At 44.6% G+C, this 56,834-nt stretch carries 54 protein-coding genes, 2 tRNA genes and 3 rRNA genes (2 of these 59 cut by a window edge); 23 read left to right on the top strand and 36 right to left on the bottom strand.

The window, feature by feature from the left end; all coding sequences use genetic code 11:
* Positions 1 to 740: the 3' portion of a tryptophan 2,3-dioxygenase family protein gene (locus AAAA78_RS08505; RefSeq protein WP_340591439.1), read on the top strand. It extends 340 nt beyond the left edge of the window; 740 of the gene's 1,080 nt are visible here — the last part of the coding sequence; its start codon lies off the left edge, out of view; its stop codon occupies positions 738 to 740.
* Positions 741 to 809: 69 nt separating this feature from the next.
* Here AAAA78_RS08505 and thrS read toward each other — a convergent pair whose 3' ends face one another.
* The 3 genes from thrS to AAAA78_RS08490 form a co-directional block, all read right to left on the bottom strand.
* Positions 810 to 2,066, bottom strand: a complete 1,257-nt coding sequence (thrS, locus tag AAAA78_RS08500; protein WP_340591437.1) for a threonine--tRNA ligase — start codon at positions 2,064 to 2,066, stop codon at positions 810 to 812.
* Positions 2,067 to 2,293: 227 nt separating this feature from the next.
* A complete protein-coding gene (locus AAAA78_RS08495; protein ID WP_340591435.1) occupies positions 2,294 to 2,767 on the bottom strand; it encodes a peroxiredoxin in 474 nt (157 codons plus the stop codon).
* Positions 2,757 to 3,791 (bottom strand): hypothetical protein, encoded by a 1,035-nt coding sequence (locus AAAA78_RS08490; protein ID WP_340591433.1) that lies wholly within the window; start codon positions 3,789 to 3,791, stop codon positions 2,757 to 2,759. Before AAAA78_RS08490 ends, AAAA78_RS08495 begins: the two co-directional genes overlap by 11 nt.
* Before the next feature lie 231 nt (positions 3,792 to 4,022).
* On the opposite strand from AAAA78_RS08490, the gene AAAA78_RS08485 reads away from it, so the two are divergent.
* Positions 4,023 to 5,687 (top strand): AMP-binding protein, encoded by a 1,665-nt coding sequence (locus AAAA78_RS08485; RefSeq protein ID WP_340591432.1) that lies wholly within the window; start codon positions 4,023 to 4,025, stop codon positions 5,685 to 5,687.
* Positions 5,688 to 5,779: 92 nt separating this feature from the next.
* On the opposite strand, the gene AAAA78_RS08480 is transcribed toward AAAA78_RS08485, so the two are convergent.
* Positions 5,780 to 6,157: a high-potential iron-sulfur protein gene (locus AAAA78_RS08480; RefSeq protein ID WP_295906043.1), complete on the bottom strand. Its 378-nt coding sequence runs from the start codon at positions 6,155 to 6,157 to the stop codon at positions 5,780 to 5,782.
* A gap of 234 nt (positions 6,158 to 6,391) precedes the next feature.
* On the opposite strand from AAAA78_RS08480, the gene AAAA78_RS08475 reads away from it, so the two are divergent.
* On the top strand, positions 6,392 to 7,156 hold the full coding sequence (locus tag AAAA78_RS08475; RefSeq protein ID WP_340591431.1) for a murein L,D-transpeptidase catalytic domain family protein: 765 nt from the start codon (positions 6,392 to 6,394) through the stop codon (positions 7,154 to 7,156).
* On the opposite strand, the gene AAAA78_RS08470 is transcribed toward AAAA78_RS08475, so the two are convergent.
* Positions 7,049 to 7,519, bottom strand: a complete 471-nt coding sequence (locus AAAA78_RS08470; RefSeq protein ID WP_340591429.1) for a MerC domain-containing protein — start codon at positions 7,517 to 7,519, stop codon at positions 7,049 to 7,051. The genes AAAA78_RS08475 and AAAA78_RS08470 overlap by 108 nt on opposite strands.
* Positions 7,520 to 7,620: 101 nt before the next feature.
* Here AAAA78_RS08470 and AAAA78_RS08465 point away from each other — a divergent pair, with 101 nt between their 5' ends.
* The gene (locus AAAA78_RS08465) at positions 7,621 to 9,033 is read left to right on the top strand and encodes a protein adenylyltransferase SelO (protein WP_340591427.1); all 1,413 of its coding nucleotides are present in this window, start codon (positions 7,621 to 7,623) and stop codon (positions 9,031 to 9,033) included.
* Here the strand turns inward: AAAA78_RS08465 and AAAA78_RS08460 are convergent.
* The 4 genes from AAAA78_RS08460 to AAAA78_RS08445 form a co-directional block, all read right to left on the bottom strand.
* Positions 9,030 to 12,131, bottom strand: a complete 3,102-nt coding sequence (locus AAAA78_RS08460; protein ID WP_340591426.1) for an efflux RND transporter permease subunit — start codon at positions 12,129 to 12,131, stop codon at positions 9,030 to 9,032. The two genes, AAAA78_RS08465 and AAAA78_RS08460, sit on opposite strands and share 4 nt — an antisense overlap.
* A gap of 2 nt (positions 12,132 to 12,133) precedes the next feature.
* Positions 12,134 to 13,570 (bottom strand): TolC family protein, encoded by a 1,437-nt coding sequence (locus AAAA78_RS08455; protein ID WP_340591424.1) that lies wholly within the window; start codon positions 13,568 to 13,570, stop codon positions 12,134 to 12,136.
* On the bottom strand, positions 13,567 to 14,214 hold the full coding sequence (locus tag AAAA78_RS08450; protein ID WP_340591422.1) for a TetR/AcrR family transcriptional regulator: 648 nt from the start codon (positions 14,212 to 14,214) through the stop codon (positions 13,567 to 13,569). Before AAAA78_RS08450 ends, AAAA78_RS08455 begins: the two co-directional genes overlap by 4 nt.
* A 148-nt stretch (positions 14,215 to 14,362) precedes the next feature.
* Positions 14,363 to 14,557 (bottom strand): hypothetical protein, encoded by a 195-nt coding sequence (locus AAAA78_RS08445; RefSeq protein ID WP_340591420.1) that lies wholly within the window; start codon positions 14,555 to 14,557, stop codon positions 14,363 to 14,365.
* Positions 14,558 to 14,854: 297 nt separating this feature from the next.
* On the opposite strand from AAAA78_RS08445, the gene AAAA78_RS08440 reads away from it, so the two are divergent.
* From AAAA78_RS08440 to AAAA78_RS08425, 4 genes are all read left to right on the top strand, one after another.
* Positions 14,855 to 15,733: a GmrSD restriction endonuclease domain-containing protein gene (locus tag AAAA78_RS08440; RefSeq protein WP_340591419.1), complete on the top strand. Its 879-nt coding sequence runs from the start codon at positions 14,855 to 14,857 to the stop codon at positions 15,731 to 15,733.
* 2 nt (positions 15,734 to 15,735) lie between these two features.
* Complete coding sequence (locus AAAA78_RS08435; RefSeq protein WP_340591417.1) at positions 15,736 to 16,413, top strand: RluA family pseudouridine synthase; 678 nt, start codon at positions 15,736 to 15,738, stop codon at positions 16,411 to 16,413.
* Positions 16,414 to 16,525: 112 nt separating this feature from the next.
* Positions 16,526 to 16,617, top strand: a tRNA-Leu gene (locus AAAA78_RS08430).
* A 95-nt stretch (positions 16,618 to 16,712) separates the two neighbouring features.
* Positions 16,713 to 17,375: a glutathione S-transferase family protein gene (locus tag AAAA78_RS08425; protein ID WP_340591416.1), complete on the top strand. Its 663-nt coding sequence runs from the start codon at positions 16,713 to 16,715 to the stop codon at positions 17,373 to 17,375.
* Positions 17,376 to 17,377: 2 nt separating this feature from the next.
* Here the strand turns inward: AAAA78_RS08425 and AAAA78_RS08420 are convergent, their stop codons facing one another.
* Positions 17,378 to 17,845, bottom strand: coding sequence for a MarR family winged helix-turn-helix transcriptional regulator (locus tag AAAA78_RS08420; RefSeq protein WP_340591414.1), 468 nt, complete (start codon positions 17,843 to 17,845; stop codon positions 17,378 to 17,380).
* Positions 17,846 to 17,962: 117 nt separating this feature from the next.
* On the opposite strand from AAAA78_RS08420, the gene AAAA78_RS08415 reads away from it, so the two are divergent.
* Together AAAA78_RS08415 and AAAA78_RS08410 are read left to right on the top strand one after the other, a co-directional pair.
* Entirely contained in the window at positions 17,963 to 18,430 is a 468-nt protein-coding gene (locus tag AAAA78_RS08415; RefSeq protein WP_340591413.1) for a hypothetical protein, read from the top strand.
* Positions 18,431 to 18,497: 67 nt separating this feature from the next.
* Complete coding sequence (locus AAAA78_RS08410) at positions 18,498 to 19,388, top strand: alpha/beta fold hydrolase (protein ID WP_340591412.1); 891 nt, start codon at positions 18,498 to 18,500, stop codon at positions 19,386 to 19,388.
* Here AAAA78_RS08410 and AAAA78_RS08405 read toward each other — a convergent pair.
* Positions 19,374 to 20,048: a hypothetical protein gene (locus tag AAAA78_RS08405; protein ID WP_340591411.1), complete on the bottom strand. Its 675-nt coding sequence runs from the start codon at positions 20,046 to 20,048 to the stop codon at positions 19,374 to 19,376. The genes AAAA78_RS08410 and AAAA78_RS08405 overlap by 15 nt on opposite strands.
* A gap of 126 nt (positions 20,049 to 20,174) precedes the next feature.
* Here AAAA78_RS08405 and AAAA78_RS08400 point away from each other — a divergent pair, with 126 nt between their 5' ends.
* On the top strand, positions 20,175 to 20,504 hold the full coding sequence (locus AAAA78_RS08400; protein WP_340591410.1) for a hypothetical protein: 330 nt from the start codon (positions 20,175 to 20,177) through the stop codon (positions 20,502 to 20,504).
* Here the strand turns inward: AAAA78_RS08400 and AAAA78_RS08395 are convergent, their stop codons facing one another.
* Both AAAA78_RS08395 and AAAA78_RS08390 read right to left on the bottom strand, forming a co-directional pair.
* On the bottom strand, positions 20,505 to 21,041 hold the full coding sequence (locus tag AAAA78_RS08395; protein WP_340591408.1) for a hypothetical protein: 537 nt from the start codon (positions 21,039 to 21,041) through the stop codon (positions 20,505 to 20,507). It abuts the gene before it with no gap.
* On the bottom strand, positions 21,028 to 21,639 hold the full coding sequence (locus AAAA78_RS08390; protein WP_340591406.1) for an ATP-dependent Clp protease proteolytic subunit: 612 nt from the start codon (positions 21,637 to 21,639) through the stop codon (positions 21,028 to 21,030). The genes AAAA78_RS08395 and AAAA78_RS08390 overlap by 14 nt, the downstream gene beginning before the upstream one ends.
* 23 nt (positions 21,640 to 21,662) lie before the next feature.
* Here AAAA78_RS08390 and AAAA78_RS08385 point away from each other — a divergent pair, with 23 nt between their 5' ends.
* Positions 21,663 to 22,295, top strand: a complete 633-nt coding sequence (locus AAAA78_RS08385; RefSeq protein ID WP_340591405.1) for a TetR/AcrR family transcriptional regulator — start codon at positions 21,663 to 21,665, stop codon at positions 22,293 to 22,295.
* Here the strand turns inward: AAAA78_RS08385 and trhA are convergent.
* Positions 22,259 to 22,909: a PAQR family membrane homeostasis protein TrhA gene (trhA, locus tag AAAA78_RS08380; protein WP_340591404.1), complete on the bottom strand. Its 651-nt coding sequence runs from the start codon at positions 22,907 to 22,909 to the stop codon at positions 22,259 to 22,261. The two genes, AAAA78_RS08385 and trhA, sit on opposite strands and share 37 nt — an antisense overlap.
* Before the next feature lie 73 nt (positions 22,910 to 22,982).
* Between trhA and AAAA78_RS08375 the strand changes: the two genes are divergently transcribed.
* A complete protein-coding gene (locus AAAA78_RS08375) occupies positions 22,983 to 23,408 on the top strand; it encodes a hotdog fold thioesterase (protein WP_445291977.1) in 426 nt (141 codons plus the stop codon).
* Here the strand turns inward: AAAA78_RS08375 and AAAA78_RS08370 are convergent.
* A complete protein-coding gene (locus AAAA78_RS08370) occupies positions 23,377 to 24,264 on the bottom strand; it encodes an SDR family oxidoreductase (RefSeq protein ID WP_340591402.1) in 888 nt (295 codons plus the stop codon). The two genes, AAAA78_RS08375 and AAAA78_RS08370, sit on opposite strands and share 32 nt — an antisense overlap.
* Positions 24,265 to 24,368: 104 nt before the next feature.
* On the opposite strand from AAAA78_RS08370, the gene AAAA78_RS08365 reads away from it, so the two are divergent.
* Genes AAAA78_RS08365 through AAAA78_RS08350 form a run of 4 tightly spaced genes read left to right on the top strand, consistent with a single transcriptional unit; the run spans position 24,369 to position 27,918 of the window.
* A complete protein-coding gene (locus tag AAAA78_RS08365) occupies positions 24,369 to 25,049 on the top strand; it encodes a hypothetical protein (protein ID WP_340591401.1) in 681 nt (226 codons plus the stop codon).
* On the top strand, positions 25,042 to 26,082 hold the full coding sequence (locus AAAA78_RS08360) for a guanosine monophosphate reductase (RefSeq protein ID WP_340591399.1): 1,041 nt from the start codon (positions 25,042 to 25,044) through the stop codon (positions 26,080 to 26,082). Before AAAA78_RS08365 ends, AAAA78_RS08360 begins: the two co-directional genes overlap by 8 nt.
* A gap of 2 nt (positions 26,083 to 26,084) precedes the next feature.
* A complete protein-coding gene (murI, locus tag AAAA78_RS08355) occupies positions 26,085 to 26,891 on the top strand; it encodes a glutamate racemase (RefSeq protein WP_340591397.1) in 807 nt (268 codons plus the stop codon).
* A gap of 1 nt (position 26,892) precedes the next feature.
* The gene (locus AAAA78_RS08350) at positions 26,893 to 27,918 is read left to right on the top strand and encodes a D-alanine--D-alanine ligase family protein (RefSeq protein ID WP_340591396.1); all 1,026 of its coding nucleotides are present in this window, start codon (positions 26,893 to 26,895) and stop codon (positions 27,916 to 27,918) included.
* Here AAAA78_RS08350 and lysA read toward each other — a convergent pair.
* Positions 27,915 to 29,135: a diaminopimelate decarboxylase gene (gene lysA / locus AAAA78_RS08345; RefSeq protein WP_340591394.1), complete on the bottom strand. Its 1,221-nt coding sequence runs from the start codon at positions 29,133 to 29,135 to the stop codon at positions 27,915 to 27,917. The genes AAAA78_RS08350 and lysA overlap by 4 nt on opposite strands.
* Here lysA and AAAA78_RS08340 point away from each other — a divergent pair.
* Together AAAA78_RS08340 and AAAA78_RS08335 are read left to right on the top strand one after the other, a co-directional pair.
* The gene (locus AAAA78_RS08340) at positions 29,134 to 29,784 is read left to right on the top strand and encodes a M14 family zinc carboxypeptidase (RefSeq protein WP_340591392.1); all 651 of its coding nucleotides are present in this window, start codon (positions 29,134 to 29,136) and stop codon (positions 29,782 to 29,784) included. The two genes, lysA and AAAA78_RS08340, sit on opposite strands and share 2 nt — an antisense overlap.
* A 17-nt stretch (positions 29,785 to 29,801) precedes the next feature.
* Entirely contained in the window at positions 29,802 to 30,623 is an 822-nt protein-coding gene (locus tag AAAA78_RS08335; RefSeq protein WP_340591390.1) for a 2,3,4,5-tetrahydropyridine-2,6-dicarboxylate N-succinyltransferase, read from the top strand.
* Here AAAA78_RS08335 and AAAA78_RS08330 read toward each other — a convergent pair whose 3' ends face one another.
* From AAAA78_RS08330 to AAAA78_RS08295, 8 genes are all read right to left on the bottom strand, one after another.
* Positions 30,624 to 31,874, bottom strand: a complete 1,251-nt coding sequence (locus tag AAAA78_RS08330) for an FtsX-like permease family protein (protein WP_340591388.1) — start codon at positions 31,872 to 31,874, stop codon at positions 30,624 to 30,626.
* A gap of 41 nt (positions 31,875 to 31,915) precedes the next feature.
* Positions 31,916 to 32,872 (bottom strand): MlaD family protein, encoded by a 957-nt coding sequence (locus AAAA78_RS08325; protein WP_340591387.1) that lies wholly within the window; start codon positions 32,870 to 32,872, stop codon positions 31,916 to 31,918.
* A complete protein-coding gene (locus AAAA78_RS08320; RefSeq protein ID WP_295903524.1) occupies positions 32,869 to 33,579 on the bottom strand; it encodes a cell division ATP-binding protein FtsE in 711 nt (236 codons plus the stop codon). Before AAAA78_RS08320 ends, AAAA78_RS08325 begins: the two co-directional genes overlap by 4 nt.
* Entirely contained in the window at positions 33,579 to 34,403 is an 825-nt protein-coding gene (locus AAAA78_RS08315; protein ID WP_340591386.1) for an MlaE family ABC transporter permease, read from the bottom strand. Before AAAA78_RS08315 ends, AAAA78_RS08320 begins: the two co-directional genes overlap by 1 nt.
* A 72-nt stretch (positions 34,404 to 34,475) precedes the next feature.
* The gene (locus tag AAAA78_RS08310; RefSeq protein ID WP_340591384.1) at positions 34,476 to 35,051 is read right to left on the bottom strand and encodes a YdcF family protein; all 576 of its coding nucleotides are present in this window, start codon (positions 35,049 to 35,051) and stop codon (positions 34,476 to 34,478) included.
* On the bottom strand, positions 35,038 to 35,415 hold the full coding sequence (locus tag AAAA78_RS08305) for a RidA family protein (protein ID WP_340591382.1): 378 nt from the start codon (positions 35,413 to 35,415) through the stop codon (positions 35,038 to 35,040). Before AAAA78_RS08305 ends, AAAA78_RS08310 begins: the two co-directional genes overlap by 14 nt.
* A gap of 12 nt (positions 35,416 to 35,427) precedes the next feature.
* Complete coding sequence (locus tag AAAA78_RS08300; RefSeq protein WP_340591380.1) at positions 35,428 to 35,916, bottom strand: organic solvent tolerance protein; 489 nt, start codon at positions 35,914 to 35,916, stop codon at positions 35,428 to 35,430.
* A 96-nt stretch (positions 35,917 to 36,012) separates the two neighbouring features.
* Positions 36,013 to 37,380, bottom strand: a complete 1,368-nt coding sequence (locus tag AAAA78_RS08295) for an HD domain-containing phosphohydrolase (RefSeq protein ID WP_340591378.1) — start codon at positions 37,378 to 37,380, stop codon at positions 36,013 to 36,015.
* A 116-nt stretch (positions 37,381 to 37,496) separates the two neighbouring features.
* Between AAAA78_RS08295 and AAAA78_RS08290 the strand changes: the two genes are divergently transcribed.
* On the top strand, positions 37,497 to 38,135 hold the full coding sequence (locus AAAA78_RS08290) for a hypothetical protein (RefSeq protein ID WP_340591376.1): 639 nt from the start codon (positions 37,497 to 37,499) through the stop codon (positions 38,133 to 38,135).
* 2 nt (positions 38,136 to 38,137) lie between these two features.
* Here the strand turns inward: AAAA78_RS08290 and AAAA78_RS08285 are convergent, their stop codons facing one another.
* From AAAA78_RS08285 to kdpA, 5 genes are read right to left on the bottom strand one after another with little or no spacing between them, the layout of a single operon-like run.
* On the bottom strand, positions 38,138 to 38,830 hold the full coding sequence (locus tag AAAA78_RS08285; RefSeq protein ID WP_340591374.1) for a response regulator transcription factor: 693 nt from the start codon (positions 38,828 to 38,830) through the stop codon (positions 38,138 to 38,140).
* A complete protein-coding gene (locus tag AAAA78_RS08280) occupies positions 38,827 to 41,508 on the bottom strand; it encodes a sensor histidine kinase KdpD (RefSeq protein WP_340591373.1) in 2,682 nt (893 codons plus the stop codon). Before AAAA78_RS08280 ends, AAAA78_RS08285 begins: the two co-directional genes overlap by 4 nt.
* Positions 41,505 to 42,044 (bottom strand): K(+)-transporting ATPase subunit C, encoded by a 540-nt coding sequence (gene kdpC, locus AAAA78_RS08275; protein ID WP_340591371.1) that lies wholly within the window; start codon positions 42,042 to 42,044, stop codon positions 41,505 to 41,507. Before kdpC ends, AAAA78_RS08280 begins: the two co-directional genes overlap by 4 nt.
* The gene (gene kdpB / locus AAAA78_RS08270; protein WP_340591369.1) at positions 42,044 to 44,128 is read right to left on the bottom strand and encodes a potassium-transporting ATPase subunit KdpB; all 2,085 of its coding nucleotides are present in this window, start codon (positions 44,126 to 44,128) and stop codon (positions 42,044 to 42,046) included. The genes kdpC and kdpB overlap by 1 nt, the downstream gene beginning before the upstream one ends.
* 8 nt (positions 44,129 to 44,136) lie before the next feature.
* Positions 44,137 to 45,828 (bottom strand): potassium-transporting ATPase subunit KdpA, encoded by a 1,692-nt coding sequence (kdpA, locus tag AAAA78_RS08265; RefSeq protein ID WP_340591368.1) that lies wholly within the window; start codon positions 45,826 to 45,828, stop codon positions 44,137 to 44,139.
* A 173-nt stretch (positions 45,829 to 46,001) separates the two neighbouring features.
* On the opposite strand from kdpA, the gene AAAA78_RS08260 reads away from it, so the two are divergent.
* Positions 46,002 to 46,616 carry an NADPH-dependent FMN reductase gene (locus AAAA78_RS08260; protein WP_340591366.1) on the top strand — a complete coding sequence of 205 codons (615 nt, stop codon included), beginning with the start codon at positions 46,002 to 46,004 and terminating at the stop codon, positions 46,614 to 46,616.
* 34 nt (positions 46,617 to 46,650) lie between these two features.
* On the opposite strand, the gene AAAA78_RS08255 is transcribed toward AAAA78_RS08260, so the two are convergent.
* The 5 genes from AAAA78_RS08255 to AAAA78_RS08235 all read right to left on the bottom strand — a co-directional run bounded on the left by AAAA78_RS08255 (position 46,651) and on the right by AAAA78_RS08235 (position 52,863).
* On the bottom strand, positions 46,651 to 47,067 hold the full coding sequence (locus tag AAAA78_RS08255; protein ID WP_340591365.1) for a DMT family transporter: 417 nt from the start codon (positions 47,065 to 47,067) through the stop codon (positions 46,651 to 46,653).
* A gap of 592 nt (positions 47,068 to 47,659) precedes the next feature.
* Positions 47,660 to 47,776, bottom strand: a 5S ribosomal RNA gene (gene rrf, locus AAAA78_RS08250).
* Between the two features lie 272 nt (positions 47,777 to 48,048).
* A 23S ribosomal RNA gene (locus AAAA78_RS08245) occupies positions 48,049 to 50,989 on the bottom strand.
* Between the two features lie 120 nt (positions 50,990 to 51,109).
* Positions 51,110 to 51,186, bottom strand: a tRNA-Ile gene (locus AAAA78_RS08240).
* Positions 51,187 to 51,349: 163 nt separating this feature from the next.
* A 16S ribosomal RNA gene (locus AAAA78_RS08235) occupies positions 51,350 to 52,863 on the bottom strand.
* The 16S, 23S and 5S rRNA genes sit together here with 1 tRNA gene alongside, the layout of an rRNA operon.
* Before the next feature lie 935 nt (positions 52,864 to 53,798).
* Between AAAA78_RS08235 and AAAA78_RS08230 the strand changes: the two genes are divergently transcribed.
* Together AAAA78_RS08230 and AAAA78_RS08225 are read left to right on the top strand one after the other, a co-directional pair.
* On the top strand, positions 53,799 to 54,548 hold the full coding sequence (locus AAAA78_RS08230; protein WP_340591363.1) for a DUF4423 domain-containing protein: 750 nt from the start codon (positions 53,799 to 53,801) through the stop codon (positions 54,546 to 54,548).
* Positions 54,549 to 54,568: 20 nt separating this feature from the next.
* The gene (locus AAAA78_RS08225; protein ID WP_340591361.1) at positions 54,569 to 54,796 is read left to right on the top strand and encodes a hypothetical protein; all 228 of its coding nucleotides are present in this window, start codon (positions 54,569 to 54,571) and stop codon (positions 54,794 to 54,796) included.
* A gap of 16 nt (positions 54,797 to 54,812) precedes the next feature.
* Here AAAA78_RS08225 and AAAA78_RS08220 read toward each other — a convergent pair whose 3' ends face one another.
* Together AAAA78_RS08220 and AAAA78_RS08215 are read right to left on the bottom strand one after the other, a co-directional pair.
* The gene (locus AAAA78_RS08220; RefSeq protein WP_340591359.1) at positions 54,813 to 55,520 is read right to left on the bottom strand and encodes a c-type cytochrome; all 708 of its coding nucleotides are present in this window, start codon (positions 55,518 to 55,520) and stop codon (positions 54,813 to 54,815) included.
* Positions 55,521 to 55,522: 2 nt separating this feature from the next.
* Positions 55,523 to 56,834, bottom strand: partial view of a GMC family oxidoreductase gene (locus AAAA78_RS08215; protein ID WP_340591357.1) — the 3' portion only. It continues 452 nt past the right edge of the window; only the last 1,312 of its 1,764 coding nucleotides appear in the window; its start codon lies off the right edge, out of view — the gene reads right to left on this strand; it ends in the stop codon at positions 55,523 to 55,525.

Genomic DNA, 56,834 nt, shown 5'->3' with positions numbered 1-56,834 from the left:
CGGCTTCAGGATTTCAAAGTTTTCAGTGGCGTTTGATTGAAACGAAGCTTGGTCTTCGCATGGGCGATCGTTTGGCTTACAACCAGGCGCCGTTTTATAAGTCTTTAACGGAAGAACAACAAAAAGAGATGATGAATGTTTTAAACTCTGAATCTTTATTTGATTCCGTTGAAAAGTGGCTAGAAAGAACGCCGTTCCTACAAGGCGAAAACTTTAATTTCTGGGATTCTTACAAACAAGCTGTGAACAAAATGTTCCAAGCAGATATTGATGTTGTGAAGAAAAATACACGTCTCACCGAAGAAGAAAAAGCCCGCGACATCGCAGGCCTTGAAGCGACGTTGAAAAGCTTTGATGCTCTTTTTAGCGAAGACGTTTACAACCAGCTTCGCAAAGAAGGTCAATACCGTCTCAGCTATAAAGCTTTGCACGCGGCGATCCTGATCCCGCTTTATCGCCATCAGCCTATTCTTCAAACGCCTTTCCGTATCATCAGAGCCTTATTAGACATTGACGAGACGATGACAACTTGGCGCTACCGTCACGCGATGATGGCTTTGCGTATGCTCGGACAAAAAATCGGTACTGGCGGATCTAGCGGTCACAAATACTTATCCGAAGCGACGACGAAGCATAAGATCTTTGGAGACTTCTTTAATCTCACAACTTTCTTTATTCCAAGCTCGCAAGTGCCGCCACTTCCCGAGTCGATCGCAAAACGCATGAACTTCAATTACTAAAAGGTACGCCGTACCTTTTTGAATTGCAGGGCATAAAAGGCGCGTAGGTTTTTACGCGCCTTTTTATTTCTAAATACTTCTCATTCTTATCTGTTCTTTCAAATCCTGCAGCAGTCTCTTCAATGAACTTACGACACTTTTTCCTTCGCCTCGTTTACGTATGCTCACCGACTGATCTTGAACCTCGCGGTCTCCAATCACCAGCACATACGGGACTTGTTCCGCTTGGGCTTCGGCGACTTTCTTCGAAAGACTTTCGATGCGCTCATCAATCTCAACACGCACAAAAGCGTTATGTAACGCTTTTTGCACTTCTCTTCCCCACTCAAAATGCCTTTCTGCAATGGGAAGAATTTTGACCTGCACCGGCGACAACCATAAAGGAAAAGCCCCTTTGTATTTTTCAATCAAGAACGACACCATTCTTTCGTGAGAACCTAGCGGAGCTCGATGCAAAATCAAAGGTCGTACAGCTTTGCCATTTTCATCGATATAAGAAAGATCGAATCTTTCAGCGCTGATGAAATCCAATTGCACAGTGGAAGCGGACTCTTCCTTGCCGTAAATATTTTTAAGCTGAATATCAATCTTAGGCCCGTAAAACGCGGCCTCGCCCTCTTCTTCATTGAACGGCCATTGCAACTCGATAAGGACATCTCTTAAGACGCCTTCTGCCCACACCCACTTCTCTGGGAAAGGAACATATTTTCCGTCAGAACTTCCTCCCCATTTTGAAAGTCGCACACGGTATTCAGAAATTCGTAAGACACGATAAGCTTCTTGATACATTTGAAGAACTTTTTTGATTTCGTTTTTTACTTGATCGGGACGGCAATACAGATGCGCATCGTTCTGACATAGACCTCGCGCACGCATAAGACCTGACAGCACACCTGAGCGCTCATAGCGATACACTTGCCCGTATTCTGCTAGTCGCAGCGGAAGATCTCTGTAACTTCGTAGCTGTGACGAGTAGATCTTATGATGGTGAGGACAACACATAGGTCTTAACCGATAGCGCACGTTTTCAAGCTCAATGGGCGGAAACATCGAGTCTTCGTAATAAGGCAAATGTCCCGATTGATGATAAAGGTCTTCTTTAGCGATATGCGGACTCACGACACGCTGAAATCCTGCAAAGAATTCCAACTCGCGTGCGAACTTTTCAAGTTCATCCCGCAAAACAACGCCTGCCGGAAGCCACAACGGCAGACCTGCTCCGATATTTTCCTCTGAATGATAATAGTGATGCTTTTTATTTAATTCACGATGGTCGTGCTCGTGAAGGCAAAGCTCGGCCTTCACGTTTTTTTCTTCAAAAGACATGAGAAAACTCCAAATAAGAGATTTAAAATATATAAATTAAAAAAATGCAGACGGTTTGCGCTTTGCTAAGAAAGCGACAATATAAGAATGATCCCCTTACGGGGTGGTCGTAGAGAAACTAAGAATGAGGTTTAAGAAAACAGAAAAACACATGCTCTGAAAATAACATAAGCCATGACAAGACCCCAATAAATAATTTTTGGGGCCCTCATAAGAAAAATTTAGGTTTATTTAAGACCTTTAAGGAATTGCAGCATCTCGGCTGCGTGGCCTTGGGCTTTGATCTTACGGAATTCACCGACAAGTTTTTGATCTTCGTCAATGATGAAAGTGCTGCGCTCGATGCCCATCACTTTTTTGCCGTACATATTCTTTTCTTTGATGACGTCAAAGAGCTTGCAGACTTCTTCGTCTTCATCGGAAAGCAATTGAAATTTAAAATCGTATTTGCAGATAAATTTATCGTGCGACTTCAAACTGTCACGAGAAATTCCTACGACTTCCGCATTCTGTTTTTTAAACTGTGAAAGCATGTCGTTAAATTCAATGCCTTCTGTTGTGCACCCTGGAGTGCTGTCTTTCGGGTAAAAATACAAAACGACTTTTTTACCTTTGTAATCAGATAAAGAAAAATCTTCCCCACTTGAAGAAGCGATTTTAAAATTCGGAACTTTTTTACCTAATGCGACTTTAGCGGCCATAAACTCCTCCTGCGGCAGGTGGCGCTGGTGGCACAACGTCTTGTGGCTGTTGTGCACCATCTTGCTGAGGAACCTCTTCTATCATTTCATGATCTTCAGGAACAGGTCCTTGTTGATTTTGTTGTCGTTGCATCATCACGTCAGGGTCCACGGCTTGTCCACGCGGTGGCGGCAAATGAAGCGGGGTTAATGCTGGCGGTTCGCCCTCTTCAGGCACTCCCACTCCCGGAGGGACGACTTGCACAGCTCCTCCCTCCGGAGGCAGCGTCAACGGCGGAGCACCCGGTGCTCGCTCCTGTGCGGCCGTCGCTTTCGGAGTCGGAGATGGTTTTGGTGTCGGTGTCGGCTCTGGAGGATAAAGCTCTGTCTCGGTGACATAGATTTTTCCTTCCATTGGAATATCCGCTTCAATTTTGCGCGTGTCAGATAAGTTTTCGTATACCTTGCCACGCAATTTAATTAAATTCTTGCCAGCTTTTTCGTAATCGTAGACATCCAAACGGATCATTTGTTCTTTTGTTCGATCTTGCGACCAGTCTTTGCATTTTAGTTTTTGCAATTGTCCCTGTTCATCGCCATTAAAAGTACACTGGATGTGTTTGTTTAAAACCGTCGCACCAAGACCTAGAATTTCTTCTAAGTTCTCAGGAAAAAATGTCGCCTGAATTTCTTTAAGACTTGGAGCTGAAAACTCAGCGATTTTTTTTGCTGCGATTTTCTCACTGCACTTTTCAAAAATCTCGGCTTTTTGCGGGAATCCGTTCGCTCCCAGCACATCGCGCTTCACCAAATAGCGATCGCAACTAAACATAGACTTATTCGTAAGCTTGATATTTTGTGAGGCCAACAAAGCTCTTTGAACTTTACCAAAGGGAGATTTTCCGATGGGAGGACGTTCATTGGTCAAAACCCACCAGGCTTCGCGATGGATGGCGTCCGCCTGTTCGAAATAACGCGCGAACACATCGAGACTTTTGTCTTTGCTCGACGCATCTTGCTCCGGTGACACGGTAACTTTTTGCACCGTCTTAGGAGCCTCCTCCACAGGAGAAACCTTCTTTTCCTCACGGGAAAAACACGAAGCCAGGGATAAAAAGAGTCCGATCAGGACCAGTTGTCGCAGCAATGCCATCCCCTCAAGTTTTGCAAATACCTTTTGCGAAAACAAGATTTGTTTCGCGAATTTACTTTACCCAACCTGGGTACTTACTCTATCCTTTTTCGGAACATAATTTATTAGCATCAGGAGGGAAGAATGGAAAAGATTTGGCTGAAAAACTATCCAAAAGGCGTTAGCCCTGAAGTGGATGTCACAAAATACACTTCCCTTGTCGATATGTACGAAGAATCTGTTCGTATGTTCACTTCCAAAAAAGCTTTCACAAACATGGGAGTGAGCCTCACCTTCTCAGATTTAGATCGCAAGGTGGATCAATTTGCTTCCTTCCTGCAAAACGAATTAAAACTAAAAAAAGGCGACCGCATCGCGATTCAAATGCCGAATGTTTTGCAATTTCCGGTGATTGCATTCGCGGCACTTCGCTCAGGCCTGACAATCGTAAACACGAATCCTCTTTACACAGCAAAAGAGATGCAACACCAATTCAAAGATTCAGGCGCCAAAGCTGTTGTGATTCTTGCCAACTATGCTCACCTGCTTGAACAAATTCTTAAAGACACAGACATCGAAAGTGTCGTTGTTACGGAAATCGCGGATCTCTTCCCGACTCCAAAAAGAATTCTTGTTAATTCGGTTGTGAAATATATCAAAAAAATGGTGCCTGCTTATAATATTCCTCACGCTTACACCTTCCGTCAGGCACTGGAATTGGGCGCGATGAAACCTTCGCAACGAGTGCCAACGACTTTAGATGATATTGCATTCCTTCAATACACAGGTGGCACAACAGGTGTTGCAAAAGGAGCGATGCTTCTTCACCGCAACGTTCTTGCGAACGTCATGCAAATCCGCGATTGGATGCAACCAAAACTTCGCGAAGGTGAAGAGGTGGCGATTGCCGCTCTTCCTTTGTATCACATCTTCGCTTTGACTTTGAACTGTTTGGGGCTTCTTCGTTATGGTGCTGAAAATATTTTGATCACGAACCCTCGTGATATTCCAGGCTTTATCAAAGAACTTAAAAAGACGCCATTTACAGTCATGGCTGGCGTGAATACTTTGTTCAACGCTTTGATGAACAATCCCGAATTTATGACGGTGAATTTTAGCCGTGTAAAAGTGAGCGTCGCAGGTGCAATGACTTTGCAAAAATCTGTTGCTGAAAAATGGATGGAGCTTACAAAATCCGTGATCGTCGAAGGCTACGGCTTAACAGAAGCCTCCCCTGTTGTGTCTTGCAATCCCATTGATGGCACGGACAAAGTAGGATCTATCGGTCTTCCTTTTCCTAGCACAGATGTAAAACTTGTGAATGATGACGACCAAGAAGTTCCGATGGGAGAACCTGGAGAACTTGTTTGCAAAGGCCCTCAAGTGATGGCGGGTTATTGGAACCGTCCGGATGAAACAGCGAAAGTTCTTAAAGACGGCTGGCTAAAAACGGGCGATGTGGCTGTTGTTGACGCTGACGGCTTCTTTAAGATCGTCGATCGCAAAAAAGATATGATCTTGGTATCAGGCTTTAACGTTTATCCAAACGAAGTGGAAGAAGCGATTGCTTCTCACCCTGGAGTCTTAGAAGTGGCTGCGATCGGGGTTCCTGATGAACACTCTGGAGAAATCGTGAAAGCGGTTGTCGTAAAGAAAGATCCAAACTTGACGGCAGAAGATGTAATTGCACACGCTCGCAAAAGTTTAACAAACTATAAAGTGCCACGTTTGGTAGAGTTTAGAACAGAGCTTCCGAAAACAAACGTCGGAAAAATATTACGTCGTGCTTTAAGAGAAACGACTAAATAAATCGGCGGACGCCGGCAGAGCGAAGCGGTCCCGGACCGCGAAGCTGGAGCAATATAAAAGGGGCTTTAAAAGCCCCTTTTCTTTTTGAAAGCTTAAGCTTTCTTATTCCAAGAAGCACACCAAGCATTCGCGTAAACAAGTTTACCAGCGAAGATAGTGCAAGTTCCTGCTTCCTGACCGTTACGAGTTTCTTTTTTAGCGTAGAAACCGCAAGTCGCACAATGATTGCCTTTTGCTTCCGGAGATTTCTTGTGATCCTCAATATACTTTACTGCTTTTGCAACTGAGTCATTTGGATCTACCATTGGCATAGCACCACCGGCTGCCGGAGCACCACCACCGCGTTTTTTCTGAGCTTGCGCTTGAGAAGAAAACACGCTTGTTAAAACCGCAGGAGCTACGAAAGTCACACCCGCAATTTTTGCCATTGTTGAAAAGAAACCGCGACGATTCATTTTGTTATCGATCATGTTGCCTCCAAAAAATTTATTCTCAACTACCGATACTATAACTTTTCATTTGGTTTTCAATTGTAAATTTGCAGAAGATCCAGGTTGCTGCATGATGTGCCACACTTTGCTGCACTTCTGCCGTGATCTGTCGCCGTCACCGCTGACAGCCATTGCTTCAAAGAAATTAGACAGCCAACACGGACTAAAGTACTCGGCATAGACATTGATATGTGATTTGCGGGGGAAATGGGGATGAAATCTTTAGTGTGTTTTGCCGTCTTACTTTCAACGTCAATTTGTTTTGCTGATTCTTGGTACACGAAAAAGATCGAGGGGAAACTTCTCTACGATCTCTACAAAGACTCCGGCGTACCGAAGGAAGCCCTTGAAAGAACTTTTGAATTTCTCGACATCAACGATCAAAAGGAATTTAAAGTAAAACTTTATGATGAACCTGCGACAAAGAAAATCACCAATAAAAACTATGCTGTTATTATTGACTACTCCAAACCCTCATCCTCTCGCCGTCTGTATTTGCTGGACCTGAACAAAGGAACCGTCGAGAAATATTATGTAGCTCACGGAGTGAATAGCGGCGAAGACGAAGCCGTCAGCTTTTCTAACCAGATTGATTCTAAAAAATCATCTTTGGGGTTTTATATCACGGGCTCCACCTACTATGGAAATCACGGCGAATCTTTGTATTTACACGGCCTTGAGAAATCCAATAACAATGCCTTTGAACGTGCGATTGTCATGCACGGGGCTTCTTATGTCTCGATGGATTTTTTAGAGCAATATGGGCGTATGGGACGAAGCTGGGGATGCCCCGCCGTCTCTGAGGCTATCAGCCAAAAAATCTTGCCATTGATCAAAGGCGGAGCTGTGCTCTACGCTTATCACAAAAGTTTAATGAGCGTGGCACAGGCAAGCCCGGCGGTTCAAAACGTGAGCCGTGACAAGGAACAAACCGCCGAAGATGGTCACAATATCGTATTCGAAGAACTCAACCCATGAGTGAGGAGCAACCGAAGCTCCTCCCACCATCAAAAGCCCCAATACACCTAGGGCAAAAACTTTTGTTTGACGATGATGTTTATATCCGGACCAGAAAGCAAAAATTCCTACCGGAATCACAAAAATAGCCATAGAGATGTGGACCCAACCTTGATGAAAGAAATCTCCTAAAACCGGAAGAGCCAGAACAAGCAAAGGTGTCGCCAGACAATGAATCGCACAAAGACTTGAAAGAAAAATACCAAGCTTATCCCAACGATCCGTTTGCGCTTCAAAGGTTTCGTGTGCGGAATGATCTACATCACAGCAATGAGTTTCAACTTTTGCGGGAGCAGAGGGCTCGGAAAGGATACGTTCGTCCACGAATTACCACCTTTGAAACTCTGTTTTCTTCTAAATGCAAGTAATTGTCAACTAGGGAAAACTCATATTGCGTTTCCATGAACTTAGTTCCATAAAAAGGAGTGTCTTCAGCAAACGTTCCTCCCATTTATGAATTAGGCCCTGATTTCTACGATGAAGTCGAAGCGGCGCGTTTTCCTAAAGCTATTTTACGCTATCGCAACCAGGCCGCGGCAAAACAAATCGGATTAGATAATTTAACTCCTGAGCAGTGGCAAAAACACTTCTGGGCCTTTGAAGCGATACCAGGGAATATCAAAACACCTTTGGCACTTCGTTACCACGGCCATCAATTCCAGACCTACAATCCACAACTCGGTGATGGTCGCGGATTTTTATTTGCACAGTTTCAAACGCCAGATCGTCTTTTGGATTTAGGCACTAAAGGAAGCGGACAAACACCCTACTCTCGCAACGGCGACGGCAGGTTGACTCTCAAAGGCGCTTTCCGCGAAATTCTGGCCACCGAACTTTTGGAATCTTATGGAGTGAACACAAGCAAAACTTTTTCCGTCTTTGAAACCGGAGAAAGTTTAGAAAGACACGATGAACCTTCGCCGACTCGCGCCGGAATTCTTGTTCGTTTAAGTCACAGTCACATTCGCTTTGGAACTTTTCAAAGACTTGCGTTTTTGCAGCAGCCTGAAAACATCAAAAAATTGCTGGCGTATTGTGTGAAGCATTTCTACCCTGCTCTTGAAAACCATCAGGATCAAGAACAGGCCGCTGTGTTTCTGCAATCTGTGTCGCAAAGAATGGCTAAGCTTGTCGCCTCATGGATGATGGCAGGTTTCGTTCATGGTGTGCTGAATACCGATAACATGAACATTACCGGAGAAAGTTTCGACTACGGCCCTTACCGTTTTCTTCCCACTTACGATCCGAACTTCACAGCCGCTTACTTTGATCATTCCGGTCTTTACTCCTTCGGTCGCCAACCTGCCAGTGTTCTTTGGAATTTGTATCAACTGGGCGGAGCTTTAAAAGGAGCTTATCCTGATTTACCATTGGATGAATTGCTTGAAGGTTTTGCCGATGATTTTAACTATGAAATTCATCAAGAACTTCTAAAACGTTTGAATTTACGAAATCCGATGCAAGACCCGGCTGCAGTTCAAGAACTCAACATCGATCTTGTCAGTCACCTTTTCCAATTTATGGAAAAAGAAAAATGCCTTTTCGAACAGACAATGTTTGATCTGCATTCAGGAGGCATTCGCGAGCGCTTGGCTCGCTCTCCGCAAGGTGAGCTTTATCAGAAAGAATCTTTCTTAAAACTCAAAGACACTTTGGAGTGTTTTGAAATCGCTTCTGAAGAAAAAGCACAGCATGCTTATTTCAAACAACCGAAAGCCTGCTCTCTTTTAATTGATGAGTTGGAAAATATTTGGAAGCCCATCGCCGAAAATGACGATTGGACTTCCTTTGAAGAGAAGCTCGTGAGTATTCGGAGCTTCCGTGGAGTTTATTCTTAAGCTTGATAACCTGTGATCTTCGCAAGTTTTGCGCGGAACCACATTTTGAAGTCTTCAATAAATCCAAACGCTGCTGGCACAATCAAAAGTGTCAGCAATGTCGAGCTGATCAGACCGCCGATGATCGCAATACCCATAGACGTTCTCATCGCAGAAGCTTCATTCAAACCAATCGCAATAGGAATCATACCGGAAATCAATGCAAGTGACGTCATCAAGATCGGACGAAGACGCGTGCGGCAAGCTTTCAGCAATGCCGCATTTCGATCCAAACCTTCGCGGATCAAATGATTCGTATAATCCACAAGAAGGATTGAGTTCTTCGCCACAACCCCTAAGAGAAGCACGATACCAATGAGCGAGAAGATGTCGATCGTTTTACCAAAGATCAACAAGCCCAAGAAGGCTCCCGTCATCGCTAGTGGCAATGCCAGCAAGATCGCAAATGGTGTGATGAAACTTTCATACAAGCTCGCCAGAACAAGATAGATGAACGTCACGCCTAAGAAAATCGCTAGCAACATGTTTTCGATCAACTCTTTAAAGTCATCGGCTTGACCTTGGAACTTGTAATCCACTCCTTGGGGAGGTGGAAGCTCTTGTTTGATGATTTTTTCAATCTCTGCCGAAATCGTTCCCAAAGCACCGCCTTTAGCTAAGTTTCCAGAGATCTGGATGTAGCGGCCTTTGTTTTGACGATTGATCTGTGAGTAACCAAACGCTTCTTCACCTTGCGCAATACGCGAAAGAGGAATCATGTTGAAGTTCGCATTGGGTACAAGCGTCGATGCAAACTGAGTTCTTAAGTCACGGAATATTTCTTCAAAACGCACGCGCACTTTGTAATCGATTCCGTTTTCACGGAAGATTGTCTGCTCATTCCCTTCGGTGCGGTTACGGAGCTCTCCCCCGGCCGTAACCGTGGAAACACCGAGTGCCTCTGATTTTTTACGATCAAAGACGACATGAAACTCTGGCTTTCCAGAACGGAAGTTTGTGTCGACGTCTACCAGCCCTGGAATCTTCTTCATTCTTTCAACAAGTTTCACGGCGTAAGCATTGAGCTCTTCTAAGTTTTCACCCTGAATATTGACGTTCAAAGGTTTTTGACCAGAGTTCACGGCATCGATATCACCGAGGGCCACGATGGCTTGTCCTTCAAACTCTTTAAGTTTTTTACGAAGAGTCTCTTTGTAATCCGTTGTCGACATACTGCGATTTTTTCTTTCCACTAGACGTACGAACAAAGAAGATTTATTAGCTTCATTGTTGGCATTCCCCACAATCGCAAGAACCATATCGACAGCTTTGTCATTATCAAAAATCTTTTCGATCTTTTCTGTGAAGGTGCTTGTTGCCATCAAAGAAGAACCCACTGGCAACTCAATATTCACCATAAACTCCCCGTTATCCGGAGACGGTAAAAACGTTTTCGGAATAAACGCAATCGTCACCAATGATCCAAAGAAGATCAAAGTTCCGGCTAAAAGAATTTTCTTCGGGTTGTGCAAAGTGTATTTCAATGCCCCTTCGTAAATATCCTCAAGCCATGTTTGGAAACGGTCAAAGCCCGCCAGCATACGGCCAACAATACCGTCACCTTTGTTATGTTCATTCGGGTGCGCCATATAGGCTGAAAGCATCGGCGCCACGGTGAAAGCGTCAAACAATGAAATCAACATCGTAAATACGACCGTTAAACCAAACTGTTTAAAGAATTGTCCAACGATACCTTGAAGAAAAGAAATTGGACCAAACACCGCGATCACAACCAATGTTGTTGCGATAACGGCCATCGCCACCTCTTTGGTTCCATCCAAAGCGGCATCTTTTGGTTTTTTCCCCATTTCCAAGTGACGGAAGATATTTTCCCGCACCACGATCGCATCATCGATCAAAAGACCCACGGCCAATGAAAGAGCCAAAAGAGTCATCAAGTTGATCGTAAAACCCATTGCATACATGATCACGAAACCACCGAGCAATGAGTTCGGAAGCGCCATGGCTGTGATGAATGTTGAACGCGCAGAACCCAGGAAGAAGAACACCACGATCACGCAAAGAATAATACCGATGATGATCGATTCTTTAACGTCGTAAACGTTCATCTGGATCGGACGAGACGTATCACGCACCATCGTCACGTGTCCTTGGATGTTTTTTTCTTTTAACATCAAGTTCACTTTTTCAATGTTCTTTTTGACGTTCTCAGCAACCGCAACGGTATTTGCGCCACGCTGTTTGTAAACGTTCATCAAAAGAGCCTTTTGCCCTTTGATACGGCCCATGGTTTTTTGATCTTCGAGACTGCGCACCACGCGACCCACGTCCTGCACCAAAACCGCTTTATCCGAGCCCACGAAATTCACGTTCACTTCGGCGATTTGTTTTAAGGAATCAAACTCCCCGTTTGTACGAAGAGTGGTTTCCGCTTTTGGATTTTCAATTTTTCCGATCGGAATATCTTTTGAAGTGTCCAAAATACGTTGCGACACTTGAAGCATTGAGATTTTGCGGTCTTGCAATTTGTTTTTATCTACAAGAACGTGAATCTCTTGCTTGCGACCACCAAAGATGTCCACTTGCCCGACGTCTTTAATACGTTCAAACTGCGGTTTGATAACTTCATTGGCAAGATCGTATGATTTTCCGTCATCCATTTCAGATGTGATCGCCAAAGTCACAATTGGCTGATCGGCAGGGTCAAAGCGGCGGATCACAGGTTCGTAAATATCCGTAGGAAGATCACGACGGATATTCCCGATACGGTTACGCACCTCTTGCTCCACCTCTTTGATGTCCGTTCCTAATTGGAACTCAAGAATGATGACGGCAACACCATCCAGATTGTTGGACGTCAAAGTTTTAAGACCGGAAATACTTCCGACTTCATCTTCAATAAGCTTTGAAACTTGTTTCTCCAAATCCAGAGGCGAGGCTCCAGGATAAGCCACCTGCACGAACAAAACCGGAAAGGTCACATCCGGGAACATATCAACAGGCATTTTCCTTAAAGAGAAAGCACCCAGAATCAACATCAAGATGACAATACAAGAGATAAAAATCGGTCGTCGAATAGACAGACTTGGTAAATTCATGGTTACTTCTCCTCAACAACGATAAACAATCGTCCTTGAGCCTCCATCTTTCTTTGTTCAGATTTCAATTTGCTTAAATTCAATTCCGCCGTGCCCGCGTCTTCTTCAGCAGTAATAACGTTCGCTGTGATAGAGCGGCCTTTGTTAAACAAATCTGTTTGCGCTTTTGCCGCCGCAGACTGCAAGCGAGAAATTTCTGTCGCGGCTTCAATGCGCTTGCTCATTTCTAAGTAACGGCGATTGAGTTCAATCCACGAACTTTCGCTTTCAAGCATTTTACGTTCGCTTTGCAGTTTCGAAGCAAGAGCTGATTTGCGTGCAGCTTCGCGAGCTGCGTTTTTAGGTCCCATGTCGAATGGGTATGTCAGCTTTAAGCCTACTTTTGTTGTGGGACGTTCGGTGTCTGTCCAATTTTGAGTGGCCTCAGGCATATCCTTTTCAACAGCATTCGTATTGTACGAACCAGACAAAACTAAATCTGGACGAAGCTGATCTTCCGTCTCGCGAGATTCTAAAGCCTTAGCCTTCGCATCCAGTGACGCCAAATAAGCATCCAGCGCCATAACACGACGTCCACCGCTTCCGCCACCATCAACCATCGAAGTTAATGAACGACGTTCAGAAATATTTCCTGTGATTTCAGGTAATGCCTTGTCATCTTTATATTCTAAATAATCACGAATATTTCTTTTCGCTGCCGCCATATCATCTTCAGCAGAAATCAACTGCAATTGACGAGCAGATACCAACGCTTGCGCCGACAATAGATCCGCACGATCGCTGATTCCGTCATTCACACGACGGCGCGTCCAAGCTTCGATACGACGAGCTCTCTCTAATGAGGCCTGACTGATCTTAAGATTATCATTTGCATAGATATAATCCCAGTAAGCGGCTTCCGCATTGACCAGTAATAACTTCTTTTGCAAATCAAAACGACCGGCTGCTGCGGCAGTGGAAGCCTCTTGACGCTCCCAACGAAGGCGAGTGGCATTTCCAAAAAAGTCTTTCCACAGTGATTGACTTAAACCCACTCCCAATGAACCCACACCAAACTTTTGTAATGTCCCAGCTTGAGGCCCTTGAATTCCGGTGTTTTCAATTTCGTAGGTGCTTGCGGTAATGCTCGCCATAGTACCCGTCGAAAACTTCTTCCCAAGACCCAATGAATAACTTGTCGTCTTCGTTTCTGTAGAACCTAAAAGCGCAAACTGACTTAAAGGACTTTTGTCATTGATATAACCTGCTTCTGCCGTTAGCACGGGCACAAGCTCGATATCACCAGCGTCTTTTGCAAGCTCAACGGCTTCCGTAGAAACCTGCAGTGACTGCACAGATTTATTATTCGCTTCAACAGCTTTTAAGTACTCTTGCAAAGTCATCGCAAAAGATGGGGACTGCCACGCCAAAATAAGACTTATTACGGCTCCCTTTTTCATTTCAAGATCCCTTCTAAATACAACATTGAAATTTGATTTTTAAATTCTTGTCGGTGCTCAGGCATTGCATAAAGCCCTTTATTCCAGGAGCAATTGCAATCGAGCATATTGAAATAACCCATCACACTTTCCACCAAACAAATCAGGAAAAAGCGTGGATTGATTTTTTCTTTCACCACTCCAGCCTGTTGACCGCGAGCGATGATCGTTTCTAATTTTTCTCCTGCAGTGGTCATCATGGTCTCATGAATCTCACGAGAAAATGGAAGACCTGAAAGCTTTTCGCGAGTCATGATTTTTGCGATATGAGGATTCGCCACACGCATGTCGATCAATGTTTCGATCAATGAATCCAAAGCGCGATGAATGCTTTCCGCGCAAACTTCGGTTTGTTCAAACTCATTCACGACACCTTCAATTTTCGAAAACACATGCAAGACGAACTCTTGAATGACCGTCCGATAAAGACTTTCCTTACCACCAAAATAGTAGCTGATAAGACTCAAGTTCATTCCGGATTCTTTGGCGATATCGCGAGTGCTGGTGCCGTGCAGGCCTTCATTGGCGAAAAGCACGGTGGCGGCTTCGATAATTTTTTGCCTTGGTCCCAATTCTTCGGGACTGAGCTCTGTTATTTGATTCATGGGCAAAACGTAATTTAAACATTTGATTTAATCAAACGTTTTAATCAATTGATTAAGTCCTAACTGAAAACAAACAAATAGTGAGTTTGTAAAAATAAAAAACCCCTGATTTCTCAAGGGTTTTATAAATTCAAATTGGAAGCGCGGACTATTTAGCAGGTGCGTTTTCTGCTTTTTCGCAGTCAGCACATTTCTTATCCAAAGCGCACTCGCCGCCTTTGCATTCTTTTTTAGCTTCTTTGTGAGCTCCGCATTTGCAACCTTCATGAGAATGAGTTGAGTGAGCACATGCGCCCATCATAAGTGCCGCTGCAGAAGCCAAAATGATCATTTTGAAATTCATAGATGTTCTCCTTAAATATGTGTCGGATGTCTTTAAGCTTAGCGAACAATGGATGGGATACAAGCACTCTTTTGCCCAAGCGCAGCAATATATGAGCCGGACCCTATATATTCTTCACGCGAATAATATTATGCACCAAAGTAGATATTAAAGCTGAGCAACTATTAAGCAAATAAGCCTGTTATAAGGCACTTAACGCTCAGCATGTAAAAACAACAAAATCCTGACATATTGTTTTGTTGAACAAATCCCCGACTTAGTGGTTATATGTGTCCGATTCGCGGAGGGGGACCGAGAATGAAACACTTAAAGGCCATGATTCTGATCATGACACTGTTGACGGCAAAAGCTTTTGCCGAGACCGCGCAAGCGACAACAGCTCCGTCAAAACCTCAAAAAACTTTTAGCGAATACTACACTGTCGATGAAAGACCTTCTGGTGGTGCTGCCGCTGCAAAATCTTACACTTACACCGATTTCTCCCCTGACCTTGGCACTCATCAATTTGTTCAACTTGCAAAAAAACTTGTGATCAATCTTTTGAAGTGGTCTTTGCATGAAGAGCAACGTCCTCTTCCCGGTGAAGACTATATCCGCAAACTTCACTTCGGTCGCTGGATCAATGATCCAACCGATGACACTTGCATGAACACGCGCGCGAAAGTCCTTGTTCGTGATAGCGAAGACGAAGTCACTTATCGCAACGATAAAAAATGTGTTGTTGAAGCGGGCCGCTGGTATGACAACTACACAAATCAAGAGCTGACTTCTTCCCGCCAAATTCAAATCGATCACTTGGTTCCTTTGAAAAACGCTTATCTTTCGGGCGCTTTCAAATGGGACTATAAAACTCGCTGCCTTTACGCAAACTACATGGGCTACAAAGATCATTTGATCTCTGCAGAGTCTCACCAAAATATGTCGAAAGGCGATCGCGGTCCTGAGGGCTATCTTCCTCCGGAACTTTCTTATCGCTGCCAATACGTGAAAAACTGGCTGACAGTAAAATTGATCTGGAGACTCAACATGACTCCAGACGAGGTTCAGGCGATTCACGAAGTCGTTACGAACTACAATTGCAAAATATCTGATTTCCGTATCACTGAAAAAGAACTCGATGAGCAACGTCAGTACATCAATGACAATCTCGAATTCTGCATGATCAACAAAAGATAAAGATGACGTTTCCTATCCTCTTTGAGGACGAATACTTTATAGCTGCGGAGAAACCTTCAGGTCTTCCTTCGCAGCCCACCGTCGACAAACGACGTCCTGATTTTTTCACACAATTAAAAAAACAACTGCAAGAAGAACGTGGCAAAGATTTTTACCTGGGTCTTCACCACCGTTTGGACCGTGATACGTCCGGCGTGATGATTTTCACGAAAAATAAAATCGCCAATGAACCATTGGCCGAGATGTTTAAAAAACATCGAATTCAAAAGACATACATCTGCCTCACAAAACTCCACAAGTGTCCTGATCAATGGGAAGTCCAAAATCATTTGGCTGAAGTGCGCGATCCGCTTTTAAAAAAAATGAAAATGAAATCCGTACGCTCCGGCGGAGACAAAGCTCACACTTTATTTCGCAAACTGCAGACATTCAAAAAAGGTCTTTTGATCGAGGCGAAACCTCTTTCAGGTCGTATGCACCAAATTCGCGTTCATCTTGCTGAAGCGGGCTTAGGAATTTTTGGTGATGACATCTACCCGTCTCCACAAATTCCGCAAGCACCAAGGCTTATGTTACATGCATTAAGCCTTGAGTTTACTCACCCGTTCACCCAGGAATTTTTAAAAATCGAAAGTTCCATTCCGTCTGACATCGCTGAGTTTGAGGAAAAATTAAGTTAGTAAAAACCCAACTAATTTGCTGATTATTTTAGCAATTTCTAAATAGCTTTACTAACTCATAGGGTCTGCTATTGACCTTTGTGATAAGAAATGTTCAAGTTGTCTTTCGCGTGCCCCGGTGGCGAAATTGGTAGACGCACAGGACTTAAAATCCTGGGCTTCCTTTACAGGGGCGTGCCGGTTCAATTCCGGCCCGGGGCACCATTCCTTTCTCTTTTGCTTGGCTCGGCGCTTCTGGAAATTCGTTTTAAAAAGTATATTCTTAAGCATCTCCAAAATTATCTGCGCTGAGGTTTCGCATGAAGGTTTATGTTTTCAAATCACTGCCGCCATTTCTTTGGGGATACACGCGTGACATCCGTGCGATGTGGGCTTTGGAAGAGTGCGGGATTTCCTACGAAACTATCGGGCTTGATTGTGGGCCCAATGGCCTTCAAGACGAAATCTGGTACGGCGAGATCAATCCTTTCAAACAAGTTCCGACGATTGATGATGATGGATACATTCTCACAGAGTCTGGTGCGATTCTTCTTTATCTTGCAGAGAAATCGGGAAAATTAATTCCCTCAGACCTTAAAGGCCGTGCGCAAGTCTATCGTTGGTTGATCACGTCGCTTAATAATATTGAGCCCTTTGCCCTGCCGATTTTTTTCGCGGATCTTCTAGGAGATTCGAATCCTCACATGAAGGGACAACGCCCCTGGAATGTCAGTATCCTTGAGCGTTTCTTTGGAACTATCGACGAAATGCTAAGGAAGCAACCGTTCATTACCGGTGCTGATTTTACTGTCGCGGATATCGCATTTACAGGCGTATTGCGCGAACTTCGCAAAACGGAAGTCTTAGAGAAACATCCGAACATCGACAAATACCGTCTTCGTTGTGAAGAACGCCCCGCCTTCGTGAAGGTTCTGAATGCCTACGAAGACCGGCTTGGTATAGCGCGTGGAAGCGCACGATAGAGTTACTCTCTCAATCTAGAAGCTTCTAGCTCAAGGATTTCTGTCACTCTTTTCAAAAAATCGGCGACTATTCCGAGGTCTTCTTCGGAATAGGTGTTCACCAGCTTTTGCATGGATTTCGCAAATGACTGATAAAGGGGCTTGATCTTTTTAAATGCCGCCTCATTAGGCACCAGGATTACTTTTCTGCGATCCTCTTTATCTTGAACTCTCGCAATCAATTTAGCTTTTTCAAGGCGATTCAAGATTCCCGTCACCGCTCCCGTCGTAAGGCGCGTGAACTGGGCTACATCGCCGGCGGTTACTGGTGTCTTCGAAGAGTTTATAAATGTCAGACATTTCATGTCCGTTGCGTTGAGATCCAACCTGCTTGCGACAGTCTCATGAAAAAGAATGGTTGCCGTGCTTAATTCAGGACCTATCGCTAAAACCTTCGCAGAGTTGCTCTTAGCTTTTCTATTTTGAGACATCGTAACCCCTAAATTATCTTACTAAATCAAGATATTGACATTTTACCCTATAAAAGCACATAAAAAAACTGTTAAATTTATCTTAGTAAATTAAGATAATTCAAAAAGGAGATTTTCATGCTTTGGGCGAATCTATCACTTGTAGCTGCGGGCTTCTCATTGGCCTTGCCTGTCGGTGGAGGTTTTTATGAAGGTTTTGTCATCAATCCTCAATGGAGCCTGCAACCACCAACTTCCTTTACACTCATTCAGGAAGGCACGGGAGTTCCTCTTCAAAAATTCTGGATACCTGTTCATATTTTAATTACGGTGTTTATCCTAGCCGCTTTATTTTTAAATTGGCGCATATCCAGCCGTCGCACTTTCATTCTGATCTCTTTAGGTTCCTACATTGTCATGAGAGGATGGAGTTTTTTGTATTTCATCCCCGAAATGCTGTCCTTTCAAAAAATCTCCATCAACTCACCACCAAGTGAAGAGCTAATAAATCGCGTGTCGATGTGGAAGACTTTGACTTACTGGCGCACTCCTCTTGACCTCATTAGTTTCTTTACGGTCCTGTGGGCGTTAACTCTTGAGGAATAAACAGAAGCAATGAGTCGGAAATAGACAAAGCCATTGAAGAGTTATTGAATTTCTTTTTGGAGGCTTCATGAAATTAACCCAAACAGTTCTTCTCGCCGTTTCTCTTCTTTGTCTCGGCGCCTGCGCTCACTCTTCAAAACTTCAAGCCAAGGCGGCAGAGGTTAAAATGCAATCTAGTTACGCCTCGGTAAACGGTCTTAAGCTTTATTATGAAATCTATGAACCAACAGAAGGACTGAAAAATCCAGTTCCGCTTCTTCTGCTTCACGGAGGCGGCTCAACAATTGAATCGAACTGGGCGAAGTTTATTCCTCTCATAGCAAAACACCGTAAAGTCATTGCTATGGAAGAGCAAGGACACGGACACACCGTTGCGATTGATCGTCCGTTCACTTTCGACAATTCTGCTCATGATGCCGCCGCTTTGTTGGACTACTTGAAAATCGACAAAGCGGATGTCATGGGTTTTAGCAACGGCGGAACGATTGCTCTCAGAGTCGCTCATTTTGCTCCCAACAAAGTCAACAAGCTAGTGATCGCGTCCGCGCAATATCGTCGCGATGGCATGTTTAAAGGATTTTGGGATGGAATGAATAAAGCTTCGATGGCAAATATGCCAAAAGAGTTGCTAGCTGCAGATCGCAAAATCAATCCCGATCCAAAGCACCAAGAGCAACTCTTCTTACAAGACAGCCGTCGCATGCAGGGCTTTAAAGATATTCCTGAAAAAGAAATCAAGTCTATTACGGCCCCTACTTTGGTTCTTCTCGGTGACCAAGATGCCATCACTGTTGAGCACGCCCTCAGAATGTCACGCACAGTTCAACACGGACGCTTGGCCGTATTGCCAGGCACTCATGGAAGTTACATCGGTGAAGTTGCAGCGACCCCTTCAGAAAACAGCAAAATGCCTGAAGCCACTGCAATCGTTGTTAGTGAATTTTTAGACCTTCGCTAATCTCGCAAACAGAACTCCACATTCCACGCAGCCGTTGTTTTCTGCTGCGTGGTTGTTGAGAGCCTCCGAACACCAATCCACTTTTGCATTTAATTTTTCCGCGAGCCATGCTGTCGGTGTTGGATATTTTATTTGCGCATATTTAAGATCAGGAACGTAAAGGCTCGCTCCATCCCAAGGTTTTCTTAGAAAAACCATTCCGATAAAATTAAGGTCTAACAAAACCAGTAAGGGATAGGCCCACCACCAACCAAGCCCACGGATAAGATTGCTCCACTCACCGATCCCCATCAAGTCAGGAAACTTCCAGCGACCCGTTTCATCATCGAGATTATTTTGATGAAAAAATCCGCGTTTGCACATCGCCCACAGCCAGCTTCTTAACTTCGCTTTTTTGCCAAGAAGAGCAAATGCCAAAATCAAACGACTGGCTTGATCGCGACTAAAACATCGCGGATTTGTATCCCAAGTATCTCCATAAGAAGAACGACGATAAGTCCCAGGTTGAACTTCCAACTCGCGGATTATGGTGGAACACAGAGCTTCGGCTTTTTTAAATTCTCCTAGCAGACAATACAAAGCACAGACTAAGCCCGTTCTATGAGCGGAGTCCCCATTGCTACCATCTGCCTGCACATAAAGCCCCTGTGAATCTATCATGACCTCATCATATTGCAGATATTACCATGCTCAAAACGAATATTTAGTTTGCACCAATGTAGTAGCCAAAATGCCGGTGAAAATATAAAAGGACTCTCATTTCAAAAAACAAATTCAGGAGTGAATATGAAAACAATCGTTCTCGTTCTTGCTACATTGGTGACTGCGAACTTCGCTTTCGCTTCAGCAAATCTTAAATGCGCAAAGATCGCAGAAAAAGAAGCCGCTAAATATGCAGAAATGTCTTTAAAAGAATTTAGACAAAACATGTCTTTGATCTGGGCTTGCAAATACAAACAAGACCCAAGCATTGAAGAAATTCAATTTGGCGACGGCAGCAGTCTTACGGGCGTTTCTCTAAAAATCATCAATGGCAAATGCACGGTGACTGATATCTACTCTGGTCAGGATGATCAAGACGGTGATGCTTCTTCTGATAAAGCCAACTGTCTTTAATTAAGAAACACCGAACTTTGAAAGACGCTTCCAGTCTTTCAAAGTTCGCACATACACGACTTTTCCTTTTAAATTCTCACGACCAAAAATTCGCAAAAGCTCCGGTCTCATTAACTTGTGAACACGCCATAAAGTTTTATAAAGCTTCACGGTGTGCGCCCAGGTGAGTTCATTGCAACCCTCCGGTAATTCTTCTCGTCTTGACCATATATTTTGAATCTGTCTTTTTGTGCACCACCAATAATGGCGCCACAAAGGAAAATCAATAAACACGACCCGGTCCGAAGCCTGAAAACGTTTTTCGATAATATCCAAAGGTCCATAACCATCAATAATCCAAGACGGTTGCCCTTGAACTTCATTTAGCCTTTGAATGGAATCACGATGCGGACGGATCCGCATTCCCGCCACGAACTGAATAGCATCGACATGAGTCAACGGAAGATCATGAATACGCGCAAGACGACGACTGAGGGTGGTCTTTCCACCACCTGCATTTCCGACCACCGCGATTTTCTGAATCTCACCTGATGCCATTGATTCCTTTGCGAGGCTGCACAATATGATCTATCAATCCGAAACCTTTTGCCTCTTCTGCATTGAGATAATAATCCCGCTCCATTGTTTTTTCCAGATACTTCATCTCTTTTCCAGAGTGTTTCGAATAAATCCCCGTCACAAGTCGTTTGGAACGAACAAGTTCCTTCGCATGAATTTCAATATCCGTCACCTGGCCACCGATACCACCGTCACCTAGGTGGGGTTGATGAAGCAAAATACGACTGTTCGGCATAGAAAAACGTTTTCCCGTTGTACCCGCCGTTAAAAGCAAAGACCCCATGCTTGCCGCCATTCCCAGGCAATAAGTCGCAACGTCACACTTCACAAATTGCATGACGTCGTAAATAGCGAGGCCTGCGGAAACAGAACCTCCGGGAGAATTGATATAAAGATGAATGTCTCTTTCTGGATCATTGACCTCCAAAAAAAGAAGCTGTGCCACGATGGAATTAGCGACCTCATCATTAATCGCAGTACCTAGAATAATAATACGATCTTTGAGCAGCCTCGAATAAACGTCATAACTTCTTTCACCAGCGGATGTGGATTCTATTACGTAAGGATGAATAGCCATAAATACCTCCTTCTTGATAATAAGTGAATAGTCATTTACTATCTAGAAATATGGGTAGACCTAAAAAAGTCAGTGATTCTGATATATTGTTAATAGCTTTTGAGATCATTTCGCGCGAAGGATTTGAGTCATTTACTTTTGAACAGATATCAAAAGCGACAGGGCTTTCCCCTGCGGCGCTCGTAAAACGTTTCAAAACAAAAAGACATCTTGCCTATTTAGCCCGAAATCGAAAATGGGACGAGAATATGGAGAAGATGAATACCGCAAAGGTTTCCGAACTCAATGGCCTTCAAGGCATTTTCGAGTTTCTTCGTCTTATCTCAAAAAGCGTGGATTCAAAAAGATTAGGCGAACATTTGCGTTGGCTTGGAACAGAGGCTGAGGATCCCAAGGCCAGAAAAAAAGTGGCGTCTTACTTTGCCGAAACACGAGGTATTTTTTATCGTCTTATCCAAGAGGCTATTTCCAATCGAGAATTAAAATCCGTTCATGATGCTCATGATCTGGCAATGACCTTAGAGGCCCTTGTCCAAGGTTCGATTTTTCAATTTGGTTTTCTCAATGAAAAGAATATTGAGCGACATCTTACCAGTCGAATCAACTCCGTTCTTCAGCCTTATCTCATCACAAGGCCAGCGATTACGACAAAGTGAAAAGCCGCCGCGACAATCACGAGAAGATGAAAAATTTCGTGATAACCAAAAACTCGCGGCGCAGGATTAGGACGCTTAAATGCATAAACCAAAGCTCCCAAAGTATAAATAACTCCGCCGATTAAAAGAGTCGTAACACTCCCCTGTCCTAAGGCGTTCTTAATCTCAGACATGTAAGGAACAGCCAGCCAGCCCATAATAATATACAAGATAGCAGCCAACCACTTGGGAGCTTTCACCCAAAAAAGAGATTGGATCACGCCAATCGCTGCTGCAATCCAAATGATCGTCAGAAATCTTTTTCCCGATTCTCCAGGAATTGCCAACAGTGCAATTGGAGTTCCGGTTCCTGCAATTAAAATAAATATCGCAGCATGATCCAAACGGCGCATCCACATGCGAGCTTCGGGCCTCCACTGCGGTCGATGATAAAGAGCACTGATGCCAAATAATCCGGTAAGACTTAATGAATAAATAATATTCGCAATAACGGCTGTGACATCATGACTTGCGGCAATCAACATGGCACAGGCTCCCAAAGCAAAAAAGAAAGCCGCCTGATGAAAGTGCCCGCGTAAAAGAGGTTTTGTCACTGCTGCTAAATCCGTTTTCATATTCCCTTTCTGAAGAGATTCTTGACCAACAAGAATTCTCTTAACATCATACAATTGGAATCGAGGACATTGTATGGAAATTCGCATGAAAAAAACTAGCGTCGAAGAATTAAACTCTCTTAGCAAGAACACGATGGTCGAACACTTGGGCATTCGACTGACGCGCGTTGAGGATGGTCTTCTTGAGGCCGAAATGCCTGTGGATCATAGAACTCATCAAGTTTTCGGAATTTTGCATGGTGGAGCCTCTGTGGTGTTAGCTGAAACTCTGGGAAGTATTGGCGCGTCTCTTTACGCTCCAGATACTCATCAGTGCATGGGACTTGATATCAATGCAAATCATATTCGCGCCGTGAGATCCGGAAAAGTGATCGGCAAAGCCTCACCGATCCACGTGGGACGCACAACACAAGTGTGGGAAATTAAAATTTTCACAGAAGATCAAAAGTTGGTTTGCATCAGTCGCCTTACAGTAGCGGTGGTTCCAAAACCGGCGTAGGAGGAATCCACTCCTCGCGCATTTCCTTGCTAAAATCCTCAAAGCGGCGAGGATCTCGGTTCATCAACTGACGAAATGACTCTGAGACCTCGGCAATCTTTCCATCTTTGGCGGCGCGATGAATACTCATCATGAGCTCTACATCCCAAGGCTCGATCGCAGATTTTTGCATGGATTTAATAGCGACCTCTTCGGTGACAGGAACATAGCACACCCGTCTTTGCACTTGATAAGAAATCAAAGAGACAACCTCGGCATTTGAGAGAGCTCGTTCTCCAGTAAGATCAAAAGAGAATTTATGAAAATACAGAGGATCTGTAAGAATTCGCGCGGCCACTTCTGCAGCATCTCGCGCATGTAAAAAGGAAATCCGACCTTCTCCCTGAGGCAGATAAAGAATGCCCTGACGAAGGGCTTCTCCCCAAGGATTTACAAAACTTTGCATAAAAATATTCGGACGAAGAAGGCAGTATCGCAAACCACTGTTTTTTAAAAGCTCATCAACCTCACCTTGCACACGCTGGTACAAATACGGTGAGGACACCGAAGCGCCAAAACCCGAAACTCTTAATACAAATTGCACTCCGGCAGCACGCGCGGCTCGGAAAACATTTGTCGCTTGTTGGACCATATTTTCAGCAAAAGGCTGCAAAAAGAAAAGGACATCGATATCACGAAAAGCCTGCTCCAACAGTGGAGCACTGTCATAATTCAACTGCAAACCACGTATTCCAGCAGGAAGACGATCTAAAGAGCGTGAAGCCGCAATAAAATCAACTCCTGACTTGTCTAAAAGCTTTACTAACTCTTGGCCCATAGTGCCACTTGCACCTGTGACCATCATCCGAAGCCCCATAATGGCCTCCTATCAATATTATGCCGCTTATCGGTCTAAATAAGCTTTGATTCTTGGCAAGAGTCCGCTTGACTCCCCCTGGGTTTCACGATCTAAATACTTAAGTGAATTTTTTCGCCGAAAACCTACAGGTTTTTAAAAAAGTATTCCTACCTCTGTTCGCCCTGGTCGTTCTGTCGAGCAACATAGACCAGTACCTGAATCTTCATATCGAAAATGCGCTGAGAGACCCTAATGGAGCTCAAAATCAGGTTTATTTCTTTGGCTTTCTTTCGATTATTTCGAGCATTGTTTTTCCAGTGATCCTTACGGCCGTAGCTCTTTACTCTTTAAATACTCTGACGGGCTGGACAAAATCTCTTGGCGATTTCTTAGGGAAAAATCTGAATCAGATTTACATTGAGACTTTAAGGTCGTGGGGAAAAACCCTTCTTTGGTCGTTGCTTTTTATTCTTCCAGGAGTCTGGAAGTTTATTGAATACAGTCTTGTTCCGTTGGTCGTGACCTCTTCCCAAAAATACGACGAGGGTCAAGAAGACGCGCTTAAAAAATCAGCATCGATTGTCCGCCACAATTGGGGTAAAGTTTTAGGGGTGTTTTTGCTTTTCCATCTTTTTATTCCGGTGATCCTTTCTTCTTTTTTTGATTCGTATCGCCTTATTTGGAAAACGCCGCTCGCAAGTCTTATCTTGTCAGCGCTGGACACTTATTTGCTTTTGGTTTCAACTCATATTTTGTTCAATATTTATAGAAGCGAGGTAAGAAAACATGACGCTCATGTTTAATTGGAAAGATATTAAAAATCGTGGTCGCGGTCTGACTTTCGACGACGTCCTTATCACTCCTGCACGTTCAGACATCCGTTCTCGTCGTGACCCACATCTTACTTCAAAGTTGACGAAAAAAATCTCCATCGAGATGCCGATCATCAGCGCCAACATGGACACCGTCACTGAATACGACATGGCCTTGGCAATGAATCAGTTGGGCGGCATTGGTATTCTTCACCGCTTTATCACGACAGAAGAACAAGCTTCTCAAGCTCGTCGCTTGAAAGAAGCAGGCGTAAAAAATATTTCTGCCAGCGTTGGTGTGGGCGAAGAATTTAAAACACGTGCGAAGTCTTTGATTGATGCAGGTGTAAACCTGATCACAATCGACATCGCTCATGGTCACTCCATCCAAATGATGGAAACTTTGAAATGGCTTAAAGACACGTACCCACAAGTTGAAATCATCGCAGGAAACATGGCGACTCCAGATGCGGCTCGCGATTTGATCGAAGCTGGCGCTGACGCTATCAAAGTGGGTATCGGTCCTGGCTCTATGTGTACAACTCGTATCATCACAGGTTGCGGAGTTCCGCAATTAACAGCGATCGCTCTTTGCGCTGAGATCGCTGACAGCTACGGTGTGCCGGTGATCGCTGACGGCGGTATTCGTACGTCAGGTGATATGGTGAAAGCTTTCGCCGCGGGCGCAAGCACCGTGATGCTTGGAAGCATGCTTTCTGGAACCATTGAAACTCCAGGAGAAATCAAAAACGGTAAGAAACAATACCGTGGAATGGCTTCTCGTTCTGCTCAAGATTCATGGCGTGGTGGCGTTCCAGAGGGAATGGCTCCTGAAGGAGAATCTACGCAAGTGAATGTTAAAGGACACGTGAAAGACGTGATCCTTGAAGTTGCGGGCGGAATTCGCTCTGGAATGAGCTACGTTAACGCGACAACTATTGCTGAAATTCGTGAGAAAGCTCTCTTTATGGAGATGTCAGCAAATGGTGTTGCCGAGTCTCGTGCCCACGGGGTAAGAATTTAAGAATGTCGAATTCAGATTCTCGACCCATCGGCGTGTTTGATTCTGGGATCGGTGGTCTCACCGTTCTCAAAGAACTTGCTTTGCAATTCCCCCAGGAAAATTTTCTTTACTTGGGGGACACCGCTCGCCTTCCCTATGGGTCGAAGTCTCCACAGACAATTCGCAAATATTCTGAACAGAATATTCAGTTTCTCGAAAAACAGAATGTCAAAGCCATCGTCATTGCCTGTAATACGGCCTCAAGCCAACTGACAGAGCACGAGTTCGATGGTTTGCCTATTTACAATGTGATCGAACCCGGCTCACAAAGAGCCTTAGAAGTTTCTCCTACAGGCCGCATTGGTGTTCTAGGAACCAGAGCCACGATCAACAGCCAAGCTTATACAAAAAAAATCATGGAGATGAACTCAAAGGCGCAAGTCTTTGATCAAGCTTGCCCCCTTTTTGTCCCTTTAGCGGAAGAAGGTTGGGATTCAGATCCTGTGACGAACTTGATTGTGTTCCGTTATCTTAGTCCTCTTTTACAAAACCATATCGACACTTTGATTCTGGGTTGCACGCACTATCCAATTTTAAAAAATTCTATCGCGCGTGTGACGGGCTCTTCCATTGAACTTGTAGATTCTGGCGAAGCAATCGCCAGATGGCTTCATCACGATTTCACACAAGGGCGCCTTGGCAAAAACACCTCGAACGAAAATCGTCATATTGATATTATGACAACAGACCACTCTGTCCACTTTACAGAAGTGGCTCATAGAATTTTAAAACCTGTTAAAGCGGATGAATTCCGCGTGGTAGATTTATAATATGCAAAACACAGTTCTCTTCTTTGGCGGCTCTTCAGATGAAAGATTGGTTTCAACGGCTTCAGCACAGAACTTGTGTCAGCAATATGGATTTACGAAAATCTGGTTCCTAACAAAATCTGGAGGCGTTCATGAGATTCAAAAAACGGATCTTCTTCAGCACGCCGATGCTTTCACTCAGGAATTCTCTCCGAAAGCAGGAACACAAATCGCCTCGGGATTAAAAGAAGCAATGCCTTTATTAAAAAATCACGTTGTCTTTATGGGTTTTCACGGCACCGAAGGTGAAAACGGAGAGATGCAGGCCTTGCTTGAAGAGTTTCGTATTCCCTTCACGGGATCGGGCTCTCTGGCCAGTCGCGACTGTTTCGATAAAGTGCGTGCAAAGAAAACCGTTGCCGCAGCGGGAATTAAAACGACAGATGAACTTTCAGTAAATCCAAAATCTGCAGAAAGCTTTGAAGCTCTTCGTGCATTTTTTAAACGTCATTCAAAAATCGTTTTAAAGCCGACAGCGAATGGCTCCAGCATTGGTTTATTTATTGTCGATAGCGAATCTATTTTAGAAAATGCGATCAAAGAGATTTCCAAGAAACCGGAAACTCCGTACCTCGCAGAAAAATTTATCGTCGGTCGCGAGTGCACCATCGGGATTTTGCAGACACCCCAAGGCCATCAAGCCTTGCCAGCTTCTGAAGTGATCATGCAGTCAGGTCGCAACTTTGACTATAGCGGAAAATACCTGGGCCAGGGCTCTACTGAAATCACTCCTGCAGAGGTAAAGCCGGAACAAATGAAGGCCTTGCAAGAAGTTTCCATGAAGGCACACAAGGCGCTTAACTGCTACGGTTATACAAGAACCGATGTGATTCTTTGTGCAAATGATGAGATTATTTACTTAGAGACCAATACTCTTCCTGGTCTTACAAAGGCTTCTTTTATTCCACAGCAACTTGCCGAAGCTAAAATCAATATGACTGATTTTATTGAGCTGCAATTGCGTTGGGCTTTAGAGCGCTATAACTAAATACAAATCTCTAACGGCAGTTCCTGAAGGTTGTAGACGCTGGCCATGGAGTATCCATAAGCGCCAGCATCCATGACGGCGACAAAATCACCTTCCGAGATACTTGTGAGAGTTTTATCTTTAGCAAAAAAATCTGCAGACTCGCAAATAGGCCCTACGATATCGGCTTTGATATTTTCTAATTTTTTTACGAGCGGCATGATCATATGATCTGCCTCGTATAATGAAGGACGAATCAAATGATTCATACCTGAATCAACGACCACAAAAGTTTTCGCTGATGTCTTTTTAATGTACTGCACCTGAGTAATCAAAACGCCACAGTGACCTACAAGCCAGCGCCCCGGTTCACTTTGCAATTCACAGTTTAAGTCGCTTAAAGTGTCCAAAGTGATTTTCGCATAATCACGCAAAAGACTTTCTTCAAGTTCTAAATCCAAGCGATCATAGAAAATCCCAACGCCTCCGCCGAAATCAAAGCGCTTTAAAGCAGGAAACTTTTTTTGTAAATCCACAAAGATCGTTTTCAAAGTTTTAAGCGCTTCTTGATAACCCGAAAACTCCATCATCATAGAACCCAAATGCAAGCTCACGCCGACAAGATCAATGGAGCCCGCATGCTTTTCCAAACATTGGATCAACTCGGGAATTAGCGAAAGCTCCATTCCAAATTTATTATCTTTTAGGCCGGTCGCAATATAGGGATGAGTTTTGATATCAATATCGGGATTCAAGCGCAAAGCCACCGAAGCCGTTTTACCAAGCTCATTGGCAATCGTTCCAATGCGCTCCAGCTCCGGCAAGCTTTCCACATTGATTTGATAAATGCCAAGCTTCAAAGCTTCCGTGATCTCATGGCGGGTTTTTCCAACACCGCTATAGACGATGTCTTGCACGGTAAAACCGCTCTCTAAAGCACGTTTAATTTCTCCTAAAGAAACCACGTCCGCACCAGCTCCTAATTTTTTGAGATGTTGCAGGATTTCCACATTGGGATTGGCTTTCACCGCGTAAAAAAGACGCGTCTTTCCCAACGCTTTTTTCATGGCTTGATATCTTTGCGAGATAAAATCGAGGTCGTAAACGTAGATAGGCCGCATATAGTTCGCACACAAAGGCAAGAGCGCTTTCTTTAACGGACCTAGGCATAACTCATTGTTGATGTATTCCATACCGACCTCTGCTAACATCATGGCGCAAGAAGGATACTTTGTCATGAAAACTTCTATTTTTACTTACACTTCCAAAGGCATGCCGGTCATCGCCTATGAGTTTACAAATGGAGGCCCGGAGGTTCTTATCCTGGGCGGCGTTCACGGCGACGAAATTGAGGGGGTCATCGCATCCCAGGAACTTCTGAAAAGATTCATGGAGTCTTTTCCTTACAAACTCAATCTGACTTTGGTTCCGCAGTTTAACTTTGAAGGTGTGATTTTCAAAACTCGTGGCAATGGCAACGGTGTCGATTTAAATCGCAATATGCCAACTAAAGATTGGTCCCCTGAAGTAAAAACTCCACGCTATCATCCAGGACCTTTTGCAGGCAGCGAAAATGAAAACAAAGGTTTGATGACTTACCTTGAAACCAAAAAACCTGTTTTCATTTTGTCTTTGCATTCATGGCATCCGGTTTTAAATATGAATGGAAACTGCCGTCCTGTCGCCGAAGTCTTGGCACAAAGAACGGGTTACAAAATCGATGACGACATTGGATACCCCACCCCAGGCTGCCTTGGCACTTACACGGGGATCGAGCGCAATATGCCGACACTGACATACGAAATCGAAAGAGGTCTTTCTGCAGAGAAGATCATCGAAATCCATGTTCCGGCCATCATGGAATCCCTGAAGGTTTTAGAAAAATAGTTTTTGTAGGAGAGTTTATGCAAAATGAAGTGAATCAAATCTATTCAGACGTTCAAGGCGGAAAGACTGTCGACTTACTTACCACGAATGAACTGAAAGCCGTTTTTGAAACCATTGAAGGTCTGGATGCAGGACGATTGCGTGTCTGCGAAAAAAAATCGGAAGGCTGGATCACTCACGAGTGGATTAAAAAAGCGATCTTGCTTTACTTCCGCATTCAAAAAATGGATGTGATGAAAGCCGGCGATTTTACTTATTTTGATAAAATCCCTGTAAAACAATGGAGCGAAGAAGATGGCGTGCGCGTTGTACCCCACGCTCTAGCTCGCAAAGGTTCGTTCATTGAAAAAGGCGCGATCCTGATGCCTTCTTACGTGAACATCGGTGCTTACGTGGGCTCTGGCACCATGGTCGACACTTGGGCTACAGTGGGTTCTTGCGCACAGATCGGCAAAAACGTGCATCTTTCTGGCGGTGTTGGTATCGGCGGCGTTCTTGAACCTGTGCAAGCAAGTCCTGTGATCGTCGAAGATAATGCCTTTGTTGGCAGCCGTTGCATCGTTGTTGAAGGTGCCGTGATTGAAGAAGGTGCGGTTCTTGGCGCAGGCGTGACTATCACTGCGAGTACAAAGATCATTGATGTAACGGGATCTTCTCCTGTTGAATACAAAGGTCGCGTGCCAGCAAACTGTGTCGTGATTCCCGGAACACAAATGAAAGATTTTGCAGCAGGAAAATACGGCGTACCTTGTGCGTTGATCATTGGAAAAAGAAAACCAAGCACAGACCTAAAGACATCTTTGACAGACGCTCTTCGCGACTATCAAGTAAGCGTTTAATTATTTCATTCTTAGAGCATCGGAAGGCTTCACTTCCGATGCGGTTCTTGCCGGAAGATAAGATCCGAACCAGGCAATCAAAGCACTGACAACCAGAACACCAAAGACAAGTCCGTAATCAACCAAAGCTGGCAATGACGGGTCGTAATAAATTTGCGACGAAATTAATTTAAGCGGATGAGCTTGAATATAAAGACTCAATCCTGTTCCGACGATCACTCCGGTTAAAACTCCGACGGATGCCAATAAAAACCCCAAAAGCGTGAACGTACGAACCGTTTGCTTTCCTGAAAAACCAATTGTACGCAAAATCGCAATGTCTCTTCTTTTTTGCGACAACAAAAGAGCCAACACCGTTAAAATAGAGCTTGCCGCGATAATTCCTGCAAGCCCTAAGAAGGTTCCAATAGTCAGCTTTTCCAGCTTAAGTGCATACAACAACGCCGAGTTGCGGTCCATCCAAGTTTCCACACTCACGTCAGAAAACTTAAGCAGATCTTCTTTCACATTTTCAACTTTGCTTTCATCCGCAAGCCACACTTCGATCCCCAGCTTGCGCATGCCTTCATTAACCAACGAGTTTAAAGTTTTCTCTCGTTGATAAAAGATATACTGCGAATCCACATCCGGAAGACTCGTCGTCACGATACGTTTGATTTTCACTCTTTCAAACTTAGGTGTTTCCCCTGGAGGCAATAACAAACCTGACGGCGCTACCAAAGTCACATAATCGCCTTCAAAAACGCCCAAAGACTGCGCCAAATCCACACCCATAATCACTTCGCCAGTCTCTGGAACATCATGAGGATCCCAGAAATACGCAGGAGAATCTTTATCCTGATTCTTTTTCTCCATTTTTTGAAGCTGCTCGATAAAGTAACCAAGACTGTCCTTCGTCACTCCCCGAGCCACGCCTCCACGGAATTGCCCGTCTTGACTGCGAATGATCACGTCTTGAGTTTCATAAACGTAGGCTTTGTTTTCAGGTTCCTCTTTAAGGCGCTGGAATACAGGATGAGCTTCAAGGCCCGCCGCTGTAGAAATTCCTGAAGCTTGAACGTAAAGATGAGGTTCTAAACCTAAGATGCGTTTTTTAATAGACGCATTCATTCCATTCATCACAAATAGAACGACCAGAAAGGCTGTCACACTGATCGAAATTCCAATCAACGAAAGCCAGGAGATTCTGCGAATCAAAGCCCCAGCTCTTTTAGAAAAAATAAAATGACGGAATAAGTGACCAACTAACACCCCCTTATCATAGGATTTTCAAAGGGGGATTCAAGACTTTTTTACTTACTATTGGCTGGAAGGCGCTCTGTGGCTTCTTCTTCTTTCACTTCACGCACACTTCCGCGCATGAAGAAGCTCTTTTGCATTGCTTTTAAAACCACGACGGTTTCATTCAAGGCCTGAACCAGTTTCATGCTAGCCCCCGGAAGCTCCGGCTCAACAGCTTGCATTGCAGGCCCTAAAGCTTTTGTCACAGTCGCCAAGTTTTGTGTCATCGTTGCAAGATCTTTGGCAAGATCCGGATTTTGCTCATTGAGTTCAGGCAAAATCTTATTGATTTCTTTTGTCGTGATCGCCAAGTTCCCCATGAGTTTTTGCACGCCATCATCATGCGTCGCCTGCTTGGAAAGTTTGATCACTTCCACAGACATCGTGTTTAGATTTTTTACTAAGGGATCAAGTCTATCGATCACACGAACCAGACTCTCTGCACGGCTTTTATCCGCAAAAGCATCCATAATGACTTGCATGCTCTCTAAGATACCGCCCAATTTTGAGAGGTAAGTGTTCATATTTTTACCGCTCATCAGAGTCATCAAATCCACTGTTTCAAGAGACTTCACCGCACTCTGCGCCGGAATGATCTCAAATTGCTCAGTGCCAACAGAAAGATCCAAAACTCTTTCACCGATGATAAAAGGACGAATCAGCTGCACGGTGCTGTTTTCGCGAATTCTGTTTTGGAATTTTCCTAAAACATAAAATCCCACGCGGATTTTATTATCATTTTCCAATTCCACAGTTTCAACAGCGCCCGCACGAAGACCCGACATCTGAACCAGAGTTCCCTGATGAATTCCATCGGCGTTTTCGAAAGTTGTCGTATAGCGAACCTTAGGCTCAAACCAGCCTTGCTTGATGGCGGCACTCAATGCCGTGAGGATCACCCCAAGAATAGCGAGCATCACGAACAATCCCGCGACTCTTTCAAATTTATTGAACTTCACCTTCATCATAGATGAACAACTCTTTTCTCAGGATCTACAGCTTGATAGTATAGCTGACCTTCATCCAAGTGAATAATTTGATAAGCAAACAGATTCATGAACTTTTCATCATAAGAACTAATGAAAACATGATTAAAGAAACCTTCTTTGCGAAGTTTATGGACGTGATCGACAAAGAGATAAACGCTGTCCTGCCCTAAACCCACACTCGGATCATCCAACAAAAGAACTTGCGGACGCATCACTAACGCACGCATTAAACAAGTCAACTTACGCACACGACCCGGCACATGCGCTGGTCTTTCATGAGCGAATTTTTCAACACCAAATTCCTTAAACATGCTTTCAACACGTTCTTTGGCTTCGGCCGGCGTTACGACTTTATGATAAAGAAGAGGCAACATCAGATTATCAAACAACGTGCGATTGTTAATCAAACCACCATAGTCAAACGAATAACCGATTTGCAAACGATACGGCAAAAACTCTTCAAACGACATGTCGACAACGTTTTCACCGTTAATCAAATACTTTCCCGACTGGGGAATTTGTAAACCCGCAAGAATTTGCAAAAGCGAACTTTTACCCGCACCCTCTTCGGCTTTCACCCATAAAATTTCATTCATCGGGAAGTCAAATTCAACATTTTGAACAATCGGATCTTGTCCGTCATGAGTGAACGATACACCTTCAAACTTAAGATTTTCGATTTTCATTAGACCACCCCTAAAGTGCGAAGTTGATTTAAATAAAACAAAGCTGAAATCATTAGATTAAAAATAACGACGAAAATAATACTGTTCACCACAGCCTGAGTTGTGACCTGGGGAACTTCGTGCGGACTGCGTTTCACAGAGAGTCCTTGAAAACAAGAAACAACGAAAATAATCATGCCGCTAAATCCGTTTTTAAGCAGGAAAATCAGGACGTCTTCTTTAGCAAAAGCCTTCATCAAAGAGTCCGTATAAAACGTAAATGGCATATCCTGCACAAATCGCGTGACAAGAAAGCCACCGATCAAGGCAATGACGTTAAAGTAAAAGGCCAATCCTAGAACACTGATGATTCCACCGATAACACGAGGGAAAACGATGAAACTCAAGGGATTAATCCCCATACTTTCAAGAGCTTCGATTTCTCTATTTGCCCGCATATTTCCGACCTCAGAAGCCACCGCAGTTCCGGAACGCGCAATCACGACAAGAGCCACCAGCAAAGGTCCCGCCTCGCGCAAAACCATCACGATCAGAAAGTTTCCGATCATTTGCGTTCCACCTAAAAGACTTAGGTTCGATAGCGACTGCAGAATCATGATAGATCCCACACCGAGAGCTAAAACGGAAATCAACGGAAGAGCCTGCCAACCTGTAAAATAAATCTGCGCAGAAATGACGCCGAAAATTTGTCGAAATCCTTGGGCTTTATCTAAAATCGTTGCACGAAGTGAAAGATAGACCATCAAGAGGACACGTGCCGTGTACTCCAAATTCTTTGTAACAGATCTTCCTAGCGAATCTATCTGCGCCAGTAAAGAAGTCATGATAAGTCCCTCGATTTCTCTAGTGACTTATCGGAAATACGTACAAAAATGCGATTAGATCAAGGTCCTGATTTAGTAAGCCCAAAGAGAGTAAAACAGGGATTTTAAAGCTTCAAAGTTCGTCTCCCAGACGGAAGACTCGTATCGACCACCCACAATGGAGTGTTTTTGAATGTAAATGTTTTCAGGAAACGTCGCTCGAAAAGTTTGGTAAGAGCGATACATATGAAGCCGTGACGTCACTAATAAAATATCGCGACATTTCAATGCCTCCACAATCGGAAGACTTTGTTGGGCATTACCGTAGGTTGTTTCAGAGCGACGATCTAAGACAACGTCATTCTCAGAAAGATTTCCATAAAAAGACCACACAGGCATAATTTCACGAAGTCGTGCGTTGGAATAAACGCCGGAGATAATCAACTTCTTTACGTTTTGGTTGGCGAGAAGATCGAAACCTTCCCGCACCCTGCCCGCGCCTCCGGTCAACACCACAGCGCAATCCGCTGTGGGTGTTTTTAACCAGGACTGCACCGTCTCTTTTTGGACTTTTTGGTATTCATCGTAAAAACGATAAACCACAACACCGCTTAAAAGCAGCAAAGCCCAAAAAGATTTCGATCGCAGCAAAGACTTAGCGATGCGCAATGACTTCGATCTCCACGTTAACACCTTTTGGAAGCCCTGCTACAGCCACAGTGGAACGTGCCGGAGGAGCATCTTTAAATGCTTTCGCGTAAACTTCATTCACAGTCACGAAGTCACTCATGTTTGTGATGAAGATTGTCGTTTTTACGATATTGCTGAAATTCATGCCCGCCGCAGAAAGAACAGCATCGATATTTCTCATCACCATTTCAGTTTGAGTTTTGATATCGCCTGTGAAAACCTCATTCGTTTTTGGATCAATGGAAATTTGTCCAGAGCAGAACAAAAAGTCGCCCATTTGCACGGCTTGAGAATAAGGACCTACTGCTTTAGGAGCATTGTCTGTGTGAATAACTTTTTTCATTTAAATCCTCGCTTAGAAATAGAAAATAATACCCGCGTTGAACGGACCATCCGCAATAGTTCTGAAACGAACATTGTCAGCCGAAATCACGCCCACGCCACCTTCAAATGTGAATGCCAATGAATCCAAACCTGTAAAGAAGAACTCTCCGCCAAAAAGAGCGTTCAATTCAAAACCAGATTCTTTGTCTCCCGCTGTTTCAAAATTCACAAGCCCTACAGAGCCGCCCATGTAGAAGTTCATATTGTCTTCTTTAAAGACCACACGACGCACACCTGCATTGAATGAAAACTTTGAGTAATCTTTTTGCGTGTCGATACCCAAGCCACCCGTCACTGAAAGATCCGGCGCAAAGTGATAAACTGCCGCAAGCTCTGGCAAATCCAAAGAGGTGTTTTTCTTTACACCCACTCCTAAACGGTTGGACAACTCCTTAGCTTCTACACTTCCCGCCAATGCCACCAAGCAAAGGGAGAGCGTTACTGCCATTTTTTTAAGCATTTTTACTCCTCATTTCTATTTTTTAAAGCCACTTTATTAAATGCAAAACGCGGAGAGCGCGCAAAAGGATTCTGTTTCTTACAAGAGGTGTCATGCTTAAATGAGAGACTCGGCGATGCCAGCTAAAAAGGCAGAGCTAAAATTCGTTGGTGTGGCATTTTCAGCTTCCCAGATTTTTTCTTTTAGAAAACGGAAGCCCACACCCGTTTGTTTCATCGTGGTTAAAACACCCTGATCAATTTTTTCTGCAAAGAGGACAAACTGGGCCTCCACCGGAAGTTTGTCGGCGGGAACTTGATTGGGGAACCCTTTTTGATCCGCACGCTCGTGCGTGCACACTAAAACAGTCTTAACAGATTCTTCCAAAGGAACTTTTTTAATCAGACAGCGATTCAAAGACAGCAAGGGATGTTTTTGATAGCTGTTTTCTTCATCCAAAGTTTTTTTATCGTCCTCAAGATAGTACTTTCGAGTGACACTTTCTTGTAAATCATAAAGCCCCACATCCGTAAGAAGTCCTGACAAGAAAGCCGTCATCGGATCACCTTGCCCGGACTTAATCGACATCAGTGCAGCGTAGGTAGCAATCCATGGTGAGCGCCAGTAGGAACTCAACTCACTATCAACGGCTTCACGAAACACATCCCACAGATTTTCTTCACTGCGCATGATCGTAAAAAGCTCTTCGCCCACTTTTTTTAAATTTTGATAAGCTTCAACCGCAACACTTTCACCGGACGCTTTAAAATCAAAAAGAATGTTTTCATTCAAATGCAAAGAATAAAAACAAACAGCCAAGAACAAAGCCCGCGCCCGTTTTTTAAGAGCCGCTCCTGAAGTGTCATAGTAATTATTAATGTACTGAAGATACTTTTCACTGTCCTTCATCTGGATAAAAAGACCCTCGGCCCTTCCAAGACGTGCAAATCGGTCATCGGACAACACGGTGTTGCTATACACCACGGCCAAATATCTTTGATTGAGTTCCAAACGAATAAACGCCGGGAACACCATTGTTGTCATAGGAAATAAATCTGTGACTTGAATTTCAAAATATTGCGAGCGACAACGATACAGACAGAGATATTCAAACTTCAGCGTCGAAAAAAATTCTACCTGCGAAAGAGGTGTTATACGCGGATTTTGACTTTCCAAATTTTCTTTTGAAAACGCCGTCCCCATCACCGTCACGATGCGCGAACGTGGAAAAAGACGTAAAGCTTCATCCACTCTTGCTGAAAAGTCTTGAATGGATTCTTCTTTATCCTGAGCTACCAACACCAATTGCGCTTTTATAAGATCACCTAAGGGACCTTGAGGAAGCTCTGAGTACGCAAGGTGACGAAACGTAAAGTGATGTGCGGACACGACCTGTTTGACGCGATTTAGGACCTCTTCTGATTGACTGAGAATCAAAAGTTCGAGTTTCTGTCTGAATAAAGAAGAAGGTCGTTTTTCGCTCATGCGCCGTTATTAAAATCTTAATGTACAGACCCTGGACTGCCAACAAAAGTTTTCCTCGTTGACATTTTGTGGTCTGGCGCAAATCCTAAATTCTACCAGTATGAGAAAGGATTTTTATGAAACTGCTTTGCACCTCTATTGTCGCCCTTCTTTTGTCTGTAAATGCCTCTGCCGCTCTTTTAACTCCAGAGGGAGCCGGTGAAAAAATCGAAAAAATTTCGTTGTCTACAGGAGCAACAGCCAACGTCGAGGGTGAAGCCATTAAGCTCACTTCTGTTGGAGCAGGTCTTCGCGCGAAAAAAGTTGTGTTCGTTAATGTGAAAGTATATGTGGGCCAACTCTTTGTAGCATCTCCTGAGTCTTTCAAAAAGGCCGACGCTGAAGCGTTAGGCTCCTTGAAAGATCAAAAGGCCGTTGCCGTGCAAATGCATTTTGTCCGCGACGTCGATGCTGAAAATGTTCAAAAGTCTTTTAAAGAAGCACTTAAGGTTAACAAAATTGATACTGAAGACTCTTCAGTAAAACAGTTCTTGGATTCCGTCTCTAAAGGCGGAGAAGCTAAAGAAGGAAAGGCTCTGACTGTCGTCGGTGCACATCTTAAAGATGGCAGCGAAGCGATTCTGTATGAAACAACAAATGGTAATGTTTCTGAAATCAAAGGTTCAACAGGTCTTATTGAAAAGATCTTTTCGATCTGGCTTGGCAAACCTTCCGACGACGGCGTAGCCCAGTTAAAAAAATCTTTCTTAAAGTAATTCTATAAATCCAGAAGCCGGTATCCAACACCGGCTTCTGTGACAATCACTTCTGGCGTACTGTCACGCAGCTTTAGTTTCTTCCTCAAAGCTCCCACATAAACACGCAGGTAATGCGTATGCTCCACCGATTGTGGTCCCCATACTTCATTAAGAAGCATACGATGAGTGACCACTTTTCCCTTATGTTTCATAAGGACCTTTAAAATATTAAACTCTGTGGCGGTCAGCTTCACGTGCTCCCCTTCCACCGTCACCGTGTGACCAGGAAGATCGACCTTCACTGGGCCACTTACTAAATCCGTCTTATCAGAAAATGCTTGTTGCGAATGTCGCAGAGCCACGCGCATACGCACTAAAAGTTCAGGAACACTAAAAGGCTTCGTGATGTAATCGTCGGCTCCACCATCCAAAGCATTGATTTTATCATTATCAGAGTCCTGCACCGTTAACACGATCACGGGAACTTGCGACCATCCACGAATTTCTTTAAGAACTTCTAAGCCTGTCATATCAGGCAGACCCAAATCCAAAAGCACGAGATCAGGTCGGAGGGATGCCACCAACGACAACCCCTCACGAGCTTGAGTTGCTTCATCAACATGATAACTGTTGGCTTCAAGACTCACCCTCAAAAGCTTACGAATAGAGGCTTCGTCATCAATGACTAGAACTCTTTTCACTCCGTCTTTCATGATCCCTCCTGCAAAGCCTGGGGCGGTCTTTCATAAGGAAGTTCAATCACAAACTCCGCACCTGTTGTGTCCCGCCTGTTCTGAGCATAAACGCGACCACCATGGGCTTCAACAAGAGCTTTCACGATAGCAAGGCCTAACCCTACTCCGCCTGTGGCGCTACCGGGCACACGATAAAAAGCTTCAAAAATCTTCTGCAAGCTTTGCGAAGGAATTCCAGGACCTTGATCTTTCACTCTTAAAAAAATCTTCTTATCTTCCTGCTCTAATTCCAAAGAGATCTCCGTCTCTGGCGGAGCATAGCGAACTGCATTGCTCAGAAGATTTAATAACACATGCTCAAAAAGTTTTTCATCCACTTGAGCGTAGCAAGATCCTGACTCGCTCTGAATAATCAGCTTGTGGTGAGCCGCCAGTCGCCCAAGCTTTGCAGGAATGCCTGAAAGAAGATCAACGAGGTCCACCCATTCTCGTTTTAAACGCAAAGCCCCGGAATTCAGACGTGACATATCCAAAAGATTTTCGACCACCTGATTGAGCCTCAAAGAAGAATCAATAATATCTTGAACCAGTTGTTCTCGCACATTTTCCTGAGCAAAAACTTTCTTATCCATCACCGCTGAAGCCGAGCCAATAATAGACGTTAACGGAGTTCGCAACTCATGAGAAACCGAGTTCAACAAAGCCTGATGCAGGTTTTCAGAAGCTTCTAAGACTTTCATTTTTTCAGATTTTTGCTGGAGTCGCATGCGATCTAAAGCCATCCCCGTCTGAGCACAAACATTTTCCAGAAAATTCTGCTGATCGAGGGACATCACCGCTTTTTCACGTGGATAAAACAACAAAACGCCAACGGTCTTTTCTTTGGCCTTTAACGGCAAACTCAAGCAGCGCGACTCAGATAAAGTCTCTGTTTTCCATCCGGCATTTTTTCCATTTTCAAATGACCACAAAGCCAATGCGAAATCTTTATCATCCACCTTAAGATCATTAAAAGACTTGCGTAACAGTTTTCCTTCCTCATCAGCTAGAATAATTTTAATTTTTCCATTCAAAAGTCCTTCCAGACTTTGTGAGGCCGCTAAACACACATCTAGAATAGTCAGCGACGAAGAAAACTCACGGACCAACTCATAAAGACTTCGCGTGCGCTGCTCCCGTCCCTCCAGATCTTTATCGCGACTGCGAATGCGCGCTGCCAAAACACCACACAAAAGTGCGACCAAAAAATAGGCCAGACACATCATAACGTCTTCGGGAGCAGAAATCGCAAATGTCATACGCGGCGGAATAAAAAAATAGTTCCAGACGAGAGCACTCAAAACTGCGGCGAAAAGAATCGGACCCTGGCTTGCCACCAGACCGATCATCATCATCGCCATAAGATATATGAATCCCACAGAGCGATAACCCACGTAAGGCACAAGAAGACCATTTAAAAAACTAATGCCAACGATAAAACAGAACGAATACCAGTACGCAATCCCTGCGGCATCAAAGCCAGGCGGTGTCCATTTCCATATCTTTCGCCGAGGCCCTTCTTCTTGACGAATGATGTGAACGTCCACAGTACTGCTTTTTCCAACAAGTTGATCTAACAAAGATCCTTGGCCTTTGAGAACTTCCCACCAATGACGTTGTGGACGCCCCATGATAATTTGCGTGACGTTGCGCTCATGCGAAATCAGCCGAATAGCTTCAGCGATATTTGAATTTCGCAGAGAAATCACCTCGGCCCCCAGTTCACGGGCTAAAGCAAGATTTTTGATGAGCATTGCCTGATCTTCGTCATTCAACCGGTCTCCGGTATCAATATGCAAAGCGATCCAAGGAGCTTCCAAACTGTAAGCCATGCGACGAGTCGCCCGAATCAGTCTCCCCGAATAGGGACTGTGACTGACAGCCACAAGCAAACGTTCTTGTGTATTCCAAGGTCCCACGATTTGCTGTACGACCATTTGATCTTGCAGATCCTGATCAACTCTCTCTGCCGTATAGCGAAGAGCCAACTCACGCAACGCTGTCAAATGAGTTTCGCGGAAAAAATTTTCTTCCGCCCGAACAGCCCGGTCACCTTGATAAACCTTTCCTTCTTTCATCCGCTTTAAAAGGCCTTGCGCCGTAATATCAATGAGTTCAATTTGATTGGCCATATCTAAAATAGAATCAGGAATCCGCTCATTGATGCGAACGCTGGTTATTTGCTGAACCAAATCCGCGCGACTTTCAATATGCTGAACATTCACGGTCGAATAAACGTCAATTCCCGCATCGAGAAGTTCAATGACATCTTGATAACGTTTAGGATGTCGCGAACCCGGAACATTGGTGTGAGCCAACTCATCAACTAAAACAATCTTAGGCTTTCTTCGTAAGATCGCATCGATATCCATTTCTTCAAGAACCGTGTCTTTATAGATAATTTTTCGACGAGGAATCACTTCTAATCCCGCAAGAAGCTCTTCTGTTTCCTTACGCCCATGGGTTTCGACGACCCCAACAACAAGATCTGCACCCTGACGAACTTGTTCAATAGCGGCTTTCAACATGGCATAAGTTTTTCCGACCCCAGGACACATCCCAAAAAAGACGCGAAAATGACCTCGGTCTTTTTTCTCTTCTTCTTTCTTGATCCCCTCAAGAATCCGATCCGGGTTGGGACGGCAGTCATCACTCATAATTGCTTATCCAAGGCGAGATTGAGTTTTAGCACATTCACCCTTTTTTCGCCGAGAAGGCCTCCTTGACGACCTTCAGTGTAATCCTCTATCAGCTTTTCAACTAGCACTGTTTGTTCTTGCGACAACTTGCGTTCTTGAACAATGCGTTGCACTTGATCCTTCGCAGCTTCGGGTGAAATATGCGGGTCCAACCCACTCCCTGAAGTAAATAACATCTCATGGCTCAACCCTTGTGCTTTTCTTTGTAGCACAGATTTTTTTAAGTTTTCACTCGTAGGAGAGGCATTGGAAGCTCCTGATGCCACCGTGGCATAATCACCTGCCGACGGACGCGGCCAAAAATATTTTGGATTTACAAACTTTTGCGCAATCAACTCTGATCCCACCGGACTTCCCTCCCTTTCAAGAAGGGACCCATTGGCTTTATAAGAAAAAAACAGCTGCCCCACACCCGTCACCGCTACGGGATAAAGTACACCGGTCATCAAACTGAGAACGATAAATATCTTGATAGAAATAATGAAGTTTTTCATTAGACCAACCCCATACTCACAATGAGCACATCAATAATTTTAATTCCGATAAAGGGAACGATCATTCCCCCTAAACCATAGATCACTAAATTGCGTTGCAAGATAAGATTCGCCCCCATTGCACGATACTTCACTCCACGTAAAGCCAACGGCACCAATGCAATAATAATTAAGGCGTTAAAAATGACAGCACTCAATACTGCACTTTGCGGAGATTTTAATCCCATCACATTCAACGCCCCCAAAGGACCCGTGAGTCCGCCGTTGACGGCATAGAGTCCCGCAAACATCGCTGGAATAATCGCAAAATATTTTGCAACGTCATTGGCAATACTAAATGTCGTGAGAGATCCGCGTGTCATCAGCAACTGCTTTCCGGTCTCAACAATTTCAATAAGCTTTGTAGGATTGGAATCCAGATCCACCATATTTCCCGCTTCACGAGCCGCTTGCGTTCCCGTATTCATCGCAACGCCAACATCCGCTTGAGCCAGCGCCGGAGCATCATTTGTTCCATCACCCGTCATGGCCACCAGATGACCTTTGGATTGCTCTTCACGAATTCTTTGCAGTTTTGTTTCTGGAGTGGCCTGTGCGATATAATCATCAACACCTGCTTCCGCTGCAATCGCCGCCGCCGTTAACGGATTATCTCCTGTAACCATCACCGTGCGAATTCCCATACGACGAAGCTCAGCAAAACGTTCGCGAATCCCACCTTTTACGATGTCTTTAAGATGAATCACTCCTAAAACATGACTATCCTCACACACAACCAGCGGTGTCCCGCCTTGGCGTGCAATCGTCTCAACAGAGTGTTTGATCTCAGATGGAAAATATCCCCCCAAAGACTCTACGTGTTTTTGAATGGCATCCCCGGCTCCCTTACGTAAAGATCTCATTCCCGTAGAGCCTTGAATATCAATGCCGCTCATTCGAGTTTGCGCTGTAAAGGGAACAAACTGAGCATGATGAGGATCTAAATTCTGGGCGCGCAAAGAAAATTTTTGTTTCGCCAAAACAACAATCGAGCGCCCTTCAGGAGTTTCATCACTTAGAGAAGCTAACTGTGAAGCTTCAGCCAAGGCTTCCAAACTCACACCGGGAGCTGCAATAAAATCGCTGGCCATGCGATTCCCTAAAGTAATCGTTCCGGTTTTATCTAACATCAAAACGTCAATATCTCCTGCCGCTTCCACGGCACGTCCACTTTTTGCTATCACGTTTTTCCGAATAAGACGATCCATACCGCTAATGCCAATCGCGCTTAAAAGTCCACCGATGGTCGTGGGAATTAGACAGACTAATAACGCAATTAAAACAGGAACCGTCACAACGTGCGATAAATCTTGGCCCGCAGCTTTTGCTGAGTAGTCAGCAAAGAACTTCAAAGTAACCACGGCCAGCATAAACACCAACGTTAAAGACACCAGCAAAATCCCTAAGGCAATTTCATTCGGAGTCTTTTGTCGTTTGGCTCCCTCAACCAGACTGATCATACGATCTAAAAAGCTATGACCTGGATCTGCTGTGATACGAATAATAATTTTATCGCTGATCACACGCGTTCCTCCGGTCACTGCACTACGATCGCCTCCGGCTTCACGCACGACCGGCACTGATTCACCAGTAATCGCAGATTCATCCACGGTCGCAATTCCTTCAATGATTTCTCCGTCACCTGGAATCACGTCACCGGCCTCACAAACAACACTGTCACCTTTTCGCAATAACAACGATACAATACTTTCTTCTTTCCCATTCAAAAGCTTACGGGCCATTGTATGAGACCGTGTTTTCTTCATCGACTCAGCCTGGGCCTTTCCCCGCCCTTCCGCCAAGGCCTCCGAAAAATTCGCAAACAAAACAGTGAACCAAAGCCATAAAGCCAGCTGCAATTCAAAACTAAAACTGCTTCCTGAAGTCATTCTCTGAATGACAACCAAGGTTACAACCAAAGCCCCTAACCACGTGATCATCATCACTGGATTTTTATACTGCACTCGCGGATCAAGTTTGACGAAACTATCTTTGCAAGCTTGTTTAACAATGGATTTATCTGAAAAAGTGGATGATGAACTCATAAAAACTCCTACTGCCCTCTCAACATTAATAAGTGCTCTAAGATGGGTCCCAATGAAAGAGCGGGAAAGAACGTGAGTGCTCCGACAATCACAATCACGGCGCAAAGAATTACAACAAACAAAACAGAATCTGTGCGAAAAGTTCCCAGCGACGGAGGAGAAAACTTTTTCTCAGCAAGACTTCCCGCTACGGCCAGTACGGGAAAAATGATGGCAAAACGGCCGATCAACATCGCTAAAGCCATAGTCACATTGTAAAAGGGAGTATTCACAGTCAAACTTCCGAACGCACTTCCGTTATTGGCTGCTCCTGAAGTGTAAGCATAAAGAACTTCGCTAAGACCGTGAGGCCCCTGATGGCCGAGCCCGGCGAGTCCCTGAGGAATACTGATCGCCACCGCGCTCAATATTAAAATCGCCACACAGGGTGCGAGAACGCCAATAACAATCCAAATAATTTCTTTGGCTTCAATTTTTTTACCCAAATACTCCGGCGTGCGCCCGACCATCAAACCCGAGATAAAAACCGTGAGAATCACGAACAAGAGCATGCCGTACATGCCCGCACCTACACCGCCAAACACCACCTCGCCCAACATCATATTAACCATAGCAATACCTCCAGAAAGTGGAGACAAAGAGCTATGCATCGAATTCACAGAACCATTGGAAGCCGAAGTCGTAAGCACGGACCACAAGACACTGTTCGTAACACCGAAGCGAGTTTCTTTTCCTTCCATCAATGCCGCTTGGCCGACGTAAGGATTTGGACTGTATTCAGACCATAATGAGAGGGACAACATCACAATTAGAATTGCCATCATCGCCGAAAAAAGAACCCATCCCTGCTTTTTTGATCCTACCATGACACCAAAAGTGTATGTGCTCGCAGCAGCCAATAGAATCAACGAAACCATCTCGAGAAAATTACTCCAAGGAGTCGGATTTTCGCAAGGGTGGGCACTGTTGACTCCAAAGAAGCCACCGCCATTGGAACCCAATTGCTTAATCGCAATTTGCGAAGCCGCAGGTCCTTGTGGAAGAATCTGTTCTGCGCCCTCCACTGTCTTAACAGTTTTGTAAGCAGAAAAATTTTGCACAACTCCTTCACCTACAAGAAACAAAGACAAGATAAAACTCAGAGGCAAAAGAACATGAACCGTGGCACGAGTGAGGTCCACCCAAAAGTTTCCTAAACCCGTTACCTGATGTCGGGCAATCCCGCGAGTGAACACCAAGAAAACTCCAAAGCCTGTCGCTGCGCTCACAAAGTTCTGTACGCCCAAGCCCAACATCTGGGTCAAATAGCTCAGTGTATTTTCGCCGGAGTATGCCTGCCAGTTCGTATTCGTGACAAAGCTCACTGCTGTATTAAAGGCGAGATGCCATGACGTATTGGACAGTGCTTGTGGATTTAATGGAAGTGACGCCTGCAACATCTGCAGCAGCATCACGAAAACAACTCCGATGATATTGAAACAAAGAAGCGACAAGGAATATTGCTTCCAGTCCATTTCATCATTTTCTTTAACACCAGAAATTTTATAAGTAAGAATTTCGAGAGGGCGAAGGATTGAAGAAAGCCGCGTCTTTTCACCCTGAAAAACATGCGCCATATAACTACCAAGAAGGGGCGTGAAAATTACAATCGTGCCTAACGTAAGAATGACCTGAACAAGGTCCGCTGAAGTAAAGCTCATAGAAAACTGTCCTTTGTATAACTGCAGTGTAGAGCAGACAGACTCAAGGACGCATAAAATGAGAAGGGATGGGCATAAAGAAAATATAAAAATATGTATTTTAAAAAGAAATTCGTAAATTAGTTCCGAAAGACATGTTTGTTTATGAGAATTGAGTGAAGCGAGGTGCGCCCATGAAGATCTTTCTTTTTGCAGCCTCTTTACGCCGAGGTTCTTACAATAAGAAGCTTATCCGCATCGCCGCTGAAATAGTCGAATCCATGCAGCTTCATGATGTCGAACTTCATGAGTTCAACGAATTCCCCATGCCAATGTTCAACGGTGATATCGAAGAATTTTACGGCATTCCCGAGGGAGTTTTAAAGCTCGCAAAAAAATTTGAAGAAGCCGACGCTGTGATCATCTCTAGTCCCGAATACAACGGCAGCATGCCTGGAACGTTTAAAAACGCCATTGATTGGCTTTCGCGATTGGACCCTGTTCCTGTCAGAAAGAAGCAGATTTGTTTGATAGGAGCCTCACCAGGACGCCTCGGAGCCGTTCGCGGCAATATTCACGACCGCGTACCCTTTCACATCCTCGGAGCTTTCGTTTACCCCGACTACTTCGGTGTCGCGCATGCTGACGAAGCTTTCGATGAAAACGACAAACTCAAAGACCCCAAACAGCTGCAACTGCTTACAAAAATCATCACCGATTTTGTTCACTACGCTTCAAGAATAGAAACGCCATTTGATAGACTCGGAGAGTTCTTCGAAGAACAACAAAAAAGCCAATCCCACCATTGATGATGGAATTGGCTCAATTTTCAAATTGGAGATACTAACCGGAATTTCTTTGCGGAGCAGCTTCCACCGTCGAAGAAGGTTTCTGTTTAATAACTTTTGTAGCTTCAACTTTAGCCACTTGCTCTTCAGCAGGTTTTTTATCAGCGACGTTCAGCAAGACAACACCCGCGATAATAAGACTTGTCGCTAAAACCTTTTGCAAAGGCAGCGGCTCGTTAAACATCATAAGCCCGATAAGAGCCATTATTGCTGTTCCTACGCCGGCCCAAATCGCATAGACCATGCTGATAGGTAGTGATTTCAAAGCAACGGCGAGAGCCACAAAGCAGATTCCATGACATACCAGCGTGAGTATGATTGGAACCACCTTTGTGAATCCCTCCGAATATTTCATTGTGATTGTTCCCAATACCTCAAAGATAATGGCTGCTGCCAGATATGCGTATGCCATAAGACACCCTGTCGCATCTCGACCCTTTCTTACTGTATTCAGTTTTTTTCATCCCGTGCTCGGGCGAATCCCCGAGAGATCTTTTTTTGAATCAGTCGAAAAAAAGACTTAAAAAGCGAACAGGAAATGATTCCTGTATTTGATATAACTAGAATACCATAGCCCTTTGAAAAAAGCTCTTACGACTCGACCACATTAATATTCACCAATAATTTCCAACAATTAAGTGCGAGACACTGCGGGCTCAATTAGTCTATTTTCTGTTTGTTTTTACATACTATTGTTTATTTTGTTTCTCGATTTGAGGCATTTTCACAAACAAAAATGAAAAGGCAGATGACTCTAAGTGAACCTCTGTGCGAGTCCACCATTCATAACTTTCGGCGGCTCAATAATTTTCTTGGAGTGTCCTTGAACTTTGCCAAAGAGGTCAACGGAAAGTCATTACAGCAAACCACGCTATTAATGTCGAATGAACAAAGAAAGCTCGCGAGAAGGTCGATATCAAAATTGACGGAAACGAGTGACCCGCAACAGATTTAGTCAAAAAAAAACCCGGATTACGTTAGTAACCCGGGTTCAAGTAAAATAGAGCTGGCGTCGTGCTACTCTCCCACACGGTCGCCCGTGCAATACCATCGCCGCAAGAGGACTTAACTTCTGAGTTCGGAATGGGATCAGGTGTGGCCCCTCTGCTATAAACACCAGCAAAGCGTTTATTAATCAAAGTGGTTAGCTTCTTACACTAACCTTTTCGTTCTTTGCAACTTACTTCCAATCCAAATGGAGAAGTTACTTCTTTTATCATTACAACTGAATGATTGATTTAGCTGATTTTTAGCGACTTACTCTGATCGTGTCAGAGTAAGGTTGGTTAGTCCCAAATTAATCACTCTCTTACTTATTCAGAGAGCTAGTTTCTCGCTCTTAAAAAGAGGTCTTAGAAACGAAATCTTCGTTAACTATGTTAAGAAGAAAAATTTAAAAAAGCCTCACGACCTATTAGTACGGATCAGCTGAACACGTTACCGTGCTTACACCTTCCGCCTATCAACCTCGTAGTCTCCAAGGAGTCTTTAGGGGGCCGAAGCCCCAGTGAGATCTAATCTCGCAGTCTGCTTCCCGCTTAGATGCTTTCAGCGGTTATCAGTTCCGAACATAGCTACCCTGCATTGCCGCTGGCGCGACAACAGGAACACCAGAGGTTCGTCCATCCCGGTCCTCTCGTACTAAGGACAGGTCTGCTCAAATCTCATACGCCCACAGAAGATAAGGACCAAACTGTCTCACGACGTTCTGAACCCAGCTCGCGTACCACTTTAATTAGCGAACAGCTAAACCCTTGGGACCTGCTCCAGCCCCAGGATGTGATGAGCCGACATCGAGGTGCCAAACTCCATCGTCGATATGGACTCTTGGATGGAATAAGCCTGTTATCCCCGGAGTACCTTTTATCCGTTGAGCGATGGCCCTTCCACGCGGGACCACCGGATCACTTTGGCCTGCTTTCGCACCTGCTCGACTTGTAGGTCTCGCAGTCAAGCCCCCTTATGCCAATGCACTCGACGCCTGGTTTCCAATCAGGCTGAGGGGACCATCGCGCGCCTCCGTTACTTTTTGGGAGGCGACCGCCCCAGTCAAACTGCCCACCAGACAGTGTCCCTCTCCTCGTATAGAGGAGCAGGTTAGATTTCAAAGTTGCCAAGGGTGGTATTTCAAGGTTGACTCCACAAGGGCTAGCGCCCCTGCTTCAAAGTCTCCCACCTATCCTACACATGCCAACTCTAAAATCACTGCCAAGCTACAGTAAAGGTTCACGGGGTCTTTCCGTCTTTCTGCGGGTACTCGGCATTTTCACCGAGAATTCAATTTCGCGAGGCATTTGGTCGAGACACCGGAGAAGTCGTTACGCCATTCGTGCAGGTCGGAACTTACCCGACAAGGAATTTCGCTACCTTAGGACCGTTATAGTTACGGCCGCCGTTTACTGGGGCTTCGATTCTCTGCTTCGCTTGCGCTAACAAATCCTCTTAACCTTCCAGCACCGGGCAGGCGTCAGTATGTATACTTCGTCTTGTGACTTTGCACATACCTGTGTTTTTGATAAACAGTCGCTACTCCCATTTCTCTGCGACCTGAAAAAGCTTGGGGAGTAAATCCTTACACTCTCTCAGGCACACCTTTTCCCGAAGTTACGGTGTTAAGTTGCCGAGTTCCTTGACCAAAATTCACCCCATCGCCTTAGGATATTCACCCCACTCACCTGAGTCGGTTTACGGTACGAGCTAACAAATCTAAAATTACGAAACTTTTCTTGGATGCATGGCTTTTCACACTTCCGGGACGAGTCCCTCGCATTCACACCTCAGAGTTACGACCAGCGGATTTGCCTACTGATCCTCCTACATGCTTACACCCAAATCCAATAATGGGCTGTGATATCCTACACCGTCATTCCTTAATCACAATCTGTTAGGTAACGGAATATTAACCGTTTTGCCATCGATTACGCCAATTGGCCTCATCTTAGGTCTCGACTAACCCTGGGAAGATTATCTTTACCCAGGAATCCTTGAGTTTTCGGCGCCCGGGTTTTTCACCCGAGTTCAACGCTACTTATGTCAGCATGATCACTTCTAGTTCGTCCAGCTGTCCTACCGGTCAACCTTCATCCTACACTAGAACGCTCCCCTACCACTAAAATATAAAATACTTTAATCCAAAGCTTCGGTAACACGCTTAGCCCCGTTGTATCTTCCGCGCAGAGTCACTAGACTAGTGAGCTATTACGCTTTCTTTAAAGGATTGCTGCTTCTAAGCCAACCTCCTAGTTGTCAAAGTAACTCCACAACGTTCTCCACTGAGCGTGCATTTAGGGACCTTAGCTGTTGGTCTGGGCTCTTTCCCTCTCGACTCATGACCTTATCACCCTGAGTCTGCCTGCCGAGGAACATATCTGTGGCATTCGGAGTTTATTTGGGTTTGGTAATCCGGTAAAGACCCCTAGCCCATTCAGTGCTCTACCTCCACGATATTTTTTACTCGACGCTATACCTAAATATATTTCGGGGAGAACCAGCTATCACCCAGTTTGATTGGCCTTTCACCCCTAATCACAGATCATCCAAAGAGTTTTCAACCTCAACTAGTTCGGTCCTCCACGGAGTGTTACCTCCGCTTCAACCTGTCCATGATTAGATCACCGGGTTTCGGGTCTATGCCTGCATACTAAATCGCCCTATTCAGACTCGCTTTCGCTACGGCTCCACCTGCAACGGCTTAACCTCGCATGCAAACATAACTCGCTGACTCATTATGCAAAAGGTACGCTATCGCCCATATAAAGGGCTCTAACTGCTTGTAGACTTACGGTTTCAGGTTCTATTTCACTCCCCTCTCGGGGTTCTTTTCACCTTTCCCTCACGGTACTTGTTCTCTATCGGTCACTAAGGAATATTTAGCCTTATGAGGTGGTCCTCACAGATTCCCACAAGATTTCACGTGTCTTGTGGTACTCGGGATGCCGCTAGGGCCTTTGAAGTTTTCGAGTACGGGGCTATCACCCTATCTTGCCAGACTTTCCAGACTGTTACTCTAACTTCTCCGGTCCCACATCGCGGTCCCACGACCCCTCTTTCAAATAAATGAAAAAGGTTTAGGCTGTTACCCGTTCGCTCGCCACTACTGGGGTAATCTCGGAATTGATTTCTCTTCCTGAGGGTACTGAGATGTTTCACTTCCCCTCGTTAGCTTCAGACACCTATGTATTCAGTGAATGATATCATAAAATGATGAGTTTCCTCATTCGGACATCTCCGGATCAAAGTGTGTGTGCCACTCCCCGAAGCTTATCGCAGCTTACCACGTCCTTCATCGCTTCTTAGTGCCAAGGCATCCACCGTAAGCCCTTTGTAGCTTAAAAAAAATGGAACTAACCTCGCTAAAAATCAACTAAATCAATCTATTCAATTGTCAAAGAACGAAAATCGTTCGCGTGTCATCTCTCTTCTATCACTCACACTTAACAGTCCAACTCATTAGTTGGTGGGCCAGGGAAGACTCGAACTTCCGACCCCACGCTTATCAAGCGTGTGCTCTAACCAACTGAGCTACTGGCCCTTGTTAGATGCGAGAAATAAAGAGAAATTCACTCTTTCAAAACTAAACAGCTAGATGAGATTTTTGGGACTCACTTACTCGGGAAGAGTAAGTTGACCTAAGATTGGGTCATTTTAACTTACTAAGAACATGTCTTAGTGAAGATTGACCGGATAATCCTTAGAAAGGAGGTGATCCAGCCGCAGGTTCCCCTACGGCTACCTTGTTACGACTTCACCCCAATCATCGACCATACCTTGGGCGCCTGCCCCCTTGCGGTTAGCGCAGCGACTTCTGGTACAGCCGACTTTCATGGTGTGACGGGCGGTGTGTACAAGGCCCGGGAACGTATTCACCGCGGCATTCTGATCCGCGATTACTAGCGATTCCAACTTCATGATCTCGAGTTGCAGAGATCAATCTGAACTTAGATGGCTTTTCTCCGATTTGCTCCACCTTGCGGCTTCGCTTCAGTTTGTGACCACCATTGTAGCACGTGTGTAGCCCTAGGCATAAGGGCCATGAGGACTTGACGTCATCCCCACCTTCCTCCGGTTTAACACCGGCAGTCCATTTAGAGTGCCCAACTGAATGCTGGCAACTAAATGCAGGGGTTGCGCTCGTTGCGGGACTTAACCCAACATCTCACGACACGAGCTGACGACAGCCATGCAGCACCTGTGTACAGACCCTTGCGGGCGACGGCGTTTCCGCCAATCTTCCTGTACATGTCAAGCCTAGGTAAGGTTCTTCGCGTTGCATCGAATTAAACCACATGCTCCACCGCTTGTGCGGGCCCCCGTCAATTTCTTTGAGTTTTAATCTTGCGACCGTACTCCCCAGGCGGGATACTTAACGCGTTAGCTTCGTCACTGAAGGGGTCAATACCTCCAACAACAAGTATCCATCGTTTACGGCGTGGACTACCAGGGTATCTAATCCTGTTTGATCCCCACGCTTTCGGGTCTGAGTGTCAGTGTCTAGCCAGTTACCCGCCTTCGCCACCGGTATTCCTGTTGATATCTACGTATTTCACCACTACACCAACAATTCTAGTAACCTCTCTAGCACTCAAGCTTCGCAGTATCAAATGCACTTCTAGGGTTGAGCCCTAGGCTTTCACACCTGACTTACAAAGCCACCTACACCCGCTTTACGCCCAATGATTCCGAACAACGCTAGGATCCCTCGTCTTACCGCGGCTGCTGGCACGAAGTTAGCCGATCCTTTCTTACAGGGTACATTCATTGTGTTATTCCCCTGCGACAGAGCTTTACGACCCGAAGGCCTTCATCACTCACGCGGCGTCGCTGCATCAGAGTTTCCTCCATTGTGCAATATTCCCTACTGCTGCCTCCCGTAGGAGTCTGGACCGTGTCTCAGTTCCAGTGTGACTGATCATCCTCTCAGACCAGTTAAAGATCGTTGCCTTGGTGAGCCATTACCTCACCAACTAGCTAATCTTACGCGGACTCATCTTGAAGCGAAAAACCTTTGACCCCTTGAACCTCAGTTCTTGTGGTCTTATGCGGTATTAGCTAATCTTTCGACTAGTTATCCCCCTCTTCAAGGCAGATTATCCACGCGTTACTCACCCGTGCGCCACTAGTACTCACCCGAAAGCTTTCCCCGTTCGACTTGCATGTATTAGGCACGCCGCCAGCGTTTGTTCTGAGCCAGAATCAAACTCTCCAGTTATAATTCTGTTCTCAACCAAACAACTAGCTTACGCTGTGTTTGTTCGAATTTATTTTTTGAAATTGCGAATGATAATTACTCATCATTCAAAGAGCCCAAAAATCTTTTCTATCTAGCTATTCAGTTTTCAAAGAGCGAATTCTTGCTCGTCGTTAATGTTTCATAGCGACGAGGTAGAGGTTGTATCGAAGACCGAAGCCCTTGTCAACACCCCAAAATCATTTTTTCGAAATTAATTTATAACATAAATTATTCGAAGAAAGATTCGTGTTCTTCAACGAAGACGCGAGCAAACTTTTTGAATACAAATCAAATAGTTAGCTTCTACATCTGTTTGGATACAAACTGAATCGTCGAAGAGAGATGCGGTTATAGTTTGAATTCTGTGACCTTGCAAGCTTTTTTGTTCATGCTCATGAACTGGGCATAGCGGAGTGTTATTTGCCTGATCTTTGCGCAAAGGCGCCCAAAATCGGCATCAATATAGATAAAAACTCGCAGCTCCGGCGTTTTTCTACGATTCAATCACGGCTCTTATATAAAGATTCTCTTCCACGCCTTCTTTTAACTAAGGCTTTTACTGTCGCGCCTAAAGAAGACGCCGCCTTTTTTCGTATAAATTTTATAATTATCTTCATTAAAAATTCGCGCGGGAGTTTTTCGCAAAATTTTATTCTCGAGAACTTTCGTCAATCTTAATGCCAACAATGTATGACTTCTCTCAGATTCAATAAATGCGTTTTTATTTCTTCTAATGCTTTTCATTGGGGATTCAATTTCGCGGCCACGTCTGTACACAACTCATGAAAGAGCCATTCCTAGAGGGAAAATTCCTCCTTGAAGAACATTAAAAATGCAATTCTCAGAGTGAGTACAAGCTCGTCCTCACTCTGATTTAGTTGCAAGCAAAAATTTTTTTGATAAAAACGCCCTCGATGGAAATTCAAAAAGACTTTAAAACTTTATTGCAAAAAGAATATCAAAAAAGAATGCAGAAGAATCGTCTGTATTCTCTAAGAGCCTACGCACGTTTCTTGGGAATCGACTCTTCTTTTCTTTCCAAAATCTTTGCATCGAAAAGACCTATCACTTCTAAGACGATTGATAAGTTAAGCGGCCCCTTGAATCTCACTCGCACGCAAATTGAGTACTATAAGGGTCTTGCAGGCTACGGTGTTGGTGATGGCGCTTTTAAAGCTTTGAGTGAGACAGAGTTTGATGTGATTTCAGATTGGTTTCACTATGCCATTCTTGAGATGACTCACTTAGATTATTTTGTTTCTGATCCTGCGTGGATCGCGCAACGCCTGAAAGTTCCTGTTCAAGACGTTGCTGAAGCGATTCAAAAGCTTTTAAGAATGGGCTTACTGTCCTTAGATGAGAACGCTCGCCTGCGTGTGAATGAAAACTGCACAACGACGACGAATCCATTTACGTCAGCGGCCTTTAAGAAAATTCAAAAGCAGATCAATCAACAAGCTATCGAAGCTCTGGATGATATTCCTTTTGAAAAGCGCAGTCACTCGACGATCACACTTTGTGGAGATAGTGACCGTCTTGAAGAGGCTAAGAAAAAGATCGCGGCTTTCCGTCGTGAGCTGATGGTGTTCTTGGAATCCGGAGAAAAGAAAGACCGTGTTTTCCAGATGAGCATCAGTCTTTTTCCTATTGTTGAAGAAAATTAATTTAATCCTGAGGGGGATTTATGAAAAAGCTTTTTTCTCTTTTAACTCTTTCGGTACTGCTGACGGCACAATTGAGTCATGCCACTAGAAAAGATGGCCAAGAGGCTCACGGCACTGTTGGCAATAAGTTCTGTGAAGAACTCGCAAAAGTGATTGATTTGCGTTACAGCCCGTTTGCTGATGAATGTCGCGAGTATATTCGCGACGAGAAAAAGTCAGACAGCCCTGCGACAACGCCGCAGAAATAATTTTTAGGTCCACTTTTTAGCGGACCTTCTTTGGTGGCGTTCGTTGCACTTGTTCAAAGTATGCAGCTAACGCCGCCATGTCTTTTTCATCGAGCCTTTGCACGATGTCGTTCATTTGACCGGGACTGTTTTTTCTTTGTCCTGACTTCCAGGCTTTTAACTGGGTTTCAATGTAAGCACCGAACTGTCCTGCGAGATAAGGAATCGCGGGAGCCAAACCAATACCTCCGGGACCGTGGCAGTTATTGCAGGCTTGCAGACGGATCTTTGCATCGCCTACCGTTGCAAGAATTTGTCCTCTTTTGATGTCGCCTTTGATTTTAGACGAGAGTTTTTTGGAAGCCATCTCTAGGGATGAATAATAAGCTGCGACTTGTTTTCTTTCCGCTTCACTTAGGTTTTTTGCGATTGGCTCCATCACAGAGTTGATACGAACTCCGGTCGCGTAGTCTTTTAATTGAGTCGCAAGATACAACGCTGGCTGCTGAGCAATGCGCGGAAACTGGCCGGTGAGGTTTTCGCTACCTTTTAAACCGTGGCAGACAAAGCAGGCGGTTGCTCCGGATTTCGTTCCTTCCTTCGCGATTTTCTCTCCAGCTTGAATATCTTCCTCGCTCGTGGTCCATTGAGTTTGAGGTCCTTCGGAGGGAGACTGCTGGGCGATAGCAATTCCCACTGAAACGCCGAGAAGAAGTAGAATTGTAAAAAGAGTTTCTTTATTCATAACTACACCAATGGTCCCGGTTTTTTTAAGTATTTCTCTTTAAGCGCATCAAGACACCAGTAGATCAGAGCTCCGACGGTTCCTGTTGGATTGTACGCGGCGTTCTGAGGGAAATTGGAAGCGCCAATAACAAACACATTGGGCACATCCCAGCTTTGCAGGTAGCGGTTTACAACGCTCGTGCTGGGATCATTTCCCATGACGGTGCCACCCGTTGTATGAGTTGTTTGGTAAACTGTGGTGTTCCATGGTTTTTGCCTTGCGGTGGCTACGACGGTTTTTCCTCCCATGGCTTCGCCGATTTTTTTTGTTTTTTCAGTCACAAATTTGGCCATGCGGATGTCGTTATCTGGAAAATCAAAAGTCATTCGCAGAAGTGGCAGTCCCCACGCATCTTTGTACGTTGGGTCAAGATCCAAATAATTCCAGCGACTGGAACTGGAGCTGCCGTGAATATTTAAAGCCACGGTGTGATTATAGTGTTTCGCAACGGCCTTTTTCCATTCTAGTCCCCAAGCCGGCGTTCCAGGTGGTGTTGGATGAAATTCAATCGGTCGACCGTTTGTCATGATTGAGCCGACATAAGCTCCGCCGATAAATTTATGCGGACCGTGATCAAAACTTTCTCCGCCGAAATCATCAATCATAGTGCCATTGGCTCCAGACGCCATGAAAGGATTGATGTTCACATTTTCGTCGTAAAAGACCTGGGCGCTGCTCATTGTTTGATAAGCGTAGTTTCGACCGACCACGCCCTTTTCGGTTTGCGGATCATAAGGCTGTCCAATGCCTGACAACAAAAGAAGACGGACGTTATTCACGGCGAATGCTGTTACAAGAACGAGATCGGCGGGTTGTTCAAATTCTCTTCCGGCACTGTCGACGTAAGTGACTCCTGTCGCTTTTTTCTTGGTGCTGTCCAAATTGATTTTTAAAACTTGGCAGCCCGTGCGCAATTCGTAGTTTGGATTTTTAAGAGCTAACGGCAAAATCATCGTTTGAGGGCTTGATTTTGCGTAATGCTCACAGGCAAAGCGTTCACAGAAACCGCAGAAGACACAAGCATTCATTGCGAGCCCTTCCGGATTGACGTAGGGCTGACTTAAATTCGATGATGGTTGAGGAAATGTTTTGTAGCCGAGTTCTCTCGCTGCTTTTCCGAAGAGAGCTGCGAAGTAAGGTTCTTTCATCGGAGGAGTTGGGTACTCGCGCGAGCGCCACCCTTCATAGGGATTTCCCCCCGGCTGAATTTTTCCTTTGATGTTTCCGGCTTTTCCGCTGGTCCCGCAGAGATATTCAAAACGATCGAAGTGT

Source organism: Bdellovibrio sp. BCCA, assembly GCF_037996825.1.
Classification (GTDB): domain Bacteria; phylum Bdellovibrionota; class Bdellovibrionia; order Bdellovibrionales; family Bdellovibrionaceae; genus Bdellovibrio.
Note: the sequence above shows the minus strand (reverse complement) of the source record. Positions and strands in the feature narration are given on the sequence as shown.

Excerpts from the sequence above, each read along its gene's own strand:
- AAAA78_RS08220 (WP_340591359.1), bottom strand. The coding sequence starts at position 55,520 with ATGAATAAAGAAACTCTTTTTACAATTCTACTTCTTCTCGGCGTTTCA.
- AAAA78_RS08285 (WP_340591374.1), bottom strand. The coding sequence starts at position 38,830 with ATGAAAGACGGAGTGAAAAGAGTTCTAGTCATTGATGACGAAGCCTCT.
- AAAA78_RS08340 (WP_340591392.1), top strand. The coding sequence starts at position 29,134 with ATGAAAACTTCTATTTTTACTTACACTTCCAAAGGCATGCCGGTCATC.
- AAAA78_RS08295 (WP_340591378.1), bottom strand. The coding sequence starts at position 37,380 with ATGAGCGAAAAACGACCTTCTTCTTTATTCAGACAGAAACTCGAACTT.
- AAAA78_RS08435 (WP_340591417.1), top strand. The coding sequence starts at position 15,736 with ATGACGTTTCCTATCCTCTTTGAGGACGAATACTTTATAGCTGCGGAG.
- AAAA78_RS08480 (WP_295906043.1), bottom strand. The coding sequence starts at position 6,157 with ATGATCGATAACAAAATGAATCGTCGCGGTTTCTTTTCAACAATGGCA.
- AAAA78_RS08415 (WP_340591413.1), top strand. The coding sequence starts at position 17,963 with ATGCTTTGGGCGAATCTATCACTTGTAGCTGCGGGCTTCTCATTGGCC.
- AAAA78_RS08400 (WP_340591410.1), top strand. The coding sequence starts at position 20,175 with ATGAAAACAATCGTTCTCGTTCTTGCTACATTGGTGACTGCGAACTTC.
- AAAA78_RS08395 (WP_340591408.1), bottom strand. The coding sequence starts at position 21,041 with ATGGCATCAGGTGAGATTCAGAAAATCGCGGTGGTCGGAAATGCAGGT.
- AAAA78_RS08255 (WP_340591365.1), bottom strand. The coding sequence starts at position 47,067 with ATGGCATACGCATATCTGGCAGCAGCCATTATCTTTGAGGTATTGGGA.
- AAAA78_RS08360 (WP_340591399.1), top strand. The coding sequence starts at position 25,042 with ATGTTTAATTGGAAAGATATTAAAAATCGTGGTCGCGGTCTGACTTTC.
- AAAA78_RS08230 (WP_340591363.1), top strand. The coding sequence starts at position 53,799 with ATGGAAATTCAAAAAGACTTTAAAACTTTATTGCAAAAAGAATATCAA.
- AAAA78_RS08445 (WP_340591420.1), bottom strand. The coding sequence starts at position 14,557 with ATGAATTTCAAAATGATCATTTTGGCTTCTGCAGCGGCACTTATGATG.
- AAAA78_RS08290 (WP_340591376.1), top strand. The coding sequence starts at position 37,497 with ATGAAACTGCTTTGCACCTCTATTGTCGCCCTTCTTTTGTCTGTAAAT.
- AAAA78_RS08405 (WP_340591411.1), bottom strand. The coding sequence starts at position 20,048 with ATGATAGATTCACAGGGGCTTTATGTGCAGGCAGATGGTAGCAATGGG.
- AAAA78_RS08335 (WP_340591390.1), top strand. The coding sequence starts at position 29,802 with ATGCAAAATGAAGTGAATCAAATCTATTCAGACGTTCAAGGCGGAAAG.
- lysA (WP_340591394.1), bottom strand. The coding sequence starts at position 29,135 with ATGACAAAGTATCCTTCTTGCGCCATGATGTTAGCAGAGGTCGGTATG.
- kdpA (WP_340591368.1), bottom strand. The coding sequence starts at position 45,828 with ATGAGCTTTACTTCAGCGGACCTTGTTCAGGTCATTCTTACGTTAGGC.
- AAAA78_RS08315 (WP_340591386.1), bottom strand. The coding sequence starts at position 34,403 with ATGACTTCTTTACTGGCGCAGATAGATTCGCTAGGAAGATCTGTTACA.
- AAAA78_RS08460 (WP_340591426.1), bottom strand. The coding sequence starts at position 12,131 with ATGAATTTACCAAGTCTGTCTATTCGACGACCGATTTTTATCTCTTGT.
- AAAA78_RS08350 (WP_340591396.1), top strand. The coding sequence starts at position 26,893 with ATGCAAAACACAGTTCTCTTCTTTGGCGGCTCTTCAGATGAAAGATTG.
- AAAA78_RS08280 (WP_340591373.1), bottom strand. The coding sequence starts at position 41,508 with ATGAGTGATGACTGCCGTCCCAACCCGGATCGGATTCTTGAGGGGATC.
- kdpC (WP_340591371.1), bottom strand. The coding sequence starts at position 42,044 with ATGAAAAACTTCATTATTTCTATCAAGATATTTATCGTTCTCAGTTTG.
- AAAA78_RS08320 (WP_295903524.1), bottom strand. The coding sequence starts at position 33,579 with ATGAAAATCGAAAATCTTAAGTTTGAAGGTGTATCGTTCACTCATGAC.
- AAAA78_RS08300 (WP_340591380.1), bottom strand. The coding sequence starts at position 35,916 with ATGCTTAAAAAAATGGCAGTAACGCTCTCCCTTTGCTTGGTGGCATTG.
- thrS (WP_340591437.1), bottom strand. The coding sequence starts at position 2,066 with ATGTCTTTTGAAGAAAAAAACGTGAAGGCCGAGCTTTGCCTTCACGAG.
- trhA (WP_340591404.1), bottom strand. The coding sequence starts at position 22,909 with ATGAAAACGGATTTAGCAGCAGTGACAAAACCTCTTTTACGCGGGCAC.
- AAAA78_RS08325 (WP_340591387.1), bottom strand. The coding sequence starts at position 32,872 with ATGATGAAGGTGAAGTTCAATAAATTTGAAAGAGTCGCGGGATTGTTC.
- AAAA78_RS08305 (WP_340591382.1), bottom strand. The coding sequence starts at position 35,415 with ATGAAAAAAGTTATTCACACAGACAATGCTCCTAAAGCAGTAGGTCCT.
- AAAA78_RS08375 (WP_445291977.1), top strand. The coding sequence starts at position 22,983 with ATGGAAATTCGCATGAAAAAAACTAGCGTCGAAGAATTAAACTCTCTT.
- murI (WP_340591397.1), top strand. The coding sequence starts at position 26,085 with ATGTCGAATTCAGATTCTCGACCCATCGGCGTGTTTGATTCTGGGATC.
- kdpB (WP_340591369.1), bottom strand. The coding sequence starts at position 44,128 with ATGAGTTCATCATCCACTTTTTCAGATAAATCCATTGTTAAACAAGCT.
- AAAA78_RS08475 (WP_340591431.1), top strand. The coding sequence starts at position 6,392 with ATGAAATCTTTAGTGTGTTTTGCCGTCTTACTTTCAACGTCAATTTGT.
- AAAA78_RS08370 (WP_340591402.1), bottom strand. The coding sequence starts at position 24,264 with ATGGGGCTTCGGATGATGGTCACAGGTGCAAGTGGCACTATGGGCCAA.
- AAAA78_RS08450 (WP_340591422.1), bottom strand. The coding sequence starts at position 14,214 with ATGAATCAAATAACAGAGCTCAGTCCCGAAGAATTGGGACCAAGGCAA.
- AAAA78_RS08425 (WP_340591416.1), top strand. The coding sequence starts at position 16,713 with ATGAAGGTTTATGTTTTCAAATCACTGCCGCCATTTCTTTGGGGATAC.
- AAAA78_RS08390 (WP_340591406.1), bottom strand. The coding sequence starts at position 21,639 with ATGGCTATTCATCCTTACGTAATAGAATCCACATCCGCTGGTGAAAGA.
- AAAA78_RS08485 (WP_340591432.1), top strand. The coding sequence starts at position 4,023 with ATGGAAAAGATTTGGCTGAAAAACTATCCAAAAGGCGTTAGCCCTGAA.
- AAAA78_RS08260 (WP_340591366.1), top strand. The coding sequence starts at position 46,002 with ATGAAGATCTTTCTTTTTGCAGCCTCTTTACGCCGAGGTTCTTACAAT.
- AAAA78_RS08225 (WP_340591361.1), top strand. The coding sequence starts at position 54,569 with ATGAAAAAGCTTTTTTCTCTTTTAACTCTTTCGGTACTGCTGACGGCA.
- AAAA78_RS08420 (WP_340591414.1), bottom strand. The coding sequence starts at position 17,845 with ATGTCTCAAAATAGAAAAGCTAAGAGCAACTCTGCGAAGGTTTTAGCG.
- AAAA78_RS08495 (WP_340591435.1), bottom strand. The coding sequence starts at position 2,767 with ATGGCCGCTAAAGTCGCATTAGGTAAAAAAGTTCCGAATTTTAAAATC.
- AAAA78_RS08440 (WP_340591419.1), top strand. The coding sequence starts at position 14,855 with ATGAAACACTTAAAGGCCATGATTCTGATCATGACACTGTTGACGGCA.
- AAAA78_RS08455 (WP_340591424.1), bottom strand. The coding sequence starts at position 13,570 with ATGAAAAAGGGAGCCGTAATAAGTCTTATTTTGGCGTGGCAGTCCCCA.
- AAAA78_RS08410 (WP_340591412.1), top strand. The coding sequence starts at position 18,498 with ATGAAATTAACCCAAACAGTTCTTCTCGCCGTTTCTCTTCTTTGTCTC.